This is a genomic window from Kosakonia sp. HypNH10 (genome assembly GCF_029850615.1).
Classification (GTDB): domain Bacteria; phylum Pseudomonadota; class Gammaproteobacteria; order Enterobacterales; family Enterobacteriaceae; genus Kosakonia; species Kosakonia cowanii.
In genome coordinates, this window is the sequence record NZ_JAOTIU010000004.1 from 1 (window position 1) to 57,671 (window position 57,671).

Here is a 57,671-nt window from a genome sequence, read left to right on the forward strand (position 1 = left end):
TAAACCGTAATGAATTACGTGTTCACCCGTGAGACTTGGTATTCATTTTTCGTCTTGCGACGTTAAGAATCCATGTCACCTGAGTGCCCACACAGATTGTCTGATAAATTGTTAAAGAGCAGTTGCGACGCGCTTCAGCGCTCTGTCGCGAGGTGGCGTATGTTACGCTTTCCTCTTTCAGAGTCAACCCTGAATTTCAGGATTTTTTCTCTTCCGACTTAACGTCGCTGCAAGCTGTTGTTTGCTTAGCGCCGTGTCGATGGAGGCGCATTATAGGGAGCCTGCGAGGAATGACAAGCGGAAAAATGCATTTTTATTTCAACCGCTCATCTTTTCAACATAACGGCTATTTTTGGTGCTTTTTAATCGCTGCAGGCAGCTCCGCAAGGCTATTTAGCACCCAATCTGCACTTTTTTCAGCCTCTGGCGTTACTGGCTTACCGGTACGCACCAGCACTTTCGTGCCGACGTTCGCTGCCGCACCCGCCTGCATATCTTCCATTTTGTCGCCCACTATATAAGAAGCGGCCATATCAATGTGCAGGAAGTCTCGCGCAGAGATCAGCATGCCCGGCTGTGGCTTACGGCAATCGCACTCCTGGCGATACTCCTCTACGCTCGCCTCAGGATGGTGCGGGCAATAGTAGATACCATCAAAATCGACATCGCGATCGGCAAGAGACCAGTCCATCCATTCGGTCAGCGTCTCAAACTGCGCTTCACTATATAAGCCACGCGCAATACCGGACTGGTTGGTGACGAGCACCAGCGCATAGCCCATCGCTTTTAATTCACGCATGGCATCAATGACGCCATCAATAAACTCGAAGTTATCGATCTCATGAACATAGCCGTGATCGATGTTAATCGTGCCGTCACGATCGAGAAAAATAGCGGGTACTAAAGTTGCCAAAGGTTTACTCCTGATAAAGGCCGTGTTGCGCCGTAGTATCTCATGTTTCGCTACGCAGGAAAGTGCTCATCATAACAGCGCGACATTGATTTAGACGTCTGGATGCCTTACCATCCGCTCTGTTTACGGCTATTTCCCGTAACCGGCAGAACAAAATGCCACGGCTCACTCTTATACGATAAAAATAATCTAATGATTAAACTTTCGAATATCACCAAGGTGTTCCAGCAGGGAAACCGCAAAATTCAGGCGTTAAACAACGTCAGTCTGCATGTACCTGCTGGCCAAATTTATGGCGTGATTGGCGCATCTGGCGCAGGGAAAAGCACGCTGATTCGCTGCGTAAACCTGCTTGAGCGCCCGTCACAAGGCAGCGTGCTGGTCGACGGTCAGGATCTGACCCAGCTCTCTGAAGCGGAATTAACTAAAGCGCGCCGTCAAATCGGCATGATCTTTCAGCACTTCAACCTGCTCGCTTCCCGCACGGTGTTCGGCAACGTGGCGCTGCCGCTGGAGCTGGATAACACCCCGCGCGAAGAGATTAACCGCCGCGTTAAAGAGCTGCTCGATCTGGTCGGCCTCGGCGATAAGCACGACAGCTACCCGGCCAACCTCTCCGGCGGCCAGAAGCAGCGAGTCGCCATCGCCCGTGCGTTAGCCAGCAATCCAAAGGTGCTGCTGTGCGATGAAGCCACCAGCGCCCTCGACCCGGCGACGACCCGCTCGATTCTTGAATTATTGAAAGATATTAACCGTCGCCTGGGGCTGACCATTCTGTTGATCACTCATGAGATGGACGTTGTTAAGCGCATCTGCGACTGCGTGGCGGTGATCAGCAACGGCGAATTGATTGAGCAGGATACCGTCAGCGAAGTCTTCTCCCATCCGAAAACGCCGCTGGCGCAGCAGTTTATTCAGTCGACCCTGCATCTGGACATCCCGGAAGACTATTTACAGCGTCTGCAGCCTGAGCCGCAGGCGGATAGCGTACCGATGCTGCGCATGGAGTTTACCGGCCAGTCGGTCGACGCGCCGCTGCTGTCGGAAACCGCCCGTCGTTTCAATGTGAATAACAACATTATCAGCGCGCAGATGGATTACGCCGGCGGCGTGAAGTTCGGCATTATGCTGACCGAAATGCACGGCACGGCGCAGGATACGCAGGCGGCCATCGCCTGGCTGCAAGAACACCATGTAAAAGTAGAGGTACTCGGTTATGTCTGAGGCAATGATTTGGCTCTTCGCCCGCAGCATCTGGGAAACGTTGTTTATGACCTTTGCCTCCGGCCTGCTCGGTTTTGCCGTCGGCCTGCCGTTCGGTGTATTACTTTACGTAACCCGCCCCGGTCAGATTATGCAGAACCTCACGCTCTATAGCGCGATTTCTGCAACAGTTAATATCTTCCGCTCCATCCCCTTCATTATTCTGCTGGTGTGGATGATCCCCTTTACCCGCGTCATCGTTGGCACCTCGATCGGCCTTTACGCGGTGATCGTGCCGCTGACCGTTGGCGCAGCGCCGTTTATCGCCCGTATGGTAGAGAACGCCCTGCTTGAACTGCCGGCAGGTCTGATTGAAGCCTCACGCGCAATGGGCGCCACGCCGATGCAGATCATCCGTAAGGTATTGCTGCCGGAAGCGCTGCCGGGGCTGATCAATGCTGCCACCATTACCCTTATCACGCTGGTCGGTTACTCGGCGATGGGCGGTGCCGTTGGCGCGGGCGGTCTTGGCCAGTTAGGTATTCAGTACGGCTATGTCACCTACAACCCATTAGTGATGAACACGGTTTTAGTATTGCTTGTGGTTTTGGTTTACTTAATTCAATTCGCGGGCGATCGTATCGTCCGGGCTGTGACGCACAAATAACGTTACACAACATAACGACTCTGACAGTAAGGAATAACTGATGGCTTTTAACTTTAAGACCTTTGCCGCCGTTGGCGCGCTGATCGGCTCCCTGGCGCTGGTCGGCTGCGGCCCGGATGAAAAAGATCCGAATCACATCAAAGTCGGTGTGATTGTTGGCGCTGAGCAGCAAGTTGCGGAAGTGGCGCAGAAAGTAGCAAAAGAGAAGTATGGCCTCGATGTTGAGCTGGTCACCTTTAACGACTACGTGCTGCCGAACGAAGCGCTGAGCAAAGGCGATATCGACGTTAACGCCTTCCAGCATAAGCCGTACCTCGATCAGCAGATCAAAGACCGCGGCTTCAAACTGGTGCCGGTCGGCAACAGCTTTGTCTACCCTATCGCTGGCTACTCGAAAAAAATCAAAGCGATCTCCGAGCTGCAGGATGGCTCTCAGGTTGCCGTTCCTAACGATCCGACCAACCTTGGCCGTGCCCTGTTGCTGTTGCAGAAAGAGGGTCTGATCAAACTGAAAGATGGCGTTGGCCTGATGCCGACGGTGCTGGACGTCACTGAAAACCCGAAAAACCTGAAGATCGTTGAGCTGGAAGCCCCGCAGCTGCCGCGCTCACTGGACGATGCGCAGATCGCGCTGGCGGTGATCAACACCACTTACGCCAGCCAGATTGGCCTGACCCCGGAAAAAGATGGCATCTTTGTTGAAGACAAAGACTCCCCGTACGTGAACCTGATCGTTGCGCGTGAAGATAATAAAGACGCGGAAAACGTGAAGAAATTTGTGCAGGCGTTCCACTCTGACGAAGTCAGCGAGGCTGCCAACAAAGTCTTTAACGGCGGCGCGGTGAAAGGCTGGTAATCTCATCAGTCTGTAATATCATTCAGGGCGGGCGAAAGCCCGCCTTGTCATTTGGGCACGCCCTTGTTTCAATACGGCGTTAAGAAAATTTTTGTGAGGATACTTTTATGCGTGCTTTCCCGATCTGTCTATTAGCACTCACGCTGAGCGGCTGTTCGTTGCTAAGCAGATCACCTGTCGAACCCGTGCAGAGTAACGCAGCGGAACCCAAAGCAGAGCCGCAAAAAGCGAAAGTCTCGCGCGCCGCTCCCGTTCGCATCATTACTAACGCAGAAGAGCTGGTCGGCAAGCCGTTCCGCGATCTCGGTGAAGTGACCGGCGAATCATGCCAGGCCAGCAACCAGGATTCACCGCCGAACATCCCTACTGCCCGTAAACGCCTGCAGATCAACGCCTCGAAAAAAGCCAAAGCGAATGCCGTCCTGCTGCATAACTGCGAAGTTACCAGCGGCACGCCAGGCTGCTACCGCCAGGCGCTCTGCGTCGGCTCTGCCCTGAATATCTCGGACAAATGAGTCATTTTGCTTTCGAGCAAATCGGCGTTATTCGCTCACCCTATAAAGAGAAGTTTGCTGTCCCGCGCCAGCCAGGCCTGGTGAAACACGGCGGCGGTGAACTTCACTTGCTGACGCCTTACAACCAGCCCGATGCGGTTCGCGGTCTGGAGGCGTTCAGCCACCTTTGGGTGCTGTTTGTTTTTCATCAGACGATGGAAGGCGGCTGGCGTCCGACGGTGCGGCCCCCGCGCCTCGGCGGCAACACCCGCATGGGCGTCTTTGCCACCCGCTCGACGTTTCGCCCCAACCCCATCGGCATGTCGCTGGTTGAGCTGAAGGGCATCCGCTGCCATAAAGATCAGGTGATCCTGCAACTCGGCAGCCTCGATCTGGTTGATGGTACGCCAGTGGTCGATATCAAACCCTATCTCCCCTTTGCAGAAGCGCTGCCCGATGCGCAGGCAAGCTATGCGCAGCACGCCCCCGCCGCGACTGTCGCCGTGACCTTTACAGCTGAGCTCGCATCGTCGCTCGCCCTGCTGGAGAAACGTTATCCGCACTTTGCCGCGTTTGTGCAGGAGGTGCTGTCACAGGATCCGCGCCCGGCCTATCGCAAAGAGGAGGAGCCGGGGAAAACCTACGCCGTCTGGCTGCATGATGTGAATGTCCGCTGGCGCGTTGTCGACGGCGGGTTTGAAGTGTTTGCCCTTGAACCACGCTAATTTTGAGCCCCTCTCTTTTGGCATCTCTGCCAGGCTGATAAACTAAACCACTTTTTTGTGTCAGGCCGCCTCCGGCCTGCTCCAATTGTCCAAATGGAACCGTAACAACATGCGTACTAGCCAATACTTGCTCTCTACTCTGAAAGAGACGCCTGCCGACGCCGAAGTGATCAGCCACCAGCTGATGCTACGCGCCGGGATGATCCGCAAACTGGCCTCCGGGTTGTATACCTGGTTGCCGACCGGTCTGCGCGTCCTGAAAAAAGTCGAAAACATCGTGCGTGAAGAGATGAACAACGCCGGTGCGATTGAGGTGTCCATGCCGGTCGTGCAGCCAGCCGACCTGTGGCAAGAGAGCGGTCGCTGGGAGCAGTACGGTCCGGAACTGCTGCGTTTTGTCGATCGCGGCGAGCGCCCGTTCGTGCTCGGCCCGACCCACGAAGAGGTGATCACCGATCTGATCCGCAACGAGCTGAACTCCTACAAACAGCTGCCGCTGAACTTCTTCCAGATCCAGACCAAGTTCCGCGATGAAGTGCGCCCGCGTTTCGGCGTGATGCGCTCGCGCGAGTTCCTGATGAAAGATGCTTACTCTTTCCATACCTCTCAGGAGTCGCTGCAAGAGACTTATGACGCGATGTACGCCGCGTACAGCAAAATCTTCAGCCGTATGGATCTCGATTTCCGCGCGGTGCAGGCGGATACCGGCTCCATCGGCGGTAGCGCATCCCATGAGTTCCAGGTGCTGGCGCAGAGCGGCGAAGATGATGTGATCTTCTCTGACTCCTCCGATTTCGCCGCCAACATTGAGTTTGCCGAAGCGCTGGCACCGAAAGCGCCACGCGCGGCTGCAACGCAGGAGATGACGCTGGTCGATACGCCGAATGCGAAGACCATCGCCGAGCTGGTAGAGCAGTTCAACCTGCCGATTGAGAAGACCGTTAAAACCCTGCTGGTGAAAGCCGAAGAGGGTGCCAGCGCGCCGCTGATTGCGCTACTGGTGCGTGGCGATCACGAGTTGAACGAAGTGAAAGCGGAAAAACTGCCGCAGGTTGCCAGCCCGCTGACCTTCGCCACCGAAGAGGAAATCCGCGCGCTGGTCAACGCTGGCCCGGGTTCGCTCGGCCCGGTTAACCTGCCGATCCCGGTAGTGATTGACCGTACCGTTGCCGCCATGAGCGACTTCTCTGCGGGCGCGAACATTGATGGCAAACACTACTTTGGCATCAACTGGGATCGTGACATAGCGACGCCGGAAGTGGCGGACATCCGCAACGTGGTGGCGGGCGATCCGAGCCCGGATGGCAAAGGCACCCTGCTGATCAAACGCGGTATCGAAGTGGGTCATATCTTCCAGCTCGGCACCAAATACTCTGAGGCACTGAACGCCGCCGTACAGGGTGAAGATGGCCGCAACCAGATCCTCACCATGGGCTGCTACGGTATCGGCGTGACGCGCGTTGTCGCGGCTGCCATTGAGCAGAACCACGACAATCGCGGCATCATCTGGCCGGACGCTATCGCTCCGTTCCAGGTTGCCATTCTGCCGATGAATATGCACAAGTCCTACCGTGTGCAGGAGCTGGCGGAAAAACTCTATGCCGATCTGCGCGCGCAGGGCATTGAAGTGCTGATGGACGATCGTAAAGAGCGTCCGGGCGTGATGTTTGCTGATATGGAACTGATCGGCATTCCGCACACCGTGGTGATTGGCGATCGCAACCTAGACAATGACGATATCGAATACAAATATCGTCGCAGCGGCGAGAAGCAGATGATCAAAACCGGCGATGTGCTGGATTACCTGGTAAAAGCCATCAAAGGCTAAGCCAATTAAAAAGCCCCGTTTAACGGGGCTTTTTTTATGCTGTCAGAGGCTACTCATCACAGCCTTTATCCGCGCTGAATTTGCCTTTGTTATTCGTCACCAGCACTTTCTGCGCCGCACCGGTATCCGGGTTCGGCTCCAGCGCAAAATGCCCCTCCACCACCAGCAGAATTGGCTTCAGCTCCGTGCCGCGCGCCGCCGCATAATCGCGCTCAAGCTGCGCGTTGCTGGCCACCGCCACCTCTTTTCCGGTCGCGCAATCGGTAAAGACCGCCGCATCCGCCATATATTTATACATGCCGCGCATCGCCATTGGCGTGGTTGGCAGTGGCGCTTTTACCGGCTGCAGGGTGTAGTTGAGCGACGACTCAATAGGGTTGCCCTCCTGATCCAGCATCTCCAGCGCTTCACCCTTCGCACGGAAATAGGTCTTGTCGCCCTGGCTATCGGTAAGGACTAATTTGTCCGCCGTGCGCGCCCAGTTGCCATAGGTGCCGAATACCGATGGTGCTTTCCCGCCCTGGTAACGCTGGTTCATTACCCAACTGCCATCTTTTTGCAGAAACAGCGAGGTTTCAATACCTTCACAATCCGCGCAGGGCAACACACCGCGCCAGCTCTGCTGCATCGGTTTCAGCTCTTCGACCTGGGTCGGCTGCACCATCTCGGTCTCGTTACGGTTATTACAGCCGAAAAGGGCAAAGAGGGTACACCCTGCCGCAACGGCTAAAATCGCTCTGTTCACACTCGTTTCCTTATGCTTGTTCTCTTTCTGTTTATCCGCCGTCATGGCGACGGACTTTGCCGCGCAGAGATTTGACCGTCGACTTTTGTGACTTCGTCGATAACCGCCGCTCTTTCGAGGCGCGGGTCGGGCGCGTGGCCCGGCGGCTTTTCTGCACTACGGTTAACTCTTTAATCAGCGCCACCAGGCGGGCTATCGCCGCTTCGCGATTCATCTCCTGGCTGCGGTACTCCTGCGCTTTGATAACGATCCAGCCATCCTGGCTTATCAAATGGTGCGACGCTTCCAGCAGGCGCGCCTTGTAATACTCTGGCAGGCTGGAGGCGCGAATGTCAAAACGCAGATGAATAGCGGTTGAGCTTTTGTTGACGTGCTGGCCGCCCGCACCCTGCGAGCGCACGGCGGTGATATCCAGCTCATCCTCAGGCAGCGAGACGGAGCGGGAGATCTCAATCATGGTTGCTGCCAGGTTTCAAAATGGAACTCCACGTTTTGCGTGGCATCAGAGAGCCAGATTGCGCCATCCTGCAGCGTCGCCTGCAGATTCATAGTGCGATCGTCGGCAAATGCGCTGAGCGCTGCCAGCTGTGCGTCATCCAGATACCAGATACTTAAATTGCTGAAGGTTGCGCAGCGCGCCTGGTTTTGCTGCCACCAGATATTCGCCGCCCGTGAGTTATAGGTAAAGAGCGCCACCTCTTTTGCCTGGTTACACGCCTTCTTCAGCCGCTTTTCATCGGGCAGGCCGAGCTCGATCCACAGATCGATCCCCAGGTAGTCGTTGCGCAGCCACGCTTCCGGCTCATCATCAGCGCTCAGCCCGCGCGTAAACTGCAAACGCTCGTCGGCATACTTTATCCAGGCCAGCAGGCGCAGCATCATGCGCTCCTGCGTTTCGGAAGGATGACGGGCCAGCGTCAGGGCGGCGTCTAAAAACTGGTTCCGATCCAGATCGGCCACATTTACCGTCGCCTTATAAATTGTCGCTTTTAACGCCATTACATCCTCCTTCATAAAATGGCCGCCATTGTAGCGAAAATAAGCATAAAGCGCTGTTATCTCTTGCCGCGAGCGTTATTCATCACTCTGATAATGGTAAACAAGCTATGGTATAGTCACCTTGCTAAAGAGAGGTTAACTTCGTAGGCTTAGTGTTATCTCACAGTAAAGCCGGGAGACTGGCAGGAGGTGATGTGGATAATTATTGTGAGCTAGTGCGCAAACGTTATGCGGAAATCGCCAGCGGAGATGTAGGGTATATCCCGGACGCGCTGGGGTGCGTATTGAAGGTCTTGAATGAAATGGCGTCGGATGACACCCTTTCAGAGTCGGTCAGGGATAAGGCAGCCTATGCTGCCGCGAACTTACTGGTGAGCGATTATGTCAATAAATGATGCCTATCAACCCATCAATTGTGATGATTATGACAATCTTGAACTCGCCTGCCAGCATCATCTTTTATTGAAGCTGGAAATGAAAGATGGCGAGGTTCTCAGCGCCAAAGCGAACGATCTGCTGTTGCGTAAAAACGTTGAGTATCTGGTGATTGACGCCGCCGGGGAGACCCGTGAACTGCGTCTGGACAGAATCGCCAGCTTCAGCCATCCCGAAATCGGCACCGTTGTGGTGAGCGAGTCCTGAACACCGCGGGCAGCGTCGCTGCCCGCTATCTTTGCCACACCAGACGCACGCCCGTTTGCCCCGCCTCTTTTTCCCCTTCCCGCGTTACAAACCGATCGGCCGCCGCAATCAGCGTATCGCCATAAAAGAGCAGCGGCGTGGCATCGCGCTGCCACGGGGGAACGCCCAGCTCCTGCCAGATTTTTTTCAGCTTCCGCCCGCCGTGACGACCCACAATGTGGATCAAGCCAGACGCCTGAAAGCGCACCGAAACCACTTCATCGATAGCGGGCGCGCGTAAATCACCGCAAGAGGCCAACGACAGCGTTCCCAATCCCGGCGGCAAAGTGAGCGTGGCAAAAGGCGCAGGCCAGGCAAGCTCGGCATCACGCGGATGCGCGGTGCGTTTCACCCACCATAAACACCCCTGATAGCGCCGCACCTCATCGTCGCCAACGCGCAGGCACGGCACCGCATCTTCCCGGGCGAGCGCCACCTCCTGCCACAGGCGATCGAGCATCGCCCGCGAAGGCATCATCGCACCGCGCTCCGACAGCCAGCGGCGCAAAAGCGCTCGCCGCCGCGCATCGCTGTAAGCGGTGAGAGGCGCAATCGTCAGCGCCCCCTCTGCCGTGGTCACTGTTGATAACGACTCCGCCAGCAGTTCATCGAGTAACTGTTCCTGTTCGCCGCAAAGCGCGGCACTGCGCGCCGCCGCATCGGCAAAGTGCGGCCAGCGGGCGTTTAACAGAGGAAGAATTGCCTTGCGCAGGAAGTTGCGATCGAAGCGCGTGTCGGCGTTGCTCTCATCCTCGATCCAGCTGAGGTGATGATCGCGCGCCCACTGCTCAAGCGACGCCCGGCTCTGGTTGAGCAACGGGCGGATCAGCTGCGTATCGCCAAACGGCAGGCTCTGCGGCATCGCGGCCAGCCCTGCCGGCCCGCTGCCACGTTTAAGCGCTAACAGCACCGTTTCAGATTGATCGTCGAGATGCTGCGCGGTGACAAGCACTTCACCCGGCAGTAGCGCTTCACGAAACGCCTGATAGCGGGCGGTACGCGCCTGCGCCTCAATCCCCTTCCCCTCATCCACCAGCGTGACGCGAACGGTTAATAGCGGGATCTGCCAGCTCTCACACAGTGATTCGCAGTGCGCCGCCCAGCGATCGGCATTCGGGCTTAAACCATGATGCACATGAATTGCGCGCAGCTGCACATCGGGGCGATCTTCACGCCAGAGCCGCAGTTGATGCAGCAAAACGGTGGAGTCTAACCCGCCGCTGAACGCCACCAGAAACTGGCGTGATTCGGTCGGCAACGAGAGAAGCAGTGGCGTGGTCATAGTGAGTGTTAACACGGGAACAATGCCCGGCACGTTACCGGGCATTCACAGAAGTGGCAAGCCTTACTGCTGGTAAAGCTCCAGCGGCAGGCCATCGGGATCGTTAAAAAAGGTGAAGCGTTTATCGGTGCAAGGGTCGATGCGAATCTCTTCACACGCCACGCCGTGCGCGGTGAGGTGGGCAACCGCCCGATCAATATCATCGACGCTGAACGCCAGGTGGCGCAGCCCGCAGGCTTCCGGCCGGCTGGGGCGCGCGGGCGGGAACGGAAAGGAGAAAAGCTCGATAACGTACTGCCCGTTAAGCGCCAGATCGCCTTTCCATGAGTCGCGCGCTTCGCGATAGACTTCACTGAGCAGCGTAAAGCCGAGGATGTCGCAGTAGAAGGCTTTGCTCTTCGCATAATCCGTCGCAATGATGGCGATATGGTGAACCTGTTTTAAACCCAGCATAATCTCTCCTTTTTTTGATGCCAGAACGTTACGCCCGCCGCGAAACGCCCGCAACCATTCAGCGCGTTTTTAGGACTCTGACGTAATAACACCCCTCTTCGTCCCGTTTTGCACCGTGAATATCCGTTTCGAATCCCGGATAGTGGCGGCCAATGGCACAGAGCATCAGCAGGAAATCGAGCACTGCCCGGCTCTGCTCTGTGATCATCTCGCCCGGCATCACCAGCGGCACGCCCGGCGGATAAGGCAGGATCATATTGGCGGAAACACGGCCGATTAACGCTTCCAGCGCCACCGTTTCGACATCGCCACGCACCTGTCGCTGCCACGCCTGATGCGGCGTTAGCTTCATCTCCGGCAACACGTCGAAGGCCTGCAACATCAGGCGCGGCAAATCGTGCTGGCGGATCAGCTTATGGATCCCCTGCGCCAGATCCTGAATGCGCATATTGCGGTAGAAGTCGGGATCTTCTGCGTAGAGATCCGGCAGCATATTGCGCACCCGCAAGTTGAGATCGTAGGCGCGCTTAAACTCCATCAGGCCGCGCAGCAGGCCCATCGCCCGCGTTTTATCAATACCGATACTGAAGAGAAACAGCAGATTATAGGGCCCGGCTTTCTCTACCACTACGCCGCGCTCATCAAGGAACTTCGCCACCAGCGCTGCCGGGATCCCTTCGTCGCCCATATTGCCGACCTCATCCATACCCGGGGTCAGGATCGTCACCTTCACCGGATCGAGGAACATATGATCCTCATCGGCTTCGCGAAAACCGTGCCAATCCGCGCCGGGCGCTACCGGCCAGCACTCCGCTTCATCAATCTCTTCCGGCTGCCAGATATCAAAGAACCAGCCATCGGCCTCCTCTTTCAGCCGCTGTACCTCTTTGCGGAAGTGGAGCGCGCGCTCTACAGAGCGGTTAATCAGCCGCTTGCCGGGGTTGCCGCGTAACATCGCCGCCGCCGTTTCGATAGAGGCGACCAGCGGGTAACTTGGCGAGGTGGTGGTATGCATCATAAAGGCTTCGTTGAAGGCATCTTCGTCATACTCACCTTTGATATGAATCAGCGATGCCTGCGAGAAAGCGGCCAACATTTTGTGCGTCGACTGGGTTTCATAAAAGACTTTCCCCGGTACGCGCTCGCCGCTCATGCCGCTCTTACCGGCGTAGATCGGATGGAAGTTGGTATAGGGAACCCAGGCGGAGTCGAAGTGAATCGACGGCACATCCAGCGTCTTCTTGATCCAGTCGGTGTTGTAGAGCAGGCCGTCATAGGTGGAGTTGGTGATCACCGCATGCACCGGCCAGCTTGCGCCTGGCGTGGCGACGATCTTCTGCTCGATACTGGCTGAGGTAAATTCGCGGCGCGGAATACCGCCGAGAATGCCCAGCGCGTTGCGCCCCGGTTTCAGCCACAGCGGCGTGACATCGCTCATCATCAGCAGGTGAGCCAGGGATTTGTGGCAGTTACGGTCGATAAGCAGCGTACTGCCGGTCGGTGCGGCGTACATGCCGACAATCTTATTCGAGGTGGAGGTGCCGTTCGTCACCATATAGCTCTGCTCTGCGCCAAAAGTGCGGGCGATATACTCTTCCGCCTCAAGATGCGGGCCGGTGTGATCGAGCAGCGATCCGAGCTCCGTCACCGAGATCGAGACATCCGCTTTCAGCGTATTGCCGCCGAAGAAGTCATAGAAGAGACAGCCGACCGGGCTTTTCTGGTAAGCGGTGCCCGCCATATGCCCTGGCGTACAGAAGGTGTACTTCCCCTCTTTAACGTAGGTAAACAGCGCCCGGGTAAAGGGCGGCGTAATGTTTTCCAGGTACTCTTTGGTGTATTGCGCGATGCGCGTCGCAATATCATCCGCCACGCTCAGCGCATATTCGAAGAACCACAGCGCCATGCGCATATCCTGGGCGCTGACATCCATCGTCGAGTGGGTGTTGATAAAACCGTAGAGCGGGAGGTATTCGTTAAGCTGGTTGATCTCGCAGCACAGGTCGAGGTTGTACTCGTCCCAGTCAAAGATCACGCCGCAGATGCGGGGGTTGTGTTCGATAAATTTCAGTAAGTCGGTGCTGTTTCTCGGCCAGATGATCTGAAAACCCTGCGCCTGTAAGGCCTGTTCCAGCTCCTTAATCGGCTCATCTTTGTAGAAAACGCCATGGGGTCCCATGATGGCAATAATATTCACAACTACCTCCGTTAAAAACCTTAGCTAAGCATAGTTGAGGTAAACAGCAGGTATAAAAAAAGCCGCACCCGGGGTGCGGCTCATTATCGCGTTTTACACAGCGTTTCGCTATCAGGCGTAGCCGTAGCTCATCAGACGCTGGTAGCGGCGGTTGCGCAGATCGTCTTTGCTCAGCCCTTCCAGATCGGCGAGATCTGCCAGCAGCTGCGCTTTCAGCGAAGCGGCAATGGCTTCCGGGTTGCGGTGTGCGCCGCCCAGCGGTTCCGGAATGATAGAGTCGATCAGTTTCAGCTCTTTCAGACGCGGTGCAATGATGCCCATCGCATCGGCCGCCAGCGGTGCTTTGTCCGCGCTTTTCCACAGGATCGAAGCGCAACCTTCCGGCGAGATCACCGAGTAGGTGCTGTACTGCAGCATATTGACCTTGTCGCCAACGCCAATCGCCAGCGCGCCGCCGGAGCCGCCTTCACCAATCACGGTACAGATAACCGGCACGCTCAGGCGAGACATTTCACGCAGGTTGCGGGCAATCGCTTCAGACTGGCCGCGCTCTTCCGCGCCCACGCCCGGATAAGCACCCGGCGTGTCGATGAAAGTGATGATCGGCATGTTAAAGCGTTCCGCCATCTCCATCAGACGCAGCGCTTTACGATACCCTTCCGGCGCTGGCATACCGAAGTTGCGGCGAATCTTCTCTTTCGTTTCACGGCCTTTCTGATGACCAATGATCATCACCGGGCGTCCATCCAGACGCGCGATGCCGCCAACGATAGCTTTATCGTCAGCATAGGCGCGGTCGCCGGCCAGCTCGTCAAATTCGTCGAACGCCAGGCGGACATAATCCAGGGTGTATGGACGCAGCGGATGGCGGGCTAACTGTGCAACCTGCCAGGCACCGAGATCGGCAAAGATTTTACGTGTCAGCTCTACGCTCTTTTCACGTAGACGATGCACCTCTTCGTCGATGTTAATATCCAGTTTTTCATCCTGACGGCCAACGGCGGTCAGAGAATCGATTTTCGCTTCCAGCTCAGCAATCGGCTGTTCGAAATCAAGGAAATTCAGACTCATAGTATTCCTGTATTAGTCAAACTCCAGTTCCACCTGCTCCGAACCAATGAGGCCACGCAGATCGTTAAGTAAACGATCGCTCGGAGAGACACGCCAGGTTGCGCCAAAGCGTAACCGCGCGCGCGCATCCGTCCTCTGGTAATAGAGATGTACTGGAATGGTTCCCGAACGGTGGGGTTCCAGAGACTGACGGAGTCGGTTTAAAAGCTGGTCATCAATTTGCCTGTCCGTCAGCGATATAGCAAGCCCGCGGGCATATTTTTCACGGGCCTCGTCAATGTCCATGACTTCACGGGCGGTCATTTTAAGCCCACCGCTGAAGTCATCAAAGCTGACCTGTCCGCTGACGATGAGTATGCGGTCTTTTTCCAGCAGCTGCTGGTATTTATCCAGCGCGTCAGTGAACAACATCACTTCAAGACGCCCGGAACGGTCATCCAACGTACAGATGCCGATACGATTGCCGCGCTTGGTGACCATAACCCGCGCAGCAATGACGAGCCCGGCCGCCGTGGTGACCTTCCCACGTTCGGTCGGATGCATGTCTTTCAGCCTGTAGCCTCCGACATAGCGCTCTATCTCTTTTAAATACTGGTTGATCGGGTGGCCCGTCAGGTAAAGCCCTAGCGTCTCCCGCTCGCCCTCAAGCTGAACCTGCTCCGGCCACGGCTGGCAGCTGGCGTAGGATTGCTCAATCTGCTCCGGCTCTTCCGCCAGCACGCCGAACATATCCGCCTGGCCGATCGCCTCCGCTTTCGCGTGCTGATCGGCCGCTTTGAGCGCATCGCCCAGCGAGTTCATCAGCGCGGCGCGGTGCGGGCCAAGGCGGTCGAACGCCCCGGACATAATCAGCTTTTCCAGCACCCGGCGGTTGAGCTTTTTGATATCGGTGCGCGCGCAGAGATCGAACAGCTCACGGAAATAGCCGCCGTTGTTACGCGCTTCGATGATCGCTTCAATCGGCCCTTCGCCCACGCCTTTGATCGCACCAATGCCGTAGACGATCTCGCCATCGTCGTTGACGTGGAAGTGGTAGAGCCCGGAGTTAATGTCCGGCGGCAGGATCTTCAGCCCCATGCGCCAGCACTCGTCCACCAGCCCGACCACTTTCTCGGTGTTGTCCATATCGGCAGTCATTACCGCCGCCATAAACTCGGCCGGATAGTGCGCTTTCAGCCACAGGGTCTGATAGGAAACCAAAGCATAGGCGGCGGAGTGCGATTTGTTAAATCCATACCCGGCGAATTTCTCTACCAGGTCAAAGATTTTAATCGCCAGCTCGCCATCGATACCGTTTTTCTTCGCGCCATCTTCAAAAATGGAGCGCTGCTTGGCCATCTCTTCCGGCTTCTTCTTACCCATCGCACGACGCAGCATATCCGCGCCGCCGAGGGTATAACCGGAGAGCACCTGGGCAATCTGCATTACCTGTTCCTGATACAGGATAATGCCGTAGGTCGGCTCCAGCACCGGCTTGAGGCTCTCGTGCTGCCACTGCACGTCCGGGTAGGAGATCTCTTCGCGTCCGTGCTTACGGTCGATAAAGTTATCTACCATGCCCGACTGCAGCGGACCGGGGCGGAACAGCGCCACCAGGGCGATCATATCTTCGAAGCAGTCCGGCTGCAGACGCTTAATCAGATCCTTCATGCCGCGGGATTCAAGCTGGAAGACCGCCGTGGTCTCCGAGCGTTGCAGCATGTCGAAGCTCTTCTTGTCTTCAAGCGGAATGGCGGCGATATCCAGCGGCGGCTCGCCCTGCTTCTCGCGCCGGGCGTTGATCATCTCCAGCGCCCAGTTGATGATGGTCAGCGTACGCAGGCCGAGGAAGTCGAACTTCACCAGGCCCGCGTATTCCACATCGTTCTTATCAAACTGGGTAACCGGATGCTGGCCGGCTTCATCGCAGTAAAGTGGTGCAAAGTCAGTAATTTTGGTTGGCGCAATCACCACGCCACCGGCGTGTTTACCGGCGTTACGCGTGACCCCTTCCAGCTTGCGCGCCATGTCAATCAGCGCCCGCACCTCTTCGTCGGCTTCGTAAATCTCCGGCAGCTGCGGCTCTGCTTCAAAGGCTTTTGCCAGCGTCATGCCCGGATCGGGCGGCACCAGCTTGGAGATACGGTCGACAAAGCCATAGGGGTGGCCCAACACGCGGCCAACGTCGCGGATAACCGCTTTCGCCGCCATGGTACCAAAGGTGATGATCTGCGACACCGCGTCGCGGCCATACATATCCGCCACGTGCTCGATCACCTGGTCACGTTTCTCCATGCAGAAGTCGACGTCGAAGTCGGGCATCGAGACACGTTCGGGGTTAAGGAAACGTTCGAACAGCAGGTCAAACTCCAGCGGATCGAGATCGGTGATCTTCAGCGCATAGGCGACCAGCGAACCGGCACCGGAACCACGGCCAGGCCCGACGGGCACGCCGTTATCTTTCGACCACTGGATAAACTCCATAACGATCAGGAAGTAGCCCGGGAAGCCCATCTGGTTGATAACTTGGAGCTCAATATCAAGGCGCTCATCGTAAGGCGGGCGTTTCTCGGCGCGCACTGCCGGATCGGGGAAGAGGAATTCGAGTCGCTCTTCCAGCCCCTCTTTCGATTTCGCGACCAGAAAATCTTCAGTGGTCATATCCCCGGTCGGGAACTGCGGCAGGAAGTACTCGCCGAGGCGCACGGTAACGTTACAGCGTTTAGCAATTTCGACGCTGTTTTCCAGCGCTTCCGGAATATCGGAGAAGAGTTCGCACATCTCCTCTTCGTTGCGCATATATTGCTGCGGCGAGTAGTTACGCGGGCGTTTGGGATCGTCGAGGGTAAAGCCGTCGTGGATGGCGACGCGAATTTCATGGGCGTCAAAGTCGCCCTCTTCGAGGAAGCGGACGTCGTTGGTGGCGACAACCGGCAACCCCTGCGCTTCCGCCAGCGCGACAGCCGCGTGCAGGTAGTTCTCTTCGTCCTGACGACCGGTGCGGATCAGCTCCAGATAGTAGCGATCCGGGAAATGGGTTTTATAGAAATCGAGGCACTGCTCCACCAGCGCGCTGTTACCGCGCAGCAGGCTTTTGCCGACGTCGCCCATTCGCGCGCCGGAAAGCAGGATCAGCCCTTCGTTAAGCTCGATTAGCCAGTCGCGATCGATATAAGGTCCCGCCGCGCCGTAGCCGCGCTGGTAGGCGCGAGAAATCAGCAGCGTCAGGTTCTGGTAGCCGGTATTGTTGGCGGCGAGGACGGTAAGCTGCGTCAACTCGTCACCAATCAGATCGCACTGCACGTGGAAGTCAGCGCCGACGATGGGCTTGATCCCGGCGCCGTGCGCCGTTCCGTAGAACTTCACCAGACCGCAGAGGTTGGTAAAATCGGTGATCGCCAGCGCGGGCGAGCCAAGGGCGGCCGCCTTCTTCACCAGCGGCCCGGTTTTCGCCAGCCCGTCAATCATGGAGTAGTCGCTATGCACCCGCAGGTGTACGAAACGTGGTTCAGCCATTATTCAATTCCAGCCTGTAGTTTCACGTTCTTAAGAGTCAGGAGACGACGCCCAACGCGCGCCTGACCGGCGCAAAGCTGCGTCGGTGATGCTCGGTTGCGCCATGCTCCGTCAGCTTTTCCAGATGAAAAGCCGTGGGATAGCCTTTATGTTGTGCAAAGCCATATTGCGGGAAGATCGCATCCAGCGCGGCCATTTCGGCGTCGCGCGTGACTTTGGCGATAATCGACGCCGCGCTGATTTCCGCCACGCGGCTGTCGCCTTTCACCACCGCCATGGATGGCATGGCAAGCGCCGGGCAACGGTTGCCGTCAATCAGCACATACTCCGGCGTGATAGCAAGCCCGGCGACTGCGCGCTGCATCGCCAGCATCGTGGCGTGCAGGATATTAAGCTCATCGATCTCGTGCGGCTCCGCGCGGCCGAGACTCCAGGCCAGCGCTTTCTCTTTAATCTCAGCGTAGAGCGACAAACGGCGTTTTTCGGAGAGTTTTTTGGAGTCGTTGAGACCCACAATTGGCCGTGCAGGATCGAGGATCACCGCCGCCGTCACGACCGCGCCCACCAGCGGGCCGCGCCCTACTTCATCCACACCCGCAACAAGATGCGTGTGCGGATAGACAAACTCAATCATTTTGCTAACTCCAGTACCGCGTCCGCCGCCTGCTCATCGGCATTACAGCGGATGCGCTGATGTAGCTCGCGAAACAGGTCATGCATTTCATGGCGGGTTTCACTGTTCGCCAGCAGCGGTTCCAGTGCGGCTGCCAGCGCCTGCGGCTGGCACTCTTCCTGCAACAGCTCTTTAACCACTTCGCGCCCGGCGAGCAGGTTTGGCAGGGAAACATAGGGCGTTTTCACCAGCCGTTTCGCCAGCCAGAAGGTGAAGGGCTTCATACGGTAGCCGACCACCATCGGGCATTTCGCCAGCATGCACTCCAGCGCCGCAGTGCCGGAGGCCAGCAGCGCGGCATCGGAGGCGATCATCGCTTCCCGCGCCTGGCCATCAAGCAGATGCACCGTCAAATCAGGCGCGACTTGCGCTTTGATCTGCTCAAACTGCTCGCGGCGTTTCGCATTGACCAGCGGAACCACCACTTCCAGCTCCGGGTAGCGCTCACGCAGCAGCTGCGCGGTACGCAAAAAGTCGGCGCTGAGCATCTCGACTTCTGCACCACGGCTGCCGGGCAGCAGCGCCAGGCAGCGCGCCTGCGGGCTAATCCCCAGGTGCGCGCGCGCCGCATTTTTATCGGGATCGAGAGGCATGGCATCAGCCATGGTGTGCCCGATAAAGCGGCATGGCACGTTAAACTGGTCGTAAAACGCTTTTTCGAAAGGGAGAAATGCCAGCACCAGATCGGTGGCTTTACCAATTTTGAAAACGCGCTTTTGTCGCCACGCCCAGACTGACGGGCTGACGTAGTGAATCGTTTTGATGCCGCGTTTTTTTAAATTACCCTCAAGGGTAATGTTAAAGTCCGGCGCATCAATCCCGACAAACACATCGGGTTGCAGTTCGCTGAATCGACGGGTCAAATCAGCACGGATATGCAGCAGGCGACGCAGACGGCCAAGCACTTCGACGATCCCCATCACCGCCAGCTCTTCCATCTCATACCAGGCTTCACACCCTTCAGCCTGCATACGCGGGCCGGCAACGCCGACAAATCGGGCGTTGGGCACGCGCGTTCTCAGTGCACGGATAAGACCGGCACCAAGAATATCGCCGGAGGTTTCTCCGGCGACAAGGGCTATCGTAAGCGGACGCTTGTCGACCATTAACGGATCAGGCCACGCGTCGAGCGCTCAAAGAACTGCATAAACGCATCAACTTCCGGGTGCTTCGCGGCAAGCTCGGCAATCTCCGGTTTTGCTTCGTCGAGCGTTTTACCGCTGCGATAGAGCAATTTGTACGCGTTACGGATAGCCACAAGCGCTTCACGGCTGAAGCCACGGCGTTTCAGGCCTTCGATGTTCACGCCATACGGCGTGGCATGGTTGCCCTGAGCAATGACATAAGGAGGTACGTCCTGCGCGACGCCGGAGCAGCCACCAACCATTACGTGCTCGCCAATAATGCAGAACTGGTGAACCGCCGTCATACCACCGATGATCGCAAAATCACCGATTGTGACGTGGCCGCCCAGCGTTGCATTATTCGCGAGGATGCAGCGGTTACCGATAATGCAGTCATGCGCAACGTGTGAGTTGATCATCAGTAAGTTATCGCTGCCCACCTTCGTCAGTCCAGCGTCCTGTACTGTGCCACGATGGATGGTGACGCTTTCGCGAATGCGGTTGCGATCGCCAATTTCCACACGGGTCGGCTCGCCAGCATATTTAAGATCCTGGTTCACTTCACCGATGGAGGCGAACTGATAAATCTCGTTATCACGACCGATTTTGGTGTGGCCGTTAACAACAACGTGAGATTTCAGTACGGTACCTTCGCCGATTTCGACGTGAGGTCCCACAATACAAAACGGGCCAATATGAACGTTGGCGCCAATGACGGCACCCTCTTCAACAATGGCGGTAGGATGAATAAAGGCGGTTTTATCAATCACGTATCAGGCCTCCCGGCTACGTGCACACATCATAGTAGCTTCACAAACAACTTTACCGTCAACCATAGCAACCCCTTTAAAGCGGGTCACGCCACGGCGCGTTTTCTCGAAAGTGACTTCCATGATCATCTGATCGCCAGGCACAACCGGGCGCTTAAAGCGCGCTTCGTCGATGCCGGCGAAGTAGTACAGCTCACCCGGTTCCAGTTTACCAACGCTTTTAAACGCCAGAATACCGGTTGCCTGCGCCATTGCTTCGAGGATCAGCACGCCCGGGAAAATCGGTTTGCCAGGGAAGTGGCCCTGGAAAAACGGTTCGTTTACCGTAACATTTTTGACTGCGCGCAGAAAACGACCCTCTTCAAAATCCAGCACACGATCTACCAGTAAGAACGGGTAGCGGTGCGGCAGAAGCTCCAGGATCTCTTCAATGTGCAGAGTATGAGTGTCAGTAGTCAAAATACTCTTCCTGTCTAAATATACAAAAAAGCAATAATAACACGGCCCGCGGCATTCCTGAGAACGCCAACAGGCCGGGGAGTATATACACTTTATGCGTCGAGTTGCAGAGGCGTTTTGTCGCTTTTTCTGTTAACCCGAACGCTTTTGTGTACAAGCGTCAGGTGAATGAATTACTCGTCTTGTTGATTTATCTTGCGCTCGACAGCTTTCAAACGCTTACTCATCTCGTCGATATTCATCACCAGGGCTGCGGTTTTTCGCCACGTTTTATTGGGTTGTAACGGAATGCCGGAAGAATAAATGCCTGGCTCAGTGATAGGACGCATCACCATACCCATCCCCGTTACCGTAACCTTGTCGCAAATTTCCATATGCCCGTTGATTACGCTGGCTCCGCCAATCATGCAGTAGCGGCCAATTTTCAGGCTGCCTGCCATGATGACGCCACCGGCAACGGCGGTATTGTCGCCAATCACAACGTTATGTGCAATCTGACACTGGTTATCAATAATTACGCCGTTACCGATACGGGTGTCGTCAAGCGCGCCGCGGTCGATGGTGGTACATGCGCCAATCTCGACGTTATTGCCGATAATTACGCGACCAAGTTGTGGGATTTTCACCCAATTTCCGCGATCGTTAGCATAACCAAAGCCGTCCGAACCTATTACCGTCCCCGATTGAACCAGGCAGTTCTCACCGATCTCAATCTCATGGTAAATAGAAACGTTGGCCCAAAGACGCGATCCTGCGCCAATTTTCGTATTTTTCCCCACGAAGCAGCCCGGGCCGATCACGACGTTATCGCCAAGGGTCACCCCGGATTCAATCACCGCGTTCGCGCCGATAGAGACATTGCTGCCCAGCGTCGCGGTCGGATCGATAACGGCCCCCGGCGCGATGTTCTGCGCAGGCTGCGGCGTGGTATCAAGAATTTGTGCCATACGCGCGTAGGTCAGATAGGGGTTCTTCACGACCAGTGCGGCGCTGTGGGCAAAAGGAAGATCGTCCTGCGTCATTACAACGGCAGAGGCCTGGCATGCGGCCAGGTGTTCACGGTATTTAGGATTTACCATGAAAGTGATGTGACCTGCTTCGGCAGATTGCATGGACGCAACGCCGGTGATGACGATATCGCCATCACCGTGTAATTCTGCATCCAACTGCTGAGCTAAATCAGCGAGTCGAATTGAAGGCATTACTTATTTAACCTGTTTCAGTACATCAGCGGTGATGTCTTTCACATCATTGCTGTTGTAAATAACGGCATTGGCAGGGATAACCAGATCCACACCCTGATCGGCAGCGACTTTCTTCACTGCGGACTGGATGCGGGTGACCAGCTTGCCGCGCTCTTCGTTAGAGCGGCGAGCCTGATCCTGCTCAAAAGCCTGCGCTTTCTGAGCGAATGCCTGGCGACCGGAAGTGATATCTTTTTCCAGCTTGCTGCGCTCGCTCGCTTTCATGGTAGAACCGTCGCGCTGCAAACGCTGTGCTTTTGCTTGCAGGTCGGACTCCATGCTCTGCAGTTCGTTGGCACGGCCGCCGAATTCGTTTTTCATGGTCTGAGAAACGCCGGAAGTCTGTGCGACCTGCTGTAACAGGTTACCCATATCAACAATCGCAATTTTGTCAGCAGCTTGAGCCGACGCGGCCATTGCCAGACTTAAACCTGCAGCTAATAACAACTTTTTCACAATTAACTCCTTACCATCCCGTTTGTACCCGGAGGTACAGCTCTTTGCGAGGCTGGGCTTCTTCGAAGCCGCAGCCATCACTACACTGCTTGCGCATTCCGTTGCAGTGCGGCGTTACCAGGTTTTACCGATGTTAAACTGGAACTGCTCCGCTTTGTCTCCATCGTACTTTTTAAACGGCTGGGCGTAGGAGAAGACCAACGGCCCCAATGGGGACATCCATTGTAGTGCGATACCGGCAGACATGCGGATATTGCTCGGATCGCTATAATCCGGAATACCCAGCGCTTTCATCTCCGCGGTATTTTGCCAGTTCGTATCCCAAACGCTGCCCGCATCCCAGAAGAAGGAGGTGCGTACAGAGTTAGCATACTTCTCGCTGATAAACGGCGTTGGTGTGATCAGCTCGGCGCTGACAACGCCCATTGCGTTACCGCCCACCGCATCGTCAGACTTACAGAATTTCGACGTGGTAGTGTTACAGTTTTCCAGACCGCTGCCGCCGTAGTAGACCGCTTTCGGACCAATGTTATTGGACTGGAAGCCGCGCACGGTGCTGGAACCACCTGCATAGAAGTTCTCATAGAACGGCATTTCTTTGCTACCGATACCGTCGCCATAGCCCCAACGTGTACGACCCAGCATCACCCATTTGTGATCGTCGTCAATCGGGAAGTAGGACGCGGTGTCGACAGTGACTTTATAGAACTCGTTATCGGAGCCCGGAATTGTCACTTTACCGTTCAGGTTGACGCGTGAACCTTTCGTCGGGAAGTAACCGCGGTCAAGGTTGTTATACGTCCAGCCATAGTTGAAGGTGAAGTCATCCGCCGAGTAGCCGTTGCTGTCATCCCTGGTGCTGGCATTCTGCCCCACGGAATCGAGATAACGCCACATCGCGATCTGCGGCTGCATCTTCGACAGGCTGTTGTGCACATAGCCTAAGCCGGTGCGCAGCGTATTGTATTCGTTAATCGGGAACCCGAGCGTGCCATCCAGACCATAACTTTTGTTGGTGTAGGATGAGAGGTCCGCGTCGTCCGCTTTAAAGTCGTTGTAGAACAGACGACCGCCGAGGCTCACGCCATCAACCGTGAAGTATGGGTTGGTGACCGAGAGTTCCGAGTAGGTCTGGTAGTCGTTCTTGGTGCCGCTGATGCCAACAGAGTAACCGGTACCTAACCAGTTATCCTGCTGCACGCCGACCTGGAAGCTAACGCCGCTTTCCGTGCCGTAACCAACACCAAAGTTGAAGCTACCGGTGTTACGCTCTTTGACTTTGTAAACCACATCAACCTGATCCGGGCTGCCCGGAACACGCTGCGTTTCGCTATCAACGGTTTCAAAGTAGCCGAGACGGTTCAGACGCTCTTTACCCTGATCGACCAGATCGCTGCCGAGCCATGCCCCTTCCATCTGGCGCATTTCGCGACGCAGAACGGTATCTTTCGAGGTGTCATTGCCTTCAAAGCGGATCTTACGCACATAGAAACGGTTACCCGCATCAACGTTGATATGCAGCTTAACGGTCTTATCAGCGTCATTAATCTCAGGCTGAGACTGCACGCGCGGATAGGCATAACCATAGCGACCCAGAAGCTTTTTAATATCGTCTTCCATTTTGGTCACTTTGGTGCCGTTGTAGAGCTCGCCCGGCTGAATTTTGGTCAGGCCTTCAATTTCCGCTGAGTGGCCCGCCAGATTGCCGGCAACCTGCACGCCAGAAAGCTTGTACTGATCGCCTTCGGTGACGTTAACGGTAATGTAGATGCCTTTTTTGTCCGGCGTCAGGCTAACCTGCGTCGAATCAATGTTGAAACGGGCATAACCGCGATCCAGGTAGTAGCTGCGCAGGGTTTCAAGATCGCCCGCCAGCTTCTGCTTCTGGTATTTACGATCGCCGACCACGTTCCACCATGGCACTTCATCGCGCAGCTGGAAGTTAGAGATCAGTTGTTCGGTCGAAAACGCGTGGTTACCGACGATGTTGATCTGCTGGATCTGCGCGGAGACACCCTCCTGGAAGACCAGCTTAAGATCGACGCGGTTACGCGGCAGCGGCGTGACGACAGCTTTTACGCTGGCGCTATATTTACCGACGCTGTAGTAGAAATCTTCCAGCCCTTTTTCAATATCGGAGAGGGTGGTGCGATCCAGTGATTCGCCAACACGCACGCCAGAAGCCTCAAGGTTCTGTTTCAGCATGTCATCTTTTACCGACTTGTTGCCGGAGAAGGTGATGCTGGCGATTGTCGGGCGTTCTTTCACCTGAACGAGAAGGGTATCGCCATCACGCAGGACACGAACATCCTCAAAGTTGCCAGTGGCAAACAGTGCGCGAATGGTGTTACTGATGTCTTCATCATTCACCGTATCGCCTGGACGTACTGGCATACTGAGGAGGGCCGCACCAACGGCGACACGCTGTAGGCCTTCGAAATGAATATCCTTCACTACGAACCCCTCAGCACCGTATACGGTGGCGCTGCTAAACAGCAGCGACGCTATGAGCAACTTTTTCATCGCCATCGTTATTATGCGTTCTTCCTAACAAACTCTCTTACAAGCGAGAGAAATCATTGAAAAGTGCAAGCCCCATTAACAACACCAGCAAAATAGAGCCAATGCGATAACTAAAGTCTTGAACTCGCTCGGATACCGGTCCGCCTTTCAGCTTCTCAATCGCTAAAAACAGCAGATGTCCGCCGTCTAAAACGGGGAGCGGGAACAGGTTGATAATGCCTAAGTTCACGCTTATCAAAGCGAGGAACATCAGGTAGTAAATCAACCCGAACTCTGCTGACATCCCAGCCCCCTGGGCGATAGAGATCGGCCCACTGAGGTTGTTCAGTTTTACATCACCGGTGATCAATTTCCCCAACATACTGACCGTCAGCTTCATCAACTGCCAGGTTTTACCCGTGGCTTCGGCGATGGCGCTGAAAGGCCCGTACTGGCGTACTGTCTTATATTCATCCGGCAGCGGGATAATTTTGGGCACCACGCCCGCAAAACCCTCTGCCTTGTTACCGGGTTTCGTATCCGGTACCAGTGTTACGGACAAGGGAGTCCCCTGCCTGTCCACTTCTAATGCTAACGCCTTACCGGGGTTGTCCCGCACCAGCGTGACAAAGGTCGTCCACTGCGTTAACTGCTGACCCTCGACTTTAACGATCCTGTCGCCTGCTTGCAAACCTGCTTTGCTGGCGGCGGAACTGCTCTGGACTTCGGCGAGCACCGGTTCCAGCTGCGCAGTGCGCGGCCGAATCCCCAGCGACATCACCGGATCATCCTTGTCAGGCGCAAAGGTCCAGTGGCGCAGATCCAGCACTTTATCCTGTCGATTGTTACTGCCGAAAGGTGCCACGCTGACGGTCGTCTGACTGTCACCGATTTTTGACACCAGCTGTAAGCGCACTGCATCCCAATCAGGCGTTTCGATACCGTCAATGGCTTTAAGTTCCGTGCCGGGTGCAATTTGCGCGCTTGCAGCGATAGAGTTGGGCGTTATTTCACCAATTACCGGGCGAACGCCAGGAACGCCGATGATAAACACCAGCCAGTAAGCGAAGATAGCGAAGATGAAGTTGGCGATGGGACCCGCCGCGATCACCGCGGCGCGCTGGCCGACGGTTTTATTGTTAAACGCGAAGTGGCGCATCTCCGGGGCGACCGGCTCGACGCGCTCATCGAGCATTTTGACGTAGCCGCCCAGCGGGATCAGGGCGATAACGAATTCGGTGCCCTGTTTATCAAAGCGGCGCCAGAGCGCTTTCCCAAAACCAATGGAGAAGCGCTCGACGCGGACGCCGCAACGGCGAGCAACCCAGAAATGGCCAAATTCATGCACCGTGATCAAAACACCAAGCGCAATAATGAACGCCGCCAGATTCCAGAGAATGCTCAGCATAAAACCTTCCGTCAAATCGTCCTGAAAACCAGCAGTAACAGACAGGCAAATACGGGAACCGCCGCCGTCAGGCTGTCAATGCGATCCAGTATACCGCCGTGGCCTGGAATAAGATGACCACTATCTTTAATGCCGGCTTCGCGCTTGAACATGCTCTCGGTTAAATCGCCCAGTACCGAAGCAAGCGCGGCCACCACAGAGCAGATCAGCAGCGTCGAGTGCGCCACTTCAAGGTTCGCCCATGCGCCGTAGCCCCAGGAGATGATCCCTGCGGTCAGCAGTCCGCCGAGGAAACCTTGCCAGGTTTTACCGGGCGACACTTTCGGTGCCAGCTTATGTTTGCCAAACAGTTTGCCAAACATATAAGCACCCGAGTCCGCGCCCCAGACAAGGATCATGACGTAGAGCAACCAGATTGCGCCGCTGTAGGGGTTGACCTCATAGTGCCAGACCCGCAGCGCCAGCATGCCCCAGAAGAAGGGAATGATGGTGAGAACGCCAAACAGCAGGCGCAGCGCCTTAGAGTTGCGCCATAGCGCCGCAGAGGCCGGGTAACCCAGCACCAGCCCCAGTGCAGCAAGCCACCACACCAGAGAGGCCCAGAGCGAGCCTTCGACCAGCGGCTGGTGAACGTTGTGATGATACTCCGGCAGCGTAAACAGCATCAGCGCTAACAGCAGCCCGCAGAGCACCGCCAGCCAGACGCGCTGTGTGCGCGAGGTTAAGCCGCTAAGCTGACCCCATTCCCACGCGGCGAGCATGCAGACGGCGAGAGTGATAATCGCAAATCCCACAGGAGGCAGCAAAAAAAGCGCCGCGATAACAATGGGTATCAATACAAACGCAGAAATCAGGCGATACTTCAGCAAAAGCAACCCCCATCAGGCTTTGTCGCCACCAGGCTCGGTACCACCGAAACGACGCTCTCGATTAGCAAAGGCATTCAGCGCACCTTCAAAGTCTTGTTCATCAAAATCAGGCCAAAGAACATCAGTAAAGTAAAGTTCGGCATAGGCAATTTGCCAAAGTAAAAAGTTACTTATGCGATGTTCGCCGCCCGTCCTAATCACTAAATCAACGGGAGCCAGCTCATGCATGCAGACTTGCTTATTCAGCGTCTCTTCATCTATTTCGTCCGGGCGCAACAGCCCTTCCTGCACTTGCTCAGCTAAATGCCGAACTCCCTGAACGATATCCCAGCGCCCACCGTAGTTGGCGGCGATATTTAACGTTAGCCCGCTGTTCTGGGCGGTTAACGCTTCCGCTTTGCGGATTCGCTCCTGCAAACGCGCATTAAACCGGCTGGTATCGCCAATAATGCGTAAACGAACATTATGGCGGTGCAGGCTTTTTACTTCGCTATCCAGCGCCCACACAAACAGTTCCATCAGCGCGCTCACTTCCTGCGCCGGACGGTTCCAGTTTTCGCTACTAAAAGCATACAGCGTCAGCGCGTCGATACCATTGTTGGCGGCAAAAGAGACTGCGCGGCGAACGGATTTCGCTCCCGCTCTGTGTCCAAAGGCACGGAGTTTTCCCTGCCTTTTTGCCCAGCGACCATTGCCATCCATAATTATCGCTACATGGCGGCAGCCATGCGTTGGCAAATTTTCGCTTATCGGTTGGTTAGCAGACAACATAACGCGTTTTAGTCCCTGAAAAGGATTTAGCGGTACTCAGGAATACAAAAGCCTTCACACAAAAAAGCCGCGCAAACCACGGCTTACACAATTCGCCATAATAAAAAGCGGCAATTTTGTGGCGCAGACTATATCACTGAAGCCCTACGCTAACAAATAGCACCGTCACTCCGGACAGCATTATCACTAGCTTGCGAAGCGCATCACTTGTTTTTGCGCAATCTCTCGTGCGAGTACATCGACGGCCAGAACGTCATCAATACTCTGCGGTTCGCGTAAATCCATCTGTTCCAGCACAGAGAGATTGAGAGCGGCAATATCAGTGAAACGAATAGCGGATGCCAGGAAAGCCGAAACGGCCACCTCATTAGCTGCGTTCAGCGCAGTTGTCGCCGCCTGACCCTCGCTGGAGGCGTCAATCGCCAGCTTCAGACAGGGATAACGATCGAAATCGGGGGCGGCAAAACTCAATGCGCTCAGCTTGCAGAAATCAAGGGCGTTGACACCTGACGACACACGCTCCGGCCAGGCCATCGTGTGTGCGATGGGTGTTCGCATATCCGGCTCACCCAACTGCGCCAACACACTGCCATCCTGATAACGCACCATGGAGTGGATCACCGATTGCGGGTGAATCAGCACTTCCATCTGGCGGGCAGCGGCATTAAATAACCAGCGTGCTTCAATGTATTCCAGACCTTTATTCATCATGGTGGCGGAATCAACGGAGATTTTACGCCCCATCGACCAGTTCGGATGGCGACAAGCCTGATCCGGCGTCATCAGCGCCAGATCCGCCATCGGCGTCTCCCGGAATGGGCCACCAGACCCGGTAAGCAGAATAGACGATACGCCATTCTGTTCGAGATCAGCGTACCCCAGGTTATGCTGGATTGGTTCCGGCAAACTCTGAAAAATCGCATTATGTTCGCTGTCGACCGGCAGCAGCTGCGCCCTGCTCTCTTTCACCGCCTCCATAAACAGGCGGCCGCAGGTGACAAGTGACTCTTTATTGGCAAGCAGTACGCTTTTACCGGCGCGAATAGCCGCAAGCGTTGGCAATAATCCGGCCGCGCCGACGATAGCGGCCATCACCTGATCGACCTCATCAAGCGCCGCCATCTCACAGGCGGCCTGCTGCCCGCTCAGCACTTCAGTGCGGCTACCATGCTCGCTCAGGGTGCGCTGTAACTGCCGCGCGCTGTCAGCGTCATCCATCACCGCATAGCGCGGAGAGAACTCGAGGCACTGCTCAACCATGCGCGCGACATTTTTTCCCGCGACCAGCGCGGTGACGGTGAAACGATCGGGATTATGACGAACCACAGCAAGCGTGCTGCAACCTATGGAACCCGTTGAGCCCAGAAGAGTTAAATGCTTCATGAAACGCTCGCAACGTTACAAGGGGGGAAAGCAAAAACGCCGTCAGCAAGCCGCTTGCACGGCTCTCTGGACGGCGTTTTAGTCGTTTTTTATCGAATCAGAACTGCATCAGTTCCGCTTCTTTATCCGCCAGCGCCGCGTCAACTTTCTTGATCGCAGCGTCGGTCAGCTTCTGCACGTCATCCTGAGAACGGCGGTCATCATCTTCGCTGATCTCTTTATCTTTCAGCAGCGCTTTTACTTTATCGTTGGCATCACGGCGCACGTTGCGCACGGCAACACGAGCCTGTTCAGCTTCACCGCGCACTACTTTGATCAGATCTTTACGACGCTCTTCGGTCAGTGCCGGCAGCGGAACGCGAATATCGCTGCCCGCAGAGCTTGGGTTCAGACCCAGATCGGAGGTGAGGATCGCTTTTTCAACGGCCGGGCTCATCGAGCGATCGAAGACGTTGATTTTCAGAGTGCGGGAGTCTTCTACCGTTACGCTGGCCAGCTGACGCAGCGGCGTCGGCGTACCGTAATATTCCACAACGATGCCGTCCAGCAGGCTCGGAGAAGCGCGGCCGGTACGGACTTTGCTGATTTGGGTTTTGAAGGATTCTACGCATTTTTCCATGCGTACTTCAGCATCTTTTCTGATATCGCTAATCACGTTACGGATCCTTGAAATCTTGTCGCAGACAGGCCATACGGCGGTTGTGCTAAGTATAGCCTTGTTCCCATGATGGCATCGTAAAGATGCCGGAACGCTCTGCTTGATAAATTAAAGCGGAATCTTACCTTTATTTATTGCTTACGGGAATTATTCCGTAATCAATGTGCCCTCTTTTTCGCCCATTACCACGCGGCGCAGCGCGCCTGGTTTGTTCATATTGAACACGCGAATCGGTAATTTATGGTCGCGAGCGAGGGTAAAGGCGGCCAGATCCATCACTTTCAGTTCTTTATCAAGCACTTCAGTATAGGAGAGGCGCTCGCAGAGTGTGGCGGTCGGATCCAGTACCGGATCGGCCGTATAGACGCCGTCAACTTTGGTCGCTTTCAGCACCACATCGGCTTCGATTTCGATACCGCGCAGGCAGGCTGCGGAGTCGGTGGTGAAGAATGGGTTACCGGTACCGGCGCTGAAAATCACTACGCGGTTATTACGCAGCAGGCTGATTGCTTCTGCCCAGCTGTAGTTGTCACATACGCCGTTTAACGGGAATGCAGACATCAGGCGCGCGTTCACATAGGCACGATGCAGAGCATCACGCATTGCCAGGCCGTTCATCACTGTTGCCAGCATACCCATGTGATCGCCCACAACACGGTTCATGCCTGCTTTCGCCAGGCCCGCACCACGGAACAGGTTACCCCCGCCAATGACTACGCCAACCTGAATACCCAGTTCAACCAGTTCTTTAATTTCCTGCGCCATACGGTCAAGAATGCTTGCGTCGATACCGAAACCTTCAGAGCCCTGAAGCGCCTCGCCACTCAGCTTAAGCAGAATGCGTTTGTAGATGGGTTTTGCATTGGTAGCCATGTTTCTTTCCTGAGACTGTGAACAATTAGACGGGTTTAATCTGGCGCTATGATACGTCGCCTGTCAGCGCTAACACTAGTGTGCCGGCTGTTTTTCAGATGAAGGACATAAAAAGAAGCCGCCCTCAGGCGGCTCCTTTTATTGATTAAGACTGCTTGGACATGGCAGCAACTTCTGCTGCGAAGTCAGTCTCAACTTTCTCGATGCCTTCGCCCACTTCGAAGCGGATGAAGCCAGTCACGTCAGCGTTGTGCTCTTTCAGCAGCTGGCCAACGGTTTTGCTCGGGTCCATTACGAAAGGCTGGCCGGTCAGAGAAACTTCGCCGGTGAATTTCTTCATGCGGCCTTCAACCATTTTCTCTGCGATCTCTTTCGGCTTGCCAGACTGCATGGCGATATCCAGCTGAACCTGGTACTCTTTCTCAACAACTTCAGCAGACACGTCTTCCGGCTTAACGAATTCCGGCTTGCTTGCAGCAACGTGCATAGCCAGCTGCTTAACCAGCTCCTGATCTGCGCCTTTCGCCGCAACCAGAACACCGATGCGCGCGCCGTGTTGGTAAGAGCCCAGTACTTCGCCTTCCAGGGAAGAAACGCGACGGATGTTGATGTTCTCACCGATTTTAGCAACCAGTGCAACGCGCTCTTCTTCGAACTGCGTTTTCAGAACTTCAACGTCGGTGATTTTGCCAGCAACAGCAGCGTCCAGAACTTTGTTAGCAAATGCCTGGAAACCAGCATCTTTAGCAACGAAGTCAGTCTGGCAGTTAACTTCCAGAATGATGCCGTAGGTGCCGTCGATTTTGGTGATGATCACGCCGTCAGCAGCAACGTTGCCCGCTTTTTTCGCCGCTTTGATCGCACCGGACTTACGCATGTTCTCGATTGCCAGCTCGATGTCGCCGCTTGCTTCGGTCAGCGCTTTTTTACAGTCCATCATGCCTGCGCCAGTACGTTCACGCAGCTCTTTTACCAGGGATGCGGTAATTTCAGCCATTCTTTAATCCTCGGGAGAGATATGACCTGCCCGGTTCCAGGAACCAAACAGGCTTGAAAGTGAAAAAGGGGGCCATAAACAGGCCCCCTAACCAAACTCGGTACTACCTGCTCAATAAGGGGCTCAGAGAGCGTGCCTTATTACTCAGCTTCTACGAAGCTTTCTTCCGCCTGAGTAGCCAGATCAGAAGAACGGCCTTCACGAACGGTAGCAGCAACGGCATTCAGGTACAGGCTAACAGCACGGATTGCATCGTCGTTACCCGGGATAACGAAGTCAACGCCGTCCGGATCGGAGTTGGTATCAACGATAGCAAATACCGGGATACCCAGGTTGTTTGCTTCTTTGATTGCGATGTGCTCGTGGTCAGCGTCGATAACAAACAGCGCGTCCGGCAGGCCGCCCATGTCTTTGATACCGCCCAGGCTGTTTTCCAGCTTGTCCAGCTCACGAGTGCGCATCAGCGCTTCTTTCTTGGTCAGCTTGTCGAAGGTGCCGTCCTGAGACTGAGTTTCCAGGTCTTTCAGACGTTTGATGGACTGACGAACGGTTTTCCAGTTAGTCAGCATGCCGCCCAGCCAGCGATGGTTCACGAAGAACTGATCGCAATTCTGAGCTGCTTCTTTCACCGCTTCGCTTGCAGCGCGTTTAGTACCAACGATCAGGATCTTGCCTTTACGAGCAGAGATCTTGTTCAGCTCAGCCAGGGCTTCGTTGAACATCGGTACAGTCTTCTCAAGGTTGATGATGTGAACTTTGTTACGCGCGCCGAAGATGAAAGGCTTCATTTTCGGGTTCCAGTAACGGGTCTGGTGACCAAAGTGAACACCAGCCTTGAGCATGTCGCGCATGGAAACAGTTGCCATGATTAAAACCTCTATATAAAAGTTGGGGTTATGCCTCCACGTATCCCATATTACCGACCCCGAAGGGCACCCCGGAATATGTGCCGATACGTGTGTGTTATTACACAAAGTGAGATTTGTGGCTCCCATTCCAAAACAGGAACGGAAGTCCGGCGCGCTTTATATCACAAAAGCGAACAGGACACCAATAGTTGTTACCGCAGAGTGCTGTTAACGATTCTCAATTTGGCACAACGCTTGCCCGACTGTTACCATTGACAGCACTACTCCTGGTATAGTCGAAAAAATCGACACTGATGGACACTTCTCATGGCTATCTCTATTAAAACACCCGAAGAAATTGAAAAAATGCGCGTTGCCGGCCGTCTCGCCGCCGAAGTGCTCGAAATGATCGAACCACACATTAAACCCGGCGTCAGCACCGGCGAACTGGACCGCATCTGTAACGATTACATCGTTAATGAGCAACACGCCGTTTCGGCCTGCCTGGGCTATCACGGCTTCCCGAAATCCGTCTGTATCTCAATTAATGAAGTGGTTTGCCACGGTATTCCGGATGACGAAAAACTGCTGAAAGATGGCGATGTGGTCAATATCGACGTCACAGTCATTAAAGATGAGTATCACGGCGACACCTCGAAGATGTTTATCGTCGGTAAACCGACCATTCTGGGCGAGCGCCTATGCCGCGTTACCCAGGATAGCCTCTACCTGGCGCTGCGCATGGTGAAACCGGGTATTCGCCTGCGTACCCTCGGTGCGGCGATCCAGAAATATGTTGAAGGCGAAGGCTTCTCCGTGGTGCGCGAATATTGCGGTCACGGCATTGGTCGCGGCTTCCACGAAGAGCCGCAGGTGCTGCATTACGATGCTGATGATGGCGGCGTGGTGCTGAAAGCCGGTATGACATTTACCATCGAGCCGATGGTTAATGCCGGTGATTACCGCATTCGTACTATGAAAGATGGCTGGACGGTGAAAACCAAAGATCGCAGCCTCTCTGCGCAGTATGAGCACACCATTGTTGTCACCGAAACCGGCTGTGAGATCCTCACACTGCGTAAAGATGACACCATCGAGGCTGTGCTGACCGCCGCCTGATCGCGACTATCTGCCAGCTATCACGGTCCGCTTTGCGGGCCGTTTTTTTTGCCTGCTTCCCGGCCGGGTCATACATATAAACGACTTTTCATTTCCATCCATCTCTTTTACTTTGTTTTGCAGTGGATCCGCACGCCAACTGGGTGGCTAATCATGAGCAATATCTCTTCCGAACAATTTGTCAGTAGCGTTCAGCCCACCCTTCCCGGCCAGCCTGAACATCCCGGAGTGTGGCCCGCAGAGGAGCTGCACTGCGCCACCATCAAAGCGCGCATTGATGCTTTTCAGCAGTGGCTGGGGCAGGTGTTTGACGCCGGGATCTCGGCCGAACAGTTAATTGAGGCGCGCACCGAATTTATCGATCAGCTGTTGCAGCGCTTGTGGCTGCAATATGGCTTTGGCGATGCGGGCGATACCGCGCTGGTGGCCGTTGGCGGTTATGGCCGCGGCGAACTGCATCCCTTATCCGATATCGATCTGCTGATCCTCAGCCGCAATAAGCTGCCGGATGAGCAGGCGCAAAAGATCGGCGAGCTGCTGACCCTGCTGTGGGATGTGAAGCTGGAGGTGGGTCACAGCGTGCGCACGCTGGATGAGTGTCTGCAGGAGGGATTATCGGATCTCACTGTCGCCACCAACCTTATCGAATCACGCTTGCTGGTCGGCGATGTCGCGCTGTTTCTGGAACTGCAAAAACATATCTTCAGCGACAATTTCTGGCCGTCGGAGACCTTCTTCCCGGCGAAAGTGGTGGAGCAGAACGAGCGCCATCAGCGCTATCACGGCACCAGCTATAACCTTGAGCCCGATATTAAAAGCAGCCCCGGCGGCCTGCGCGATATTCATACCTTACAGTGGGTCGCGCGCCGCCATTTTGGTGCTACCTCGCTTAATGAGATGGTCGGCTTCGGCTTTCTGACCGAAGCGGAACGCAACGAACTGAATGAGTGCCTGCATCTGCTGTGGCGCATTCGCTTCGCCCTGCATCTGGAAGTGACGCGCTACGATAACCGTCTGCTATTCGATCGCCAGCTCAGCGTGGCGCAGCGTCTCAACTATGTCGGCGACGGCAATCAGCCCGTTGAGCATATGATGAAGGATTTCTTCCGGGTCACGCGCCGCGTGTCGGAACTCAACCATATGCTGCTGCAACTCTTTGATGAGGCGATTCTGGCCCTGACGCCTGATGAAAAGCCGCGCCCAATCGATGATGAGTTTCAGCTGCGCGGCACGCTTATCGATCTGCGCGATGAGACGCTGTTTATCCGCGAGCCGCAGGCGATTTTACGCATGTTCGCGATTATGGTGCGTAACAGCGCCATTACCGGTATCTACTCCACCACCCTGCGTCACTTGCGCCATGCGCGCCGCCATTTAACCCAGCCGCTCTGCTACATTCCGGAAGCGCGCACAATCTTCCTCAGCATGCTGCGCCATCCGGGCGCGGTGAGCCGTGGATTATTGCCAATGCATCGCCACAGCGTGTTGTGGGCCTATATGCCGCAGTGGTCGCATATTGTCGGCCAGATGCAGTTCGACCTTTTTCACGCCTATACCGTCGATGAGCACACCATTCGCGTTTTGCTGAAGCTGGAAAGTTTTGCCAAAGAGGAGACGCGCAGCAAGCACCCGCTCTGCGTAGAGCTCTGGCCGCGCCTGACCCACCCGGAGCTGATTCTGATTGCGGCGCTGTTTCATGATATCGCCAAAGGCCGCGGCGGCGACCACTCGGTGCTGGGGGCGCAGGATGTGCTGAAGTTCGCTGAGCTTCACGGCCTGAACTCGCGGGAAACGCAGCTGGTCGCCTGGCTGGTGCGCCACCATCTTCTGATGTCGGTCACCGCGCAGCGCCGTGATATTCAGGATCCGGAAGTGATTAAGCAGTTTGCCGAAGAGGTGCAAACGGAGAACCGCCTGCGCTTCCTGGTCTGCCTGACGGTTGCCGATATCTGCGCGACCAACGAAACGTTGTGGAACAGCTGGAAGCAGAGCCTGTTGCGCGAACTCTATTTCGCCACCGAAAAACAGCTGCGCCGCGGGATGCAGAACACGCCGGATATGCGCGAGCGCGTGCGTCACCACCAGTTGCAGGCGCTGGCGCTGCTGCGCATGGACAATATTAATGAGGAGCGGCTCCACCAGATTTGGGCGCGCTGTCGTGCTAATTACTTTGTCCGCCACAGCCCAAACCAGCTCGCCTGGCACGCGCGCCATCTGCTGCAACACGATCTGACCAAGCCGCTGATCCTGTTGAGCCCGCAGGCGACGCGCGGCGGAACCGAGATCTTTATCTGGAGCCCGGACCGCCCCTATCTCTTTGCCGCCGTCTGCGCCGAGCTGGATCGCCGCAATCTCAGCGTCCATGACGCGCAGGTCTTTACCACCCGCGACGGCATGGCGATGGATACCTTTATTGTGCTGGAGCCGGACGGCAGCCCGCTCTCTGCCGATCGCCACGAGGCGATCTGTTTCGGGCTGAAACAGGCGATTACCCAGCATACCTGGCAGCCGCCGCAGCCGCGTCGTCAACCGGCCAAGCTGCGCCACTTTACCGTCGATACCGAAGTGAATTTCCTGCCGACCCATACGGACAGAAAATCGTTCCTGGAGTTGATTGCCCTTGACCAGCCAGGGCTGCTGGCGCGGGTCGGACAGATTTTTGCCGACCTTGGAATTTCGCTGCACGGCGCAAGAATTACAACCATTGGCGAGCGAGTAGAAGATTTATTCATAATCGCTACCGCCGACCGGCGTGGCCTTAATAATGCGCTGCAAAAGGAGGTACAACAACGGTTGACAGAGGCCCTCAATCCAAACGATAAAGGGTGATTATTTTTTTACACAAGATGGAAAGAGTTTAACAATGCAGCAGTTACAGAACGTTATTGAAGCCGCTTTCGAGCGCCGCGCAGAAATTACCCCGGCCAATGTCGATACCGTGACCCGTGAAGCGGTCAACCAGGTTATCGCCCTGCTTGACTCCGGCGCGCTGCGTGTCGCAGAAAAAATCGACGGCCAGTGGGTCACCCACCAGTGGCTGAAAAAAGCGGTTCTGCTCTCTTTCCGCATTAACGATAACCAGGTTATCGACGGTGCGGAGAGCCGCTACTTCGATAAAGTGCCGATGAAATTCGCTGATTACGACGAAGCGCGTTTCCAGAAAGAGGGTTTCCGCGTAGTGCCGCCTGCGGCAGTACGTCAGGGCGCGTATATCGCTCGTAACACGGTATTGATGCCTTCTTATGTGAATATCGGCGCTTACGTTGATGAAGGCTCTATGGTTGATACCTGGGCAACCGTCGGCTCCTGCGCGCAGATCGGTAAAAACGTTCACCTCTCCGGCGGCGTGGGTATCGGCGGCGTACTGGAACCACTGCAGGCAAATCCGACTATTATTGAAGATAACTGTTTCATCGGCGCGCGCTCCGAAGTGGTTGAGGGCGTGATCGTTGAAGAGGGTTCGGTTATCTCGATGGGTGTTTATATTGGTCAAAGCACCCGTATTTACGACCGCGAAACGGGCGAAGTGCATTATGGCCGCGTACCGGCAGGCTCAGTGGTGGTTTCAGGTAACCTGCCGTCGAAAGATGGTAAATACAGCCTCTACTGTGCGGTTATCGTGAAAAAAGTAGATGCGAAAACCCGCGGCAAAGTCGGCATTAACGAACTGCTGCGCACCATCGACTAAGCCTTTTCCCTCTCCCGGTTCGGGAGAGGGTGATATATCCCGCCTTTTTTGCATACGTCAGTGGCGAAAATAGATTTTTTCGTTAATTATTCATAGGTTATGTTGAGCTTAAGGGTCCGCTATGTACGACAATCTTAAAAGTTTAGGCATTACCAATCCCAATGAAATCGATCGCTATAGCCTCCGCCAGGAAGCGAATAACGACATCCTGAAAATCTATTTTCATAAAGACCGGGGCGAGTTCTTCGCCAAGAGCGTCAAGTTCAAATATCCGCGTCAGCGCAAAACCGTGGTCGCCGATGGCGTAGGCCAGGGTTACAAAGAGGTGCAGGAGATCAGCCCTAACCTGCGTTACGTGATTGATGAGCTGGATCAGATCTGCCAGCGCGATCGCACTGAAGTGGATTTGAAGCGTAAGATCCTTGACGATCTGCGCCATCTCGAAAGTGTTGTCACCAACAAGATCAGCGAAATTGAATCGGATCTTGAGAAGCTGACGCGCGGGAAATAAGTTTTTTCAGTCGCTATCTGGCCTACGTTTCTGTCCAGTCACGTAGGCCGGACAAGCACCTCACCCCTATCAAACCGGCACGATCATGTAGGCCGGATAAGCGCAGCGCCATCCGGCAAAAAAGCAGTGCGTAGGCCAGATAAGCGCAGCGTCATCCGGCACAAAAACCACGATTAATGCTGCTCATCCAGCTGCAACGCCACATAGAGCAACAGCCTGTCGTCAAAATTCCCCAAATCCAGCCCGGTCAGCTCCGAAATACGATTCAGGCGATACTCCAGCGTATTGCGATGGATAAACAGCGCCTTTGACGTCGCCAGCGGCTGCACATTGTGGCGAAACCACGCCGTCAGCGTGCGGCGCAGCAAGCCATTATTATCCATCGCTTTCAGCCGCGTTAACGGGCGCGCCAGCTCATTGGCCTGCCAGCCGCCGCGCAGGCTGTCGAGCAGCACCGGCAGCATCAAATCCTGATAGAAATAGCTGCGGCTCTCCGGCATTCGCTGTTTGCCGACCATCATGGTGGTACGCGCCGTACGATAGGAGCGCGCAATGCTGCCGGGGCCGGTAAAGTAGTTGCCCAACGCGACGCGAAAACGCAGCTGACCATTCTCCTTCATCCGCGTAATCAGCTGCTCGACGCGCTTGCGGTGATCTTCTGCGTCCCAGCGGCCAAACGGGTTCAGCGCCGGCTTCAGCACCACCATTTCGGTCAGCGAGACGATGGCGATAAGATTATTGCGCTCCGGCGTGGTGAGGGCGTTTTGCAGCTGCTGAAGTTCCGCCATTGCGCTGTCGACGCCCAGCTGGCCGCTATCGACCTCCACCACAGCCACTACGCGCGGCTGATTAAGATCGATACCTAAACGCTGCGCCCATTCGGTCAGCGCTGGCGTGTGCTCCTCTGCCTGAATCAGGTTCATCACCAGCTCTTCGCGCAGGCGGCTATCCTGCGCCAGCAGATGCATCAGCCGCGACTGCTCCAGCATCATCTCCGCCGTCATACAGACCAGCTCGCCATATTTACGCAACGTTTCGGGTTCACCGGTCAGGCCGATGACGCCGACAATCTCCCCTTCGAGGCGCAGTGGCAGGTTGATACCCTGGCGCACGCCGTGCAGATGGCGCGCCACCGCATCGTCGATATCCACTACCCGTCCCTGCGACAGCACCAGCAGCGCGCCTTCGTGCAATTCACCAATACGCTCGCGATCACCGCTGCCAATAATCCGCCCGCGCGCATCCATCACGTTGATGTTTGTATCGATGATACGCATGGTACGCGCCACGATATCCTGTGCCATTTTGGTATCAAGATGCCAGCCAGCCATGTAACCCTCCCCGGTGCAGAGGCCAAGCATATGGCAGAAAATTGACCCGCGCATTGTGCGGATGCACAAAGCGGCAGCGAGAAGTGTGGAGTTGTGGAAGGGTTCACAAAAAGGGCGGGAAGCCCCTCTTCCCCGCTGCGGAGAAGAGGGTTTTACAGAGGATTACTGCATCAGCAGGTAGATAGAGGTGTCACCGCGCTGGATGTTCAGCGCCAGCACCGACGGTTTGCTGTCGAGAATTTTGCGCAGTTCAGCAATGTTTTTCACCGGCTGCTGGTTCGCGCCAAGGATCACATCACCTTTTTTCAGGCCGATTTGCGCCGCCGGGCTATTCGGTTTAACCGCATTCACCACTACGCCGCCATCTTTGCCTTTGTTGCTCATCTCCGCCCCTTCGATACCGCTGAAGATGGTGCTGGATTCAACCTGGTTCTGGCTGCTCTGCTGCAGTTCAAGGGTCACGTTGACCGGTTTGCCGTCGCGCAGCATCCCCAGCGCCACTTTGCTGCCAATCGGCATTGAGCCGACTTCCGCGCGCAGCGCCGCAAAGCTGCTGATCGGTTTACCGTTGAGGGTGGTAATCACGTCGCCCGCTTTGACGCCCGCTTTCGCGGCGGCGGAGTTCGGCATCACCTGGCTGACAAAGGCCCCGCGCTGGGCGTCGACTTTCATCGCTTTCGCCAGTTCAGAGTTCAGCTCGGTGCCCATAATCCCCAGTTCACCGCGGCGCACCTGACCGTACTGCACCATCTGGCTGGTGAGGTTTTTCACCATATTACTCGGGATAGCAAAGCCGATACCGATGTTGCCACCGTCCGGTGCGAGGATAGCGGTGTTAATCCCAATCAGTTCGCCGTTGAGGTTAACCAGCGCGCCGCCGGAGTTACCGCGGTTAATGGCGGCATCGGTCTGAATAAAGTTTTCATAGTTTTCCGCGTTCAGGCCGCTTCGGCCGAGCGCCGAGACAATCCCGGAGGTAACGGTTTCGCCAAGACCAAACGGGTTACCAATCGCCACCGTGTAGTCGCCGACGCGCAGCGCATCGGAGTCTGCAAGCTTAATGGCGGTGAGGTTTTTCGGATCCTGAATCTGGATCAGTGCGATATCGGAGCGCGGATCTTTGCCCACCACTTTGGCGTCAAATTTACGCCCGTCGCTGAGCTGCACTTTGATGGTGCTGGCATTGTCGACCACATGGTTGTTGGTGACGACGTAGCCTTTCGCGGCGTCAATAATTACGCCAGAGCCCAGCGCCATAAATTTTTGCTGCTGGCCGCCGCCGCCCTGTCCATCCGGACCACCGCCGCCCTGGCAGAAGGGGGAGCTCTGGAACGGCGAACCATCCTGGCAGAAGGGTGAGTTATCACCGAAGAATTGCTGGAAGTTGCGCGGCATGCGCGGGGTGTTTACCGTGGTGCTGCCTTCAACGTTAATACTCACGACTGACGGCATCACCTTTTCCAGCATCGGTGCGAGGCTTGGCATCTGCTGCGATGTTGCGGTGGTTGACGAGGCTGTTTCTGCTGCCGTCGCAGACAGAGGAGACAGCGCAAAACTTAAACTTAAAGCCAGTGCACTCATTGCTAACGTCGTTTTTTTCATCTCTCTCAATCTCTTTTCTGATTAACGCGAACTGCTGTGTATGTGTCACTCAGAGTCGATTTATAGCGTGAAGTTCAGGCCTTAAGCCTCTGGAAAAAGTAAAAAAATATTGTCGTTCTTTACAATTCAGCGGGATTATTCCACCGCCATTAAGCGACGATATTCATCCCATGAATAAAGATCCGTCATTCCGCTAATATAGTCCTGAATTAATCGACAACGGTGATAATACTCCAGCACCGAATAGTCTTCGTCATCGGGCGATAATTTGCTTACCGCTTCGACGTAGGCTAACCGGTGGCGCGCCGACAGTTTCTGAAACAGGCGCGATTCAATTGGGAAACGGCGCAGACGCTCTTTTTCCACCAGCTCGGTAAAGTCCGCCAGCGATAATTGCAACAAAGGTCGATATATTTCCAGCAGCCCACTAATAACGCGGTAGCCCTGTAACTCCAGCTGCTCCACGTCGGGGTGGCTGAATACCTGTTTAATGGCGACGTTTTTATATAATTCAAGCAGCTGGCTGAAACTGCTGTCATCTTCCAGCAGCGCGTGGTTGAATTCACCGCTAAAGATTTGCGGCAGGTTGTCAATAAAGCGCTGCGCGGCATAAGGCACCAGCTTATTAAGCGTATTGACGCGCAAATACATAAAGAATTGATCTTCGGCGCTGCGGCTCATCGAATTAGCGCGCGATTTATCCCACGCATTTTCGACAACCTGAGCAAACAGCGATCCCTTTTCATGCTCGCCCCACGCTTCATAAAGATGCTGATAAAGCTGCTCGACGGAAAATATTCGCTTCTCAACCGCATCTTCAAGATCGGCCACGCAGTAGGAGATGTCATCCGCGGCTTCCATTATCCAGGTCAATGGAAAACGGCTATAGGTATCGAGGTTTAACTCTTTACGCAGCCGCTCAACGTACGCCTCTTCGGAGAAATAGTAGCCGGGCTTTTTCATTAAATAGCTGTGGGAGGAGGGCGGTTCACCGACCCACCACGCAGGACGGGTATATTTTAAAATACAGCCGACCTGCGCCCAGGTCAGATTCATACGCATCAAGGTATGCACCATGCGAATACCCTGCGCGTTCCCTTCGAAGTGGCTTAAGTCGTGACGCACCTTACTGCGCAGCGCGTTGAGCTTTCCCTCCCCTTCGCGCAGGCGCAGAGCCATCACTTCGCAGCGATCTTCAGCCAGAGGCTCGCCGAGGGCGTCGTCCGGTGCCAGCCGCTGGCGGAACCAGTCATTAATCGCCGCTTCACCAAAGTGGCCGAACGGCGGGTTGCCGATGTCGTGCATCAGGCAGGCCATTTCGACGATGCTCTCAAATGGCCCGGTTAACTCATCCAGGCCATACTTTTCCAGCAGGCGCTGCTCTTTCAGGCGGCTTAAAATCTCTTTGGCGATATAGCGGCCGACCTGCTGAACTTCCATAGAGTGCGTTAAACGGGTGCGAACCGCCGCGTTACGCTCAAGAGGAAAGACCTGGGTTTTCTGCTGCAAACGCCGGATGGCGGCGGAGTTGATGATACGTCCGCGATCGCTTTCGAAGATGCGCAGGATCTCATGTTCGGTTTTCACGCCCTGCGGCGAGCGATACCGGCGATGCCAGTTGATCTTGTTGCGAAAATCGATGTCGTCCATTTCCTCTCCTCTACGCAGGCGCACGGGGTGTCATGCAATTGTGTATGCCATGATAGACTATGCCCTGTAAACCTATTCCTGCCTTATCACATTAGCGAGTATCTCCATGAAAATTGGCATCATTGGTGCAATGGAAGAAGAAGTTACGCTGTTGCGTGACAAAATCGAAAACCGTCAGACGCTGAATATTGGCGGAAGCGAAATTTACACCGGTACGCTGAATGGCACAGACGTGGCCCTGCTTAAGTCCGGCATTGGTAAAGTGGCCGCCGCGATGGGCGCAACGCTGTTGCTGGAGCACTGCAAGCCGGATGTGATTATCAATACCGGCTCCGCAGGCGGCCTGGCACCGACCCTGAAAGTGGGCGATATCGTGGTCTCTGATGAAGCGCGTTATCACGATGCCGACGTCACTGCCTTTGGCTATGAGTATGGTCAACTGCCGGGCTGCCCGGCGGGCTTTAAAGCCGATGAGAAGCTGGTGCTGGCGGCAGAAGCCTGCATCGGTGAGCTGAACCTGAACGCGGTGCGCGGGCTGATTGTCAGCGGCGATGCGTTCATCAACGGCTCCGTTGGCCTGGCAAAAATTCGCCACAACTTCCCGCAGGCGGTTGCCGTTGAGATGGAAGCGACCGCTATCGCTCACGTTTGCCACAACTTTGGCGTGCCGTTTGTGGTGGTTCGCGCCATCTCCGACGTCGCGGACCAGCAGTCTCACCTGAGCTTTGATGAGTTCCTGGTGGTGGCGGCAAAACAGTCCAGCCTGATGGTTGAAACCCTGGTGCAGAAACTGGCACGTGGGTAATCCCCTTTTCAGGGCGCTCGCCGCCCTGCTTCTATTTCTGCCGGCGTGGCTCTTCGCTGCGCCGCGCGTTATTTCACTCTCTCCGGCCAATACCGAACTGGCTTTCGCCGCCGGAATCACGCCCGTCGCTGTCAGCAGTTACTCAGATTATCCCCCCGCCGCCGCGCAGATTGAGCAGGTTGCCAGCTGGCAAGGGATAAACCTCGAACGCATCCTCGCCCTGAAGCCTGACGTGGTGCTGGCCTGGCGCGGAGGTAACCCGGAGCGTCAGGTCGATCAGCTGAAAAAGTTTGGTATCCGCGTGATGTGGATCGATGCCATCTCCATTGAAGATGTCGCGCAGACGCTGCGCCATCTCGCCCCTTATAGCCCGCAGCCCGCGCAGGCTGAGCAGGCTGCGCAACAGTTGATGAGCGCGTATGAGACGTTAAAGTCCCGCTACGCAGCACAGCCGAAAAAACGCGTCTTTATGCAGTTTGGCACGCAGCCGCTCTTTACCAGCGGCAAAGGTTCGATTCAACACCAGGTGGTGGAGTTGTGCGGCGGGGAGAATATCTTTGCCGAAAGCCGCGTGCCGTGGCCGCAGGTGAGCCGTGAACAGGTGCTGGCGCGCCATCCGCAGGCAATTATCCTCGCGGGTGAAGAGAAGGCGCAAACGCGCGTGAAACAGTTCTGGGGCGACCAGCTGAATGTGCCAATTATTTCTCTGCATGATGACTGGTTTGAACGGGCGAGCCCGCGTATTATCCTCGCCGCTCAACAACTCTGTTCTGCCCTTGCGCAGGTGAAATAACCGGGGAATCAACCATGCTGGTCTACTGGCTGGATATTATCGGCACCGCCGTTTTCGCCATCTCAGGCGTTCTGCTTGCCGGAAAGTTGCGGATGGACCCTTTCGGTGTACTGGTGCTGGGCGTGGTGACCGCGGTCGGCGGTGGCACTATTCGCGATATGGCGCTGGCGCACGGGCCGGTCTTCTGGGTGAAAGATCCCACCGATCTGGTGGTAGCGATGGTCACCTGCATGTTAACCATTATTTTAGTGCGCCAGCCGCGCCGCTTGCCGAAGTGGATATTACCGGTGCTGGATGCGGTTGGTCTGGCAGTGTTTGTCGGCATTGGCGTCAATAAAGCGTTTCTCGCCGGCACCGGGCCGCTGGTGGCGATCTGTATGGGCGTGGTAACGGGCGTCGGCGGCGGCATTATTCGTGATGTGCTGGCACGTGAAATACCGATGATCCTGCGCACAGAGATTTACGCCACGGCCTGTATTGCGGGTGGCATCGTCCATGCTACGGCGTTCTATGTTTTTGCCGTGCCGCTGGAGTCAGCGAGTATGGTAGGAATGGTCGTCACGCTGGTGATTCGCCTGGCGGCGATCCGCTGGCACCTGAAGCTGCCAACCTTTGCGCTGGATGAAGCGGGTCGTTAAAAAACGGAGTAAATGCCGGTATTACCCGGCATTTCACGTAATCAGATGCTGAACGACGAACCGCAGCCGCAGGTGCTGGTCGCGTTCGGGTTAGTCACCACGAAGCGGGAACCTTCCAGACCTTCGGTGTAATCCACCGAACCGCCCACCAGGTATTGCAGGCTCATCGGGTCAACCACCAGGCCAACGCCCTGCTTCTCAATGGTCATATCGCCGTCGTTAATCTGATCGTCAAAGGTAAAACCGTACTGGAAGCCGCTGCAACCACCACCGGTGATGTAGACACGCAGTTTCAGATTTGGGTTCTCTTCGTCCGCGATCAGGCTTTTTACTTTATTGGCTGCTGCGTCGGTAAACTGCAGCGGCAGCGCTACGTCATCACTCATGTCTTGCTCCCGTTAATACGTCGACCTGGGCAAATATTGACCCGATCATGGCGGCTATTATCCATTAGGGTAGTCAATCCTTCAAGTATTCTCCCGCGGCAGCGCACGCTCAGCGGCGGCCTCTTGCCTGGCAAGTGTACGTGCCAGGATGGCGGAATAGAGCGGTTTACCGCCCAAAAACTGGGCTAACAGTGTCGCACCAAGGCAGGTAATGATCATTGGCAAAATAAGCTGATAATTGTCAGTCATTTCCAAAACTAGCACAATTCCGGTCAGCGGCGCGCGCAACGAAGCGGCAAGTAACGCCCCCATTCCGGCGACGGCAAAGGTCGCCGCGTCGAGTTGGTAATGGGGAAAAATCGCCATGCTCGCCGAGCCGAACGCCATGCCGAGCACCGTGCCTAACGACAGCATTGGCGCAAAAATCCCGCCCGGTGCGCCGGAGCTAAAGCAGAGCAGCGTCATCGCCACGCGGATCAGAAAAATAAACAGCAGCGCGCTAACGCCATAATTCCCGGCAGACGCGATGGGGATCAGCGCAAAACCGCCGCCGGAGAGCGCGGGTGCCATCAGGCCGAGCACGCCGCAGGTTCCACCAATCAGGCCACCGATCAGCACCCATTTTCCGGTCTTCCCGCCGTGCAGGCGCTGAAACAGATCCTGAGTACGCAGCACCAACGTGTTAAACAGCGGGCCGATACAGCCAAACACCATTCCCAGCAGCAGATAGAGCCACAGGGTGTTTACCGGCGCGTTACTCAACTTACCGACATCAATCACCGCCGCTTCGCCGTTAAACAGGCGAAAGACGATGCTCGACATAATGACGCCGGTAAAGACGGCTTTGATGGAGATAAGGTTGTAGTGAAACTGCGAGCGCATCTCCTCAATGATAAAGAGAATGCCTGCCAGCGGGGCGTTAAAGGCCGCAGAGAGCCCCGCCGCCGCGCCGGTCGCCAGCAGAGTGTGGCGCGCTTCGCCGCTGCGCAGACGGAAGAGATCGCACACCATCCGCCCGACGTTGCCGCCAATCTGCACCGTTGGCCCTTCACGCCCTAGCACCATGCCCGCGCCCAGCGTGCCCATGCCGCCGAAAAACTTCACCGGCAGTACGCGCCACCAGCGCACCGGGCGCAGATCCTCCAGCGCGCCTTCGATCTCCGGGATCCCGGAGCCGCCCGCTTCCGGCGCGAAGCGGCGTACCAGAAAGTAGCCAATCATCGCCAGCAGCGCCGAGGCGATAAACGCCAGCGGCCAGACGACGGCGCTGTTCGCCACCTGCGCCAGCGCGCCAATGCGCAGGTTGATCACTGCGTTAACCGCTTTTTCAAAGGCGACGCCAACCAGCCCGGTAAGCGTTCCCGCCACGGCCGCCACCACGAGGATCGCCAGCGGCGTTTTATCGCGTTGCAGCATGCGGCGCAGAATATCTCTGCGTCGGCGTCGTTCAACCTGCTGCTGTTCAAATGAGGGAGTGTTTTCTGACATCGGCTCTGATACGTCATACAAAAGGAGTATTGTAGCCACCCGTTGCCGCCGCGTCGCGGGCAAAATCCCTGCAAAATATGTCCTTCTTCCCGGCAAAACTTTCATCCGCTTCCGGTAATCACATAGAATGAGCGGCAACGATTTTTTCCAGCAACCAGGAATGAAAGCATGAGTAAGTCTGAAAACCTCTTTAATACAGCGCGACAGCTTATCCCTGGCGGGGTCAATTCACCGGTACGCGCCTTCACTGGCGTTGGCGGTACGCCGCTGTTTATCGAGCGGGCTGACGGAGCTTATCTGTACGATGCCGACGGCAAAGCCTATATCGACTACGTCGGCTCCTGGGGACCGATGGTGCTGGGCCACAACCACCCGGCGATCCGCAATGCGGTGATTGAAGCGGCCAGCCGCGGGCTGAGCTTCGGCGCGCCGACCGAGATGGAAGTCAAAATGGCGGAGCTGGTGACCGAACTGGTTCCGACGATGGATATGGTGCGTATGGTTAACTCCGGCACCGAAGCGACGATGAGCGCCATCCGCCTTGCGCGCGGTTTTACCCATCGCGACAAAATCATCAAATTCGAGGGCTGCTATCACGGCCACGCCGACTGCCTGCTGGTGAAAGCGGGCTCCGGCGCGTTAACCCTCGGTCAGCCGAACTCACCCGGTGTACCGGCGGATTTCGCTAAACACACCCTCACCTGCACCTATAACGATCTCGACTCGGTGCGCGCGGCGTTCGAGCAGTATCCGCAGGATATCGCCTGTATCATCGTTGAGCCGGTCGCAGGCAATATGAACTGCGTACCGCCGCTGCCGGAGTTCCTGCCGGGCCTGCGTGCGCTGTGCGACGAGTTTGGCGCGCTGCTGATTATCGATGAAGTGATGACCGGTTTCCGCGTCGCGCTGGCAGGCGCACAGGCTTACTACAATGTGGTGCCGGATCTGACCTGCCTTGGCAAAATCATCGGCGGCGGGATGCCGGTAGGCGCCTTCGGCGGTCGCCGCGACGTGATGGAAGCGCTGGCACCGACCGGGCCGGTCTACCAGGCGGGCACCCTCTCCGGTAACCCGATTGCGATGGCCGCGGGCTTCGCCTGTCTGAACGAAGTAGCGCAGCCGGGCATCCACTCTACTCTGACCGATTTGACGACTCGCCTGGCGGAAGGTTTGCTTAACGCCGCGCAGGAAGCGGGTATTGGGCTGGTGGTTAACCATGTCGGCGGGATGTTTGGTCTCTTCTTTACCGACGCGCAGAGCGTGACCAGCTATCAGGATGTAGTGAAGTGCGATGTTGAGCGCTTTAAGCGCTTCTTCCACCTGATGCTGGAGGAAGGGGTTTACCTGGCACCGTCCGCGTTTGAAGCGGGCTTTATGTCCGTTGCCCACAGCGTTGAAGATATCGATAACACCATCGACGCCGCGAAGCGCGCCTTCGCGAAGCTGTAATGCCCTGCTGATATCGAGGAAATGCCGGATGGCGCTGACGCTTATCCGGCCTACAAAACCATCGTGCTGCTATCGGAGAATTGCCGGATGGCGCTCACGCTTATCCGGCCTACAAAACCATCGTGCTGCCATCGGGCAATGCCGGATGGCGCTAGCGCTTATCCGGCCTACAAAACCATCGTCCTGCTATCGGGAATTGCCGGATGGCGCTAACGCTTATCCGGCCTACAAAACCATCGTGCTGCTATCGGGAAATGCCGGATGGCGCTGCGCTTATCCGGCCTACGAAACCATCGTGATGCCACCGGGCATTTTTTTAGCGGCTCTGCTTTCTCAGCAGATAGATAAAGTACGGCGCGCCGATAAAGGTTGAGAGCAGCCCCGCAGGGATCTGGAACGGAAACAGCACCATCCGCCCGCACCAGTCGGCAAACACCAGCAATACGCCCCCCACCAGCGCGGAGATGACCATATGCGGCATCGTGCGGCGAAAGCCCATCATGCGCGCGATATGCGGTGCCATCAGCCCGACAAAGCTGAGCGGCCCGATAGTCATCGTCGCCGCTGCCGTCAGTGCTGCCGCCAACAGCAGCAACACCACACGCGACGAGGTCAGGGCCATCCCTACCGAGCGCGCACTCTCCCCGCCGAGCGGCAGGATCATCAGCCAGCGGCGACAAAGCGGGGTTAACGCCAGCAGCACCACCATCACCACCGCGCTGCGCACCACCAGTTCACCAGAAGCGTTATAGGTACTGCCGGAGATCCAGGTCAGGATCGTCGCCATGCGCGGATCGCCGCTCGCCTGTAGCATCATCAGCAGCATGGTAAAGGCGGTACTGAGCGCCATCCCCGCCAGCAGCATGCGGTGCGGCGAAAAGCCGCCGCGCCCGGCGGCGAGCATAATGATCAACAGCGTCGCCGCCGCGCCCAGACTCCCGGCGGGCAGCAGCCAGCCAAAGGCGTTGCCCGGCACAAAGAAGAGCATCAACACCACGCCAAATGCCGCGCCGGAGCTGATGCCCAGCACTTCCGGGCTGGCCATCGGGTTACCGGTCAGGCGCTGGATAATGCACCCCGCCACCGCCAGCATCATCCCGGCGGTCAGCGCTGCGATAATGCGCGGCCAACGCCAGGGCAGCAGTTGATCCAGCAGCGCGCCGCTGGCCCACTGCCAGCCGTGCGCGTCGCGGCCAAAACTGAGCGCCGCCCACATCGCCAGCAGCAGTAACAGCACGCCGCCCAGCGCAAACCACATCACATGTCCGCGCTCGGGGCGGACCTTATCGCCACCATCCATTGCCGGGGCGCTCATACTGCGCAGGCGCGGCAGCAGCCACAGCAGCAGCGGTGCGCCAATCAGCGCCGTCATTGAGCCGGTGGAGACCTCCATCCAGACACGCGTCAGCCAGAGGATCACCTGATCGGAGAGCCAGAGGATCAGCGCGCCAATCAGCGGGGCCAATATCAGGCGCGTCAGCAGACGCCGCGCACCGAGCATCTTCGCCAGCAGCGGCGCGAACAGGCCGATAAAACCGATTATGCCGACGGCGTTAACCAGCAGCGCGCTGAGGGCAATCGCCAGCGTTAACGCCGCCAGGCGCGCCAGCGACAGCGCCAGCCCAAGGTTGCGCGCCACGCCATCATCCAGCCCCATTAAGGTCAGCGGGCGCAGCAGCAGCAGCGTTAATACCGTGCCGCCGAGCAACTGCGGCCAGAGACGCTGCACCACGCTCCAGTCGGTCTGCGTCAGCGTGCCGGTGCTCCACAAAAACATGCTTTGCAGCTGATCGTGATGAAACAGTGCCAAAAGCTGGTTGATCGCCCCGCAGTAGAGGCTCACCACCAGGCCCGCAAGAATCAGGGTGACAGGAGAGAGCCGTTTCCCCCATGCCACGCCAAACACCAGCGCGCCGACGCCGCAGGCACCGAGCAGCGCCGCAAACTGCGATGCCATCACGCCCGGGATCGCCCACAGCGTGGTGATAGTAATCCCCAATTGCGCGCCGGTCGCCACGCCAAGGGTGGTCGGCTCCGCCAGCGGGTTACGCAGCACCTGCTGGAACAGCACGCCCACCAGCCCAAGCCCGGCGCCGACCAGCAGCGAGATCGCCAGGCGCGGCAGCAGGCTGTAGTGAAACAGCATCTGATCGATACGATCGATATTCGGCGTAAACAGCGCCTGTCCCCACTGGGCGCGCGGCAGCGCAAGGGTGAGGTTGTACCAGGTTAGCCCGGCCGCCAGGATAAACAGCACCGCCAGCAGCAGCGCCGATGAGAGGGAGAAGCGACGGATCATACCCGGCCTCCCAGCGCGTTATCCAGCACGCGGGTAAAATGCATGGCGGAGAGCGTCGCGCCATAGAACCAGACCGCCGGTACGCGCTGAAAACGCCCCTGGCGCACAAACGGCATCGCCTGCCAGAGCGGTGTCGCCATCACTTTTTGCATATCCTGTTCATTGTTGTGATCGAAGCAGATCACATCCGCATCTTTATAGGCGGCAAGCCGGTCGATGCCGACCGCCACGCTGCCCCAGAAGGTCTGCTCGCCCTGCCAGGCGTTACGAATGCCGAAATCATCAAGCACTTCCTGGAACAGGCAGTTGGCACCAAATACCAGCACATGGCGCGGATCGAGCAATGTAATCATCAGCAGCGGGCGATCGCCGCGCCGGGCAAAGCGCGGCTTTGTAGCGCTCATCAGGGCATCGAACTGCGCGAGATGCTGTTTCGCTTGTGGCTCTTTGTTGAGTAACTGCGCCATCTCGTTCAGCGAGCGTCGGGCCATCGCCAGCGGCTTTTTGCCGTCGCTAAAGGTAAACCCGCGCCCCGGCGCTATGGTCGCCAGCTTCGCTTCAGCGGGGCCATAGCCCGCCGACCAGACCAGCAGCGACGGCTTCATCTGCGTCAGCAGTTCGAGGTTCGGTTCGGTACGCAGGCCAACATCAATCACCGACGCTGGCAGCGACGGTTCGTTGACCCAGGTGTTGTAATTTTGCACATCGGCGACGCCGTAGGGCATCACGCCCAGCGCCAGTAGCAGCTCAACCGGCAGCCACTCAAGAGCGACTACGCGCTGCGGATCGACGCTCGCGGCCTTCGCACCGCGCATCTGCCAGAGCAGCGGCGAGAGCGCCATCGCCGTCAGTAAACGTCGACGGCTGATTGCTGGTATAGCGGCCATCAGTAGACAAAGCTCACGGGCGCGGCACCGGCCGGGTGTGGCAGGATCCCCATCGGGATACCGTAAATCTGCTCCAGCGTCTCGGCGCGCATTAAGGCTTCCGGCGCACCTTCGGCGATCATCTCGCCGCCGCGCAGCGCCACCAGATAGTCACAGTAGCGCGCCGCCATATTGATATCGTGCAGCACGGCAATCACCGTCAGCCCGCGCTGCTGGCTTAAGCGGTGCACCAGCGCCAGCACATCGACCTGATGGGCGATATCAAGCGCGGAGGTCGGCTCATCAAGCAGCAGGCAGCGGCTATCCTGCGCCACCAGCATGGCAATCCACGCACGCTGACGTTCGCCACCGGAGAGGCTATCCACCAGCCGGTGCGCCAGCGGTTTTAAACCGACCAGCGCAATCGCCTCTTCCACTTTCTCGCGGTCAGCCACGCCAAAACGCCCCAGTGCCCCGTGCCACGGATACCGCCCAATCGCCACCAGTTCGCGCACGGTCATCCCTTCCGCCTGCGGCAACTGCTGCGGCAGATAGGCAACTTTGCGGGCGAAGGATTTGCTGCTCCAACTCTCCAGCGGCTGCCCGTCGAGCAGAATATCACCCTCAGAGGGTGCCTGATGGCGGCCAAGCATCTTCAGCAGCGTCGATTTACCCGAGCCGTTATGACCAATCAGGCCGGTCACTTTCCCGCCTGGGAAGGTCAACGACAGCGGATGCAGCAGCGTGCGTCCCGGCACGCGAAAGGTGACATCGTTCAGTTGAAAGGTGGTATCGGGAAGCGTTTTGTTTTCCTGCATGGTTGCCAACTTGTCAGAGGGCACGGCGAACCGTGCCCGAAGAGAAAGATTAGAAGCGGAAGGTTGCGGTCGCCGTCACCTGACGTTCAGCGCCCCAGAAGCAGCCGTAGCTGTTAAAGCAGCTGGCGACATACTCACGGTCGAACAGGTTATTGACGTGCAGGGCGACATTGGAGCCCGCCATACCCAGGCGCGCCAGATCGTAACGCACCAGCGCATCCACCACGGTGGCGCTACCGACTTTAAACGAGTTCGCCGGATCGCCGAAGCTTGAGCCTGTGAAGCGCGCGCCAGTACCCAGCGTCAGGCCAGAGAGCGCGCCATCATAGAAGGTGTAATCTCCCCACAGCGAAGCCATATGTTTTGGCACCTGCGGCGGAGTGTTACCTTTCAATGTGGTGTCGGTGGTGTATTCCGCTTGCGTATAGGTGTAGGAGCCGACCACGTTGAGATTGGCGGAGAGCGCCGCTTTGGCTTCCAGCTCCACGCCGCGCGAACGCACTTTGCCGCCCTCAACTGACCAGACCGATCCCGCAGGGTCGGCCATCAGGTTGTTGCTCTTGGTCAGCTGATAGAGAGCGCCGGTCAGCACAATCGGTCGATCGCTCGGGCTGTATTTCACCCCGGCTTCGTACTGTTTGCCTTTCGACGGAGCGAAGATCGCGCCATTCGCGCCAGAAGTGGACGACGGTTCGAAAGATTCGCTGTAGCTGAAGTAAGGCGTGACGCCATTATCAAACAGGTAGTTAACGCCGCCGCGCCAGCTGAACTGCTTATCGTCACGAGTTGTGGTGATGCCACTCTCGCGGTTAAACGCGCTCTGCTTCGCCCAGTCGTAACGGCCGCCCAGCGTAACCAGCACCTTCTCCCACTGCGCCTGATCCTGCGCATAGAGGCCGGTCTGTTTCTGGCGGTTAAGAATGCGGTAAGCGCCAGACGGGCCAGAGTGGGCAGCGAAATCGAAATCGCCGCGATCGAGGTTATAGATATCCGATGGCGCAACCGATCCCGCATAGCCAAACCACGAGTCGATGTCATTGCGCATACGCATAAAGTCGACGCCAGTCAGCAGCGTATGGTCGATAGATCCGGTGGCAAAGGTGCTCTGCAACTGCGTATCGACCGAGAAGTTCTGCAACTTCTCGTTATCAATCACATACTGGCGCGTCAGGTAGTGGTTCCACTGCGACGGCGCGATGCTGGCACAAGGGCTGTTTTTTGCATCGGCGGTGTAGAGCGGATCAGAGCACATACCATAGCCGTAGACGCTGTTTTGCGAGGTTTTGTTCTCGGCGTAGCGCAGGTTCTGGCGCACGGTAAAGGTATCGTCGAAGGCGTGCTCAAAGCTGTAACCGACCATCTTCTGGTTACGGGAGTAAGTGTTGTTCTTTGCGCCTTCATTGAAGCTGGTCGGCAGGCGTTTGCCGTTCGGCAGCGGTTCAACGGTCCCCTCTTTCGGCAACCAGCCGTAATAGCCGGTGTCAGGCTCATTCTGGAAATAGGAGAGGAAGGTGAAGTTGGTTTTATCATCCGGCCGCCAGCTAAAGGAGGGGGCGATGGTATAACGCTGCTCTTTTTTCCCGTCCTGCTGCGCATTAGCAGAGCGCGCCAGGCCGGTCAGGCGATAGGAGTAAACACCGTCATCATCCAGCGCGTCGCTGAAATCAAACCCGGTCTGAAACAGGCTATTGGTGCCGGCTTTAAACTGAATCTCATGCAGCGGCGTGGTGGTCGGGCGCTTGCTGACCATGTTCATTAGGCCGCCGGGGCTGCTTTTTCCGTAGAGCACGGAGGTTGGCCCGCGCAGCAACTCAACGCGCTCCAGCATATAGGGATCGATCACCGCGTCGTTATAGAAGTTGCCCTGCAACTTCAGGCCGTCGAGGTAGTTATTCTGGCTTTGGTTATCGGCGGCAAAACCGCGGATGATCAGCTGATCGTAAGTATTGGAAGCCCCACGCGTGCCCACGCTGACGCCCGGCGTGTAGCTCAGGGCCTCTTTTGCCGATTTCGGCTGATGGAGCGCGATCTCTTCGGCGGTGACGACAGAAATGGACTGCGGCGTTTTTTCCAGCGGCATATCCGTTTTTGTCGCCGTCGCGGTATGTTTCGCCGCGATAGTCGCCGCCGGCCCCCACGCATTCTCTTGCGGCGCGGCGGTGGTTACGGTGATGGTTTCTTCTTTTGAGGTGGTGGCAGCCTGTGCATAAACAGACATGCCGCTAACCGCTGTGGCTACTACGACTGCGAGAGTACGCAGCGTAAAAGTGACTGGCTGAGCAGTTGTTGGACGCGCCATGAGTGTATCTCTGATTCAGTAAGTGAACGTTAACGTAAACGAGAATTATTATTATGACCGCAGAATAATATGCGAAGCGCTCTGTGCATAGCAAGCGCAATGCCGCCCGGCGGGGCTTAAGCGGGAAAAATTAAGCGCTGAAAAAGCAGGATGTTAATTGCATGAAGAGAGGAATTTAACGCGGCGTTATTTGAATGTATCAGAAAGGACAAAATAAAAACCCCGGTCTGCTGAACCGGGGTTTTTTATGGCTAGTTACTGCCGAACATATCTTTAATCCAGCCCGCGACGCCGTCGCTCTTCTGCTCCTGCTGCGGCTGTTGTTGCTGCGGCTGTTGCTGCTGTTGCGGCTGCGTCGACTGATCGAACGGGTTGCCCGTTTGCGGCTGCATCATCTGGCTTTGCTGGCACAGCGCATCCGGATTAGTGGTCCAGACCGGCAACTGGCGTACGCCACCTCCGCCGCAGATAAAGTTACCCATATCATCAACGCCGATGTTGGTGATGTCCTCCGGCGGCGTCAGATCCAGCGGGATCGGCGACTGGTTTTGCAGATAACGCTGGTAAATCGCCATTGCGCCGCTGGCACCATACAGCTTGGTCGGCTGGTTATTATCGCGGCCAACCCAGGTGATGGTCACTTCACGCCCGTCGATACCGGCAAACCAGGTATCAACGTTATTGTTGGTAGTACCGGTTTTCCCCGCCAGGTGCAGGCCCGGATACTTCGCGCCAAGCTGGCGACCCGTTCCACGCTGAACCACCTGCTGCATGGTCCACAGCGTCATGTAGGCCGCCTGAGCAGGCACCACACGTTCCGCCTGCGGGTAGCTCTGATAGAGCACCGTACCATCTTCAGCAATCACCGAACGCAGCGCGGAGAGTTGCGCGCGGTTACCGCCGCTGGCGATGGTCTGGAAGGCCTGCGCCACTTCAATCGGCGTCAGGTTGAGCGCACCCAGCAGCATCGACGGCATACCGTTCAGCTGATTTTTCGGTGCGCCGAGTTTCTCCCATGTATCCGTCACCGCCGGTAAGCCTACCGCCATGCCGAGGTTAACGGTCGGCACGTTCATCGAGCGCGTCAGCGCATCTACCAGCATCACCTGACCGCTGAAGCGGCGATCGTCGTTCTGCGGCGACCACACCTGGCCGTTGGAGAGGCGCAGCGAAATCGGCGCATCGGCAATCCAGGTATTCAGGCGATAGGTATTCGGCTGGCTCAGCGCCGTCAGGTAGGTCGCCGGTTTCGCCAGCGAGCCGATAGAGCGACGCGCCTGCATGGCACGGTTATAACCGGCAAACTGCGGTGTCGCACCGCCCACCATCGCGCGGACTTCACCGGTGTAGCGATCGACCACCACCATCGCGGTTTCCAGATCCGACAGCTTGCGCTGTTTGATCAGCAGCGGAATGCCTTCTACCGCCGCTTTTTCGGCGGCATCCTGCGCCACCGAGTCAAAGGTGGTGAAGATCTTCACGCCGGAGAGATCTTTGACTTTATCGCCGAGTTTGCTCTGCAACTCCTGGCGCACCATCTGCATAAAGGCTGGCTGAGGTGAGATCACCCCGCCGCGCGGCTGCACGCCGAGTGGACGCGCGCTGAGCATGTCATACAGCTCCTGGTCAATCACGCTCTGCTGTTGCAGCAGGCGCAGCACCAGGTTACGGCGCTCAAGGGCCAGTTTCGGGTTACGCCACGGGTTGTAAATCGACGCCCCTTTTACCATCCCCACCAGCAACGCCTGCTGATCGAGGCTCAGCTCTTCAACCGGGCGGCCAAAGTAGTAGAGGCTCGCCAGCGGGAAACCACGGATTTCGTTATCGCCGCTCTGACCGAGGTAGACCTCGTTCATATAGAGTTCAAGGATACGATCCTTGCTGTAGCGGGCATCCATGATCAGCGCCATATAGGCTTCGTTGGCTTTACGCCAGTAGGAGCGCTCGCTGCTCAGGAAGAGGTTTTTCACCAGCTGCTGGGTCAGCGTACTCGCGCCCTGCACCGTGCGACCTGCGGTAAGGTTCGCCAGCACCGCACGGCCAATAGAGTAGAAGCTGATGCCGTCATGCTCGTAGAAGTGGCGGTCTTCCGTCGCCAGCAGCGTATCGACCAGCAGATCCGGGAAACCGTTACGCGCAACGAACAGGCGCTGTTCGCCGTTCGGCGAAGAGAGCATAGTGATAAGGCGCGGATCGAGACGGAAGAAACCGAACTGGCGGTTGCTGTCCATATTCTCGATTGTCTCCAGGCGATCGCCGTCAAAGGTCAGACGCGCACGCACCTGGCCCTCTTTGCTGTCCGGGAAATCAAACGGACGGCGGATCATCTCGATGCTTTTCGCCTGCACGGTGAACTCACCGGGGCGCGTCATCTTGGTCACTTCGCGGTACTGCGTCGCCTCCAGCAGCTTGACCATCTCATTTTTACTGATGGCCATATCCGGCTCGAGGTTGACCATACGGCCATAGACGGCGGCAGGCAGCTGCCACACTTTACCGTCGATACGGGCGCGGATTTTTTGATCCAGGTAGACGCCATAAATGGCAAACAGCACTGCGCAAACAATGAAAATTTTCAGCAGCAGCCAGAACCAGCCGCGTTTACCGCGGGGCTTTTTGCCTCTGCCTCTTCCCTTTTTCGGCACTGCGTTTTCCTCTTCATCATCGTATTCGTCATACTCTTCATCACGAACGCGACGACGACTGATTTTCTCTTTTGCCGGGCGCGCAGGTTTCCCCTTGCGTCCAATTGGCTCGCGGTCATTCCCCGCCATGCTTTACTCTCCGCAACGTTCAGGCGCAAGGGCCCGATTCTCAGCTCTTCGGCCTACAGGCAGAAGAAGAACTCTCTCAATTTATACCACTGCTGAATGACGCTATACGCATCAGCACTATGAATACTTTTTCGTTCGCCGCGTCGGTGCGGTGTTCGCCGGATCGTCCGGCCAGACATGTTTGGGGTAGCGCCCCTTCATCTCTTTTTGCACCTCGCGGTAGGTTCCGGCCCAGAACGCGCCTAAATCACGCGTAATTTGCAGCGGCCGCTGGGCAGGCGAAAGCAACTCCAGCACCAGCGCCACGCGCCCCTGCGCAATCGTCGGCGTGGTGGCTTCACCGAACATCTCCTGCATCCGCACCGCCAGCGCAGGCGGGTTATCTTCATGATATCGGATGGCTATCCGGCTTCCGGTCGGCACAGTGTAATGCCCAGGCAGCTCACTATCCAGCCGTTGACGCAACGACCACGGCAGCGCCTGCTGCAACGCCTGCCCCACATCAAGGGTC

Annotated in this window: 51 protein-coding genes (1 of these 51 running past the window's edge); 16 read left to right on the forward strand and 35 right to left on the reverse strand. The window is 56.5% G+C overall.

The genetic code is table 11. From position 1 onward, the window contains the following. Positions 1 to 346: 346 nt before the first annotated feature. Positions 347 to 913, reverse strand: a complete 567-nt coding sequence (gene gmhB / locus N7V53_RS12395) for a D-glycero-beta-D-manno-heptose 1,7-bisphosphate 7-phosphatase (RefSeq protein WP_023480388.1) — start codon at positions 911 to 913, stop codon at positions 347 to 349. 192 nt (positions 914 to 1,105) lie between these two features. On the opposite strand from gmhB, the gene metN reads away from it, so the two are divergent. The 6 genes from metN to proS all read left to right on the forward strand — a co-directional run bounded on the left by metN (position 1,106) and on the right by proS (position 6,686). Beyond that, on the forward strand, positions 1,106 to 2,137 hold the full coding sequence (gene metN / locus N7V53_RS12400; protein ID WP_023480497.1) for a methionine ABC transporter ATP-binding protein MetN: 1,032 nt from the start codon (positions 1,106 to 1,108) through the stop codon (positions 2,135 to 2,137). Next, entirely contained in the window at positions 2,130 to 2,783 is a 654-nt protein-coding gene (metI, locus tag N7V53_RS12405) for a methionine ABC transporter permease MetI (RefSeq protein ID WP_023480461.1), read from the forward strand. The genes metN and metI overlap by 8 nt, the downstream gene beginning before the upstream one ends. A gap of 40 nt (positions 2,784 to 2,823) precedes the next feature. Beyond that, entirely contained in the window at positions 2,824 to 3,639 is an 816-nt protein-coding gene (locus N7V53_RS12410; protein WP_023480346.1) for a MetQ/NlpA family lipoprotein, read from the forward strand. Positions 3,640 to 3,746: 107 nt separating this feature from the next. Continuing rightward, positions 3,747 to 4,154: an Rcs stress response system protein RcsF gene (gene rcsF, locus N7V53_RS12415; protein ID WP_023480206.1), complete on the forward strand. Its 408-nt coding sequence runs from the start codon at positions 3,747 to 3,749 to the stop codon at positions 4,152 to 4,154. Continuing rightward, positions 4,151 to 4,858, forward strand: a complete 708-nt coding sequence (gene tsaA, locus N7V53_RS12420; protein WP_279793569.1) for a tRNA (N6-threonylcarbamoyladenosine(37)-N6)-methyltransferase TrmO — start codon at positions 4,151 to 4,153, stop codon at positions 4,856 to 4,858. The genes rcsF and tsaA overlap by 4 nt, the downstream gene beginning before the upstream one ends. Before the next feature lie 109 nt (positions 4,859 to 4,967). After that, positions 4,968 to 6,686, forward strand: a complete 1,719-nt coding sequence (gene proS, locus N7V53_RS12425; RefSeq protein WP_279793570.1) for a proline--tRNA ligase — start codon at positions 4,968 to 4,970, stop codon at positions 6,684 to 6,686. A 49-nt stretch (positions 6,687 to 6,735) separates the two neighbouring features. Here proS and nlpE read toward each other — a convergent pair whose 3' ends face one another. From nlpE to N7V53_RS12440, 3 genes are read right to left on the reverse strand one after another with little or no spacing between them, the layout of a single operon-like run. Beyond that, complete coding sequence (nlpE, locus tag N7V53_RS12430) at positions 6,736 to 7,431, reverse strand: envelope stress response activation lipoprotein NlpE (protein WP_139567576.1); 696 nt, start codon at positions 7,429 to 7,431, stop codon at positions 6,736 to 6,738. A 31-nt stretch (positions 7,432 to 7,462) separates the two neighbouring features. Then, positions 7,463 to 7,888, reverse strand: a complete 426-nt coding sequence (arfB, locus tag N7V53_RS12435) for an alternative ribosome rescue aminoacyl-tRNA hydrolase ArfB (protein ID WP_279793571.1) — start codon at positions 7,886 to 7,888, stop codon at positions 7,463 to 7,465. Next, positions 7,885 to 8,430, reverse strand: coding sequence for a YaeQ family protein (locus tag N7V53_RS12440; protein WP_023480349.1), 546 nt, complete (start codon positions 8,428 to 8,430; stop codon positions 7,885 to 7,887). Before N7V53_RS12440 ends, arfB begins: the two co-directional genes overlap by 4 nt. 194 nt (positions 8,431 to 8,624) lie before the next feature. Between N7V53_RS12440 and N7V53_RS12445 the strand changes: the two genes are divergently transcribed. Both N7V53_RS12445 and rof read left to right on the forward strand, forming a co-directional pair. Continuing rightward, entirely contained in the window at positions 8,625 to 8,825 is a 201-nt protein-coding gene (locus N7V53_RS12445; RefSeq protein WP_023480353.1) for a YaeP family protein, read from the forward strand. Next, positions 8,812 to 9,072, forward strand: coding sequence for a Rho-binding antiterminator (gene rof, locus N7V53_RS12450; RefSeq protein WP_023480196.1), 261 nt, complete (start codon positions 8,812 to 8,814; stop codon positions 9,070 to 9,072). Before N7V53_RS12445 ends, rof begins: the two co-directional genes overlap by 14 nt. A gap of 25 nt (positions 9,073 to 9,097) precedes the next feature. Here the strand turns inward: rof and tilS are convergent, their stop codons facing one another. The 20 genes from tilS to rpsB all read right to left on the reverse strand — a co-directional run bounded on the left by tilS (position 9,098) and on the right by rpsB (position 32,662). Then, positions 9,098 to 10,393, reverse strand: a complete 1,296-nt coding sequence (gene tilS, locus N7V53_RS12455; RefSeq protein ID WP_279793862.1) for a tRNA lysidine(34) synthetase TilS — start codon at positions 10,391 to 10,393, stop codon at positions 9,098 to 9,100. 63 nt (positions 10,394 to 10,456) lie between these two features. Further along, positions 10,457 to 10,846, reverse strand: a complete 390-nt coding sequence (locus N7V53_RS12460) for a VOC family protein (RefSeq protein ID WP_279793572.1) — start codon at positions 10,844 to 10,846, stop codon at positions 10,457 to 10,459. A gap of 58 nt (positions 10,847 to 10,904) precedes the next feature. Continuing rightward, positions 10,905 to 13,043 carry a lysine decarboxylase LdcC gene (locus tag N7V53_RS12465; protein ID WP_279793573.1) on the reverse strand — a complete coding sequence of 713 codons (2,139 nt, stop codon included), beginning with the start codon at positions 13,041 to 13,043 and terminating at the stop codon, positions 10,905 to 10,907. A 111-nt stretch (positions 13,044 to 13,154) separates the two neighbouring features. Beyond that, positions 13,155 to 14,114 carry an acetyl-CoA carboxylase carboxyl transferase subunit alpha gene (accA, locus tag N7V53_RS12470; RefSeq protein WP_023480513.1) on the reverse strand — a complete coding sequence of 320 codons (960 nt, stop codon included), beginning with the start codon at positions 14,112 to 14,114 and terminating at the stop codon, positions 13,155 to 13,157. A gap of 12 nt (positions 14,115 to 14,126) precedes the next feature. Further along, positions 14,127 to 17,609: a DNA polymerase III subunit alpha gene (gene dnaE / locus N7V53_RS12475; protein WP_279793574.1), complete on the reverse strand. Its 3,483-nt coding sequence runs from the start codon at positions 17,607 to 17,609 to the stop codon at positions 14,127 to 14,129. 37 nt (positions 17,610 to 17,646) lie between these two features. After that, positions 17,647 to 18,243 (reverse strand): ribonuclease HII, encoded by a 597-nt coding sequence (gene rnhB, locus N7V53_RS12480; RefSeq protein WP_242388960.1) that lies wholly within the window; start codon positions 18,241 to 18,243, stop codon positions 17,647 to 17,649. Beyond that, the gene (gene lpxB / locus N7V53_RS12485; protein ID WP_279793575.1) at positions 18,240 to 19,388 is read right to left on the reverse strand and encodes a lipid-A-disaccharide synthase; all 1,149 of its coding nucleotides are present in this window, start codon (positions 19,386 to 19,388) and stop codon (positions 18,240 to 18,242) included. Before lpxB ends, rnhB begins: the two co-directional genes overlap by 4 nt. Next, positions 19,388 to 20,176, reverse strand: coding sequence for an acyl-ACP--UDP-N-acetylglucosamine O-acyltransferase (gene lpxA, locus N7V53_RS12490; RefSeq protein WP_054802825.1), 789 nt, complete (start codon positions 20,174 to 20,176; stop codon positions 19,388 to 19,390). The genes lpxB and lpxA overlap by 1 nt, the downstream gene beginning before the upstream one ends. A 3-nt stretch (positions 20,177 to 20,179) precedes the next feature. Beyond that, entirely contained in the window at positions 20,180 to 20,635 is a 456-nt protein-coding gene (fabZ, locus tag N7V53_RS12495) for a 3-hydroxyacyl-ACP dehydratase FabZ (protein ID WP_023480493.1), read from the reverse strand. Between the two features lie 173 nt (positions 20,636 to 20,808). Further along, the gene (gene lpxD, locus N7V53_RS12500; protein ID WP_034813316.1) at positions 20,809 to 21,837 is read right to left on the reverse strand and encodes a UDP-3-O-(3-hydroxymyristoyl)glucosamine N-acyltransferase; all 1,029 of its coding nucleotides are present in this window, start codon (positions 21,835 to 21,837) and stop codon (positions 20,809 to 20,811) included. Positions 21,838 to 21,840: 3 nt separating this feature from the next. After that, positions 21,841 to 22,335, reverse strand: a complete 495-nt coding sequence (gene skp / locus N7V53_RS12505) for a molecular chaperone Skp (RefSeq protein ID WP_023480303.1) — start codon at positions 22,333 to 22,335, stop codon at positions 21,841 to 21,843. A gap of 114 nt (positions 22,336 to 22,449) precedes the next feature. After that, positions 22,450 to 24,864, reverse strand: coding sequence for an outer membrane protein assembly factor BamA (bamA, locus tag N7V53_RS12510; RefSeq protein WP_023480329.1), 2,415 nt, complete (start codon positions 24,862 to 24,864; stop codon positions 22,450 to 22,452). A 31-nt stretch (positions 24,865 to 24,895) separates the two neighbouring features. Further along, complete coding sequence (gene rseP, locus N7V53_RS12515; RefSeq protein WP_279793576.1) at positions 24,896 to 26,245, reverse strand: sigma E protease regulator RseP; 1,350 nt, start codon at positions 26,243 to 26,245, stop codon at positions 24,896 to 24,898. A gap of 11 nt (positions 26,246 to 26,256) precedes the next feature. Continuing rightward, positions 26,257 to 27,114 (reverse strand): phosphatidate cytidylyltransferase, encoded by an 858-nt coding sequence (gene cdsA, locus N7V53_RS12520; protein WP_076768871.1) that lies wholly within the window; start codon positions 27,112 to 27,114, stop codon positions 26,257 to 26,259. 12 nt (positions 27,115 to 27,126) lie between these two features. Further along, positions 27,127 to 27,885 carry a (2E,6E)-farnesyl-diphosphate-specific ditrans,polycis-undecaprenyl-diphosphate synthase gene (ispU, locus tag N7V53_RS12525; protein ID WP_023480217.1) on the reverse strand — a complete coding sequence of 253 codons (759 nt, stop codon included), beginning with the start codon at positions 27,883 to 27,885 and terminating at the stop codon, positions 27,127 to 27,129. Between the two features lie 186 nt (positions 27,886 to 28,071). Then, positions 28,072 to 29,268 (reverse strand): 1-deoxy-D-xylulose-5-phosphate reductoisomerase, encoded by a 1,197-nt coding sequence (ispC, locus tag N7V53_RS12530; RefSeq protein ID WP_279793577.1) that lies wholly within the window; start codon positions 29,266 to 29,268, stop codon positions 28,072 to 28,074. Positions 29,269 to 29,365: 97 nt separating this feature from the next. Then, positions 29,366 to 29,923, reverse strand: a complete 558-nt coding sequence (frr, locus tag N7V53_RS12535; protein ID WP_023480286.1) for a ribosome recycling factor — start codon at positions 29,921 to 29,923, stop codon at positions 29,366 to 29,368. Positions 29,924 to 30,073: 150 nt separating this feature from the next. After that, positions 30,074 to 30,799 (reverse strand): UMP kinase, encoded by a 726-nt coding sequence (gene pyrH, locus N7V53_RS12540; RefSeq protein ID WP_023480331.1) that lies wholly within the window; start codon positions 30,797 to 30,799, stop codon positions 30,074 to 30,076. Positions 30,800 to 30,944: 145 nt separating this feature from the next. Continuing rightward, positions 30,945 to 31,796 (reverse strand): translation elongation factor Ts, encoded by an 852-nt coding sequence (gene tsf, locus N7V53_RS12545; protein WP_023480457.1) that lies wholly within the window; start codon positions 31,794 to 31,796, stop codon positions 30,945 to 30,947. A 140-nt stretch (positions 31,797 to 31,936) separates the two neighbouring features. Further along, positions 31,937 to 32,662, reverse strand: a complete 726-nt coding sequence (rpsB, locus tag N7V53_RS12550; protein WP_023480483.1) for a 30S ribosomal protein S2 — start codon at positions 32,660 to 32,662, stop codon at positions 31,937 to 31,939. A gap of 309 nt (positions 32,663 to 32,971) precedes the next feature. On the opposite strand from rpsB, the gene map reads away from it, so the two are divergent. From map to N7V53_RS12570, 4 genes are all read left to right on the forward strand, one after another. Next, positions 32,972 to 33,763, forward strand: a complete 792-nt coding sequence (gene map, locus N7V53_RS12555; RefSeq protein ID WP_023480350.1) for a type I methionyl aminopeptidase — start codon at positions 32,972 to 32,974, stop codon at positions 33,761 to 33,763. 153 nt (positions 33,764 to 33,916) lie between these two features. After that, positions 33,917 to 36,592 (forward strand): bifunctional uridylyltransferase/uridylyl-removing protein GlnD, encoded by a 2,676-nt coding sequence (gene glnD / locus N7V53_RS12560; protein WP_042716715.1) that lies wholly within the window; start codon positions 33,917 to 33,919, stop codon positions 36,590 to 36,592. Positions 36,593 to 36,626: 34 nt separating this feature from the next. Next, the gene (gene dapD / locus N7V53_RS12565; RefSeq protein WP_023480482.1) at positions 36,627 to 37,451 is read left to right on the forward strand and encodes a 2,3,4,5-tetrahydropyridine-2,6-dicarboxylate N-succinyltransferase; all 825 of its coding nucleotides are present in this window, start codon (positions 36,627 to 36,629) and stop codon (positions 37,449 to 37,451) included. Positions 37,452 to 37,572: 121 nt separating this feature from the next. Beyond that, positions 37,573 to 37,962, forward strand: coding sequence for a DUF3461 family protein (locus N7V53_RS12570; RefSeq protein ID WP_279793578.1), 390 nt, complete (start codon positions 37,573 to 37,575; stop codon positions 37,960 to 37,962). Positions 37,963 to 38,135: 173 nt separating this feature from the next. Here N7V53_RS12570 and cdaR read toward each other — a convergent pair whose 3' ends face one another. The 3 genes from cdaR to dgt all read right to left on the reverse strand — a co-directional run bounded on the left by cdaR (position 38,136) and on the right by dgt (position 42,545). After that, positions 38,136 to 39,293, reverse strand: a complete 1,158-nt coding sequence (gene cdaR / locus N7V53_RS12575; RefSeq protein WP_023480257.1) for a DNA-binding transcriptional regulator CdaR — start codon at positions 39,291 to 39,293, stop codon at positions 38,136 to 38,138. A 162-nt stretch (positions 39,294 to 39,455) separates the two neighbouring features. Beyond that, positions 39,456 to 40,895 carry a serine endoprotease DegP gene (gene degP, locus N7V53_RS12580; RefSeq protein ID WP_023480254.1) on the reverse strand — a complete coding sequence of 480 codons (1,440 nt, stop codon included), beginning with the start codon at positions 40,893 to 40,895 and terminating at the stop codon, positions 39,456 to 39,458. A 135-nt stretch (positions 40,896 to 41,030) separates the two neighbouring features. After that, complete coding sequence (dgt, locus tag N7V53_RS12585) at positions 41,031 to 42,545, reverse strand: dGTPase (protein ID WP_279793579.1); 1,515 nt, start codon at positions 42,543 to 42,545, stop codon at positions 41,031 to 41,033. Between the two features lie 106 nt (positions 42,546 to 42,651). On the opposite strand from dgt, the gene mtnN reads away from it, so the two are divergent. The 3 genes from mtnN to N7V53_RS12600 are packed head-to-tail and all read left to right on the forward strand — an operon-like array spanning position 42,652 to position 44,781. Next, a complete protein-coding gene (mtnN, locus tag N7V53_RS12590; protein ID WP_042711574.1) occupies positions 42,652 to 43,350 on the forward strand; it encodes a 5'-methylthioadenosine/S-adenosylhomocysteine nucleosidase in 699 nt (232 codons plus the stop codon). Continuing rightward, positions 43,343 to 44,143, forward strand: coding sequence for a vitamin B12 ABC transporter substrate-binding protein BtuF (gene btuF, locus N7V53_RS12595; protein WP_279793580.1), 801 nt, complete (start codon positions 43,343 to 43,345; stop codon positions 44,141 to 44,143). Before mtnN ends, btuF begins: the two co-directional genes overlap by 8 nt. Positions 44,144 to 44,157: 14 nt before the next feature. Then, on the forward strand, positions 44,158 to 44,781 hold the full coding sequence (locus N7V53_RS12600) for a TRIC cation channel family protein (protein WP_023480298.1): 624 nt from the start codon (positions 44,158 to 44,160) through the stop codon (positions 44,779 to 44,781). 41 nt (positions 44,782 to 44,822) lie between these two features. Here N7V53_RS12600 and erpA read toward each other — a convergent pair whose 3' ends face one another. Beyond that, entirely contained in the window at positions 44,823 to 45,167 is a 345-nt protein-coding gene (erpA, locus tag N7V53_RS12605) for an iron-sulfur cluster insertion protein ErpA (RefSeq protein ID WP_023480429.1), read from the reverse strand. Positions 45,168 to 45,248: 81 nt separating this feature from the next. Then, on the reverse strand, positions 45,249 to 46,655 hold the full coding sequence (gene clcA / locus N7V53_RS12610; protein ID WP_124971568.1) for a H(+)/Cl(-) exchange transporter ClcA: 1,407 nt from the start codon (positions 46,653 to 46,655) through the stop codon (positions 45,249 to 45,251). A gap of 168 nt (positions 46,656 to 46,823) precedes the next feature. Between clcA and hemL the strand changes: the two genes are divergently transcribed. Further along, a complete protein-coding gene (hemL, locus tag N7V53_RS12615; RefSeq protein WP_023480228.1) occupies positions 46,824 to 48,104 on the forward strand; it encodes a glutamate-1-semialdehyde 2,1-aminomutase in 1,281 nt (426 codons plus the stop codon). Positions 48,105 to 48,420: 316 nt separating this feature from the next. Here hemL and fhuB read toward each other — a convergent pair whose 3' ends face one another. From fhuB to hrpB, 6 genes are all read right to left on the reverse strand, one after another. After that, entirely contained in the window at positions 48,421 to 50,403 is a 1,983-nt protein-coding gene (fhuB, locus tag N7V53_RS12620) for a Fe(3+)-hydroxamate ABC transporter permease FhuB (RefSeq protein ID WP_279793581.1), read from the reverse strand. Continuing rightward, on the reverse strand, positions 50,400 to 51,290 hold the full coding sequence (gene fhuD, locus N7V53_RS12625) for a Fe(3+)-hydroxamate ABC transporter substrate-binding protein FhuD (RefSeq protein ID WP_279793582.1): 891 nt from the start codon (positions 51,288 to 51,290) through the stop codon (positions 50,400 to 50,402). Before fhuD ends, fhuB begins: the two co-directional genes overlap by 4 nt. After that, complete coding sequence (gene fhuC / locus N7V53_RS12630) at positions 51,290 to 52,087, reverse strand: Fe3+-hydroxamate ABC transporter ATP-binding protein FhuC (protein WP_139966622.1); 798 nt, start codon at positions 52,085 to 52,087, stop codon at positions 51,290 to 51,292. The genes fhuD and fhuC overlap by 1 nt, the downstream gene beginning before the upstream one ends. Before the next feature lie 49 nt (positions 52,088 to 52,136). Then, complete coding sequence (fhuA, locus tag N7V53_RS12635; RefSeq protein ID WP_279793584.1) at positions 52,137 to 54,386, reverse strand: ferrichrome porin FhuA; 2,250 nt, start codon at positions 54,384 to 54,386, stop codon at positions 52,137 to 52,139. 251 nt (positions 54,387 to 54,637) lie between these two features. After that, entirely contained in the window at positions 54,638 to 57,160 is a 2,523-nt protein-coding gene (gene mrcB, locus N7V53_RS12640; protein WP_023480502.1) for a bifunctional glycosyl transferase/transpeptidase, read from the reverse strand. A gap of 117 nt (positions 57,161 to 57,277) precedes the next feature. Beyond that, positions 57,278 to 57,671, reverse strand: partial view of an ATP-dependent helicase HrpB gene (gene hrpB / locus N7V53_RS12645; RefSeq protein WP_279793585.1) — the 3' end only. The gene runs 2,036 nt beyond the window's last position; only the last 394 of its 2,430 coding nucleotides appear in the window; its start codon lies beyond the right edge, outside the window; its stop codon occupies positions 57,278 to 57,280.

Excerpts from the sequence above, each read along its gene's own strand:
- dapD (WP_023480482.1), top strand. The coding sequence starts at position 36,627 with ATGCAGCAGTTACAGAACGTTATTGAAGCCGCTTTCGAGCGCCGCGCA.
- dgt (WP_279793579.1), bottom strand. The coding sequence starts at position 42,545 with ATGGACGACATCGATTTTCGCAACAAGATCAACTGGCATCGCCGGTAT.
- metI (WP_023480461.1), top strand. The coding sequence starts at position 2,130 with ATGTCTGAGGCAATGATTTGGCTCTTCGCCCGCAGCATCTGGGAAACG.
- lpxD (WP_034813316.1), bottom strand. The coding sequence starts at position 21,837 with ATGCCTTCAATTCGACTCGCTGATTTAGCTCAGCAGTTGGATGCAGAA.
- ispC (WP_279793577.1), bottom strand. The coding sequence starts at position 29,268 with ATGAAGCATTTAACTCTTCTGGGCTCAACGGGTTCCATAGGTTGCAGC.
- erpA (WP_023480429.1), bottom strand. The coding sequence starts at position 45,167 with ATGAGTGATGACGTAGCGCTGCCGCTGCAGTTTACCGACGCAGCAGCC.
- metN (WP_023480497.1), top strand. The coding sequence starts at position 1,106 with ATGATTAAACTTTCGAATATCACCAAGGTGTTCCAGCAGGGAAACCGC.
- glnD (WP_042716715.1), top strand. The coding sequence starts at position 33,917 with ATGAGCAATATCTCTTCCGAACAATTTGTCAGTAGCGTTCAGCCCACC.
- clcA (WP_124971568.1), bottom strand. The coding sequence starts at position 46,655 with ATGTCAGAAAACACTCCCTCATTTGAACAGCAGCAGGTTGAACGACGC.
- N7V53_RS12570 (WP_279793578.1), top strand. The coding sequence starts at position 37,573 with ATGTACGACAATCTTAAAAGTTTAGGCATTACCAATCCCAATGAAATC.
- N7V53_RS12460 (WP_279793572.1), bottom strand. The coding sequence starts at position 10,846 with ATGCTGGGTTTAAAACAGGTTCACCATATCGCCATCATTGCGACGGAT.
- rnhB (WP_242388960.1), bottom strand. The coding sequence starts at position 18,243 with ATGATTGAGTTTGTCTATCCGCACACGCATCTTGTTGCGGGTGTGGAT.
- ispU (WP_023480217.1), bottom strand. The coding sequence starts at position 27,885 with ATGTTGTCTGCTAACCAACCGATAAGCGAAAATTTGCCAACGCATGGC.
- bamA (WP_023480329.1), bottom strand. The coding sequence starts at position 24,864 with ATGGCGATGAAAAAGTTGCTCATAGCGTCGCTGCTGTTTAGCAGCGCC.
- mtnN (WP_042711574.1), top strand. The coding sequence starts at position 42,652 with ATGAAAATTGGCATCATTGGTGCAATGGAAGAAGAAGTTACGCTGTTG.
- arfB (WP_279793571.1), bottom strand. The coding sequence starts at position 7,888 with ATGATTGAGATCTCCCGCTCCGTCTCGCTGCCTGAGGATGAGCTGGAT.
- tsaA (WP_279793569.1), top strand. The coding sequence starts at position 4,151 with ATGAGTCATTTTGCTTTCGAGCAAATCGGCGTTATTCGCTCACCCTAT.
- rpsB (WP_023480483.1), bottom strand. The coding sequence starts at position 32,662 with ATGGCAACTGTTTCCATGCGCGACATGCTCAAGGCTGGTGTTCACTTT.
- N7V53_RS12600 (WP_023480298.1), top strand. The coding sequence starts at position 44,158 with ATGCTGGTCTACTGGCTGGATATTATCGGCACCGCCGTTTTCGCCATC.
- fhuA (WP_279793584.1), bottom strand. The coding sequence starts at position 54,386 with ATGGCGCGTCCAACAACTGCTCAGCCAGTCACTTTTACGCTGCGTACT.
- fhuB (WP_279793581.1), bottom strand. The coding sequence starts at position 50,403 with ATGATCCGTCGCTTCTCCCTCTCATCGGCGCTGCTGCTGGCGGTGCTG.
- rseP (WP_279793576.1), bottom strand. The coding sequence starts at position 26,245 with ATGCTGAGCATTCTCTGGAATCTGGCGGCGTTCATTATTGCGCTTGGT.
- mrcB (WP_023480502.1), bottom strand. The coding sequence starts at position 57,160 with ATGGCGGGGAATGACCGCGAGCCAATTGGACGCAAGGGGAAACCTGCG.
- N7V53_RS12440 (WP_023480349.1), bottom strand. The coding sequence starts at position 8,430 with ATGGCGTTAAAAGCGACAATTTATAAGGCGACGGTAAATGTGGCCGAT.
- rcsF (WP_023480206.1), top strand. The coding sequence starts at position 3,747 with ATGCGTGCTTTCCCGATCTGTCTATTAGCACTCACGCTGAGCGGCTGT.
- tilS (WP_279793862.1), bottom strand. The coding sequence starts at position 10,393 with ATGACCACGCCACTGCTTCTCTCGTTGCCGACCGAATCACGCCAGTTT.
- fhuC (WP_139966622.1), bottom strand. The coding sequence starts at position 52,087 with ATGCAGGAAAACAAAACGCTTCCCGATACCACCTTTCAACTGAACGAT.
- map (WP_023480350.1), top strand. The coding sequence starts at position 32,972 with ATGGCTATCTCTATTAAAACACCCGAAGAAATTGAAAAAATGCGCGTT.
- tsf (WP_023480457.1), bottom strand. The coding sequence starts at position 31,796 with ATGGCTGAAATTACCGCATCCCTGGTAAAAGAGCTGCGTGAACGTACT.
- pyrH (WP_023480331.1), bottom strand. The coding sequence starts at position 30,799 with ATGGCTACCAATGCAAAACCCATCTACAAACGCATTCTGCTTAAGCTG.
- cdaR (WP_023480257.1), bottom strand. The coding sequence starts at position 39,293 with ATGGCTGGCTGGCATCTTGATACCAAAATGGCACAGGATATCGTGGCG.
- fhuD (WP_279793582.1), bottom strand. The coding sequence starts at position 51,290 with ATGGCCGCTATACCAGCAATCAGCCGTCGACGTTTACTGACGGCGATG.
- lpxB (WP_279793575.1), bottom strand. The coding sequence starts at position 19,388 with ATGGTCGACAAGCGTCCGCTTACGATAGCCCTTGTCGCCGGAGAAACC.
- proS (WP_279793570.1), top strand. The coding sequence starts at position 4,968 with ATGCGTACTAGCCAATACTTGCTCTCTACTCTGAAAGAGACGCCTGCC.
- accA (WP_023480513.1), bottom strand. The coding sequence starts at position 14,114 with ATGAGTCTGAATTTCCTTGATTTCGAACAGCCGATTGCTGAGCTGGAA.
- hemL (WP_023480228.1), top strand. The coding sequence starts at position 46,824 with ATGAGTAAGTCTGAAAACCTCTTTAATACAGCGCGACAGCTTATCCCT.
- N7V53_RS12410 (WP_023480346.1), top strand. The coding sequence starts at position 2,824 with ATGGCTTTTAACTTTAAGACCTTTGCCGCCGTTGGCGCGCTGATCGGC.
- rof (WP_023480196.1), top strand. The coding sequence starts at position 8,812 with ATGTCAATAAATGATGCCTATCAACCCATCAATTGTGATGATTATGAC.
- degP (WP_023480254.1), bottom strand. The coding sequence starts at position 40,895 with ATGAAAAAAACGACGTTAGCAATGAGTGCACTGGCTTTAAGTTTAAGT.
- dnaE (WP_279793574.1), bottom strand. The coding sequence starts at position 17,609 with ATGGCTGAACCACGTTTCGTACACCTGCGGGTGCATAGCGACTACTCC.